The organism is Verrucosispora sp. FIM060022, assembly GCF_003977705.1.
Classification (GTDB): domain Bacteria; phylum Actinomycetota; class Actinomycetes; order Mycobacteriales; family Micromonosporaceae; genus Micromonospora; species Micromonospora gifhornensis.
In genome coordinates this window covers 341,439-395,545 of record NZ_RQIV01000006.1, presented here as the reverse complement: position 1 = coordinate 395,545, position 54,107 = coordinate 341,439, and the positions used below count along the sequence as shown (strand labels likewise).

Below are 54,107 nucleotides of genomic sequence, written 5' to 3'. Positions count from 1 at the left end.
TGACCGACGCCGACCTGGTCTGCGTACTCACCGAATGGGCCGACTTCCGCAACGCCGACCCGACCGTCCTCGGCGAACTCGTCGCCGGACGGCGGGTGGTCGACGCCCGCAACTGCCTCGACTCGACTCGCTGGATCCGGGCCGGTTGGCAGTATCGCGGCCTGGGCCGCATCTGACGGCACCTCGGGGCCAACAGCCGAACCGGGTTCCGCCGCTCGGCTCAGAGCACGAACGCGTCGGTCCAGAGAGCGCCGGAGCGGCCGGACAGCGAGTCGAGCATCGCCACCGCCTGCCCGTCGGTCAGTTGCGCGACGAAATCGACGATGGCCCGGCCGCGGGCCTTGCCGATCCGGTCCGGGGTACGCGGATGCAGCTCCGCCTCGGCCAACTCGACCAGGTCGTGCAGGCGGCGAGGCAGCCGGGACTCCTCCTCCGGGTCGAGCAGCCATTCCAGCAGCGCCTCGACCAGGGTGCCGAGCAGCCGGGCCTGACCACGCTGGTGCAACGCCAGGTCCGGACGGGCCAGCACGAACCGGTGGTGGACGAACTTGAGCACCTGCACCTCGTGCCACTGCGGTGGGGCCAGCAGCACGTGCCCGGAGCGCAGCGACGGCTTCTCGGTGATGGTGATCGCGTCGACCAGCCGGGTGGTCCACCGGGCGGAGAAGCGGGCCACGTACTGTTCCGCCTCGATCGAACCGTCGAAGGGCATGGCGAGCAGCCCGTCGACAAGTTCCTCGCGGACGTGTTCGACCGCCGAGGCGAAGGCGTCGTCGTCGGCGACCCAGCCGTCCTTGCGGTGCAGCTGGCGACGCAGCCGCTCGATCGCCGCGCCGGGGCGGCGTGCCGAGGTGGCCAGCGCCGCGTCGGTGATGGCCCGCAGGTGCCCGCCCTCGCGCTGCCAGGCCATCAGCTCGGCGGCCACCGCGCCCTGCTGGAGCACCCCGACCCGGTAGAAGTCCTCCACGTCGTGGATGGCGTACGCGATGTCGTCGGCGATGTCCATCACCGACGCCTCAACGGTCTGCTGCCAGTCGGCGATCCGCCCGACGAACGGTGCCCGGGCCTGCCGCAGATCATCTACCTCGGTGCGGTACGCCCCGAACTTGGCCGAGCCGCTGTCCGGGTCGTCCGGCGGCGGGCTCGCCCCGCGCGGCGGCGGGTCCAACAGGCGCGGATGCGGATCGGGGTGGTCGAGCCGGGTCCACGGGTACTTCAGCATCGCGGCCCGCACCGCCGCGGTCAGGTCCAGGCCGGTGGTGGCCGCGCCCCGGATCTCCGTCGAGGTGACGATCCGGTACGACTGGGCGTTGCCCTCGAACCCGTCGGGCAGGCCGAGCCGGTGCCGGGCCAGCCGGTCCAGCACTCGCTCCCCCAGGTGCCCGAAGGGTGGATGGCCGAGGTCGTGGGCAAGCGCGGCGGCCTCCACCACGTCCGGATCGCAGCCGCCCAACTTCTCCGCCAGGTCACGCTGCCAGCCGTCGGCGGTGAGGCGTTCGGCGATCGCCCGGGCCACCTGGGCGACCTTGAGGCTGTGGGTGAGCCGGTTGTGCACCAGCAGCCCGGACCCGCCGGGACTCACCACCTGGGTGACCCCGCCGAGCCGGGCGAAGAACGGCGAGCCCACGATGCGGTCCCGGTCGGTGCGGAACGGGCTGGTCGCAAGGTCGCCGAGAGCACGCGCGCTGCCACCGAACAGCCGCCGCGCCCGAGGCTCCACAGGTGCTTCCATGATCGCCACGGTAGCCCGGCAGAATGCACGACGGAACCCACACCAGAAGGCGGAGCGACATCGTGACCCTCTCTGTTCATCAGCGCATCGCCGGCGAGCTCGGCGTCGCCGAGCACCAGGTACGCGCGGCCGTTGAGCTGCTCGACGGCGGTGCCACGGTGCCGTTCATCGCGCGGTACCGCAAGGAGGCCACCGGGCTGCTCGACGACACCCAGCTACGCACCCTGGAGGAGCGGCTGCGGTACCTGCGCGAGCTGGACGAGCGGCGGGCCGCGGTGCTGGAGTCGATCCGCAGCCAGGGCAAGCTCGACGAGGCCCTCGAAGCACAAATCATGGCCGCCGACTCGAAGTCCCGGCTGGAGGACATCTACCTGCCGTACAAGCCCAAGCGGCGGACCCGGGCCCAGATCGCCCGCGAGGCCGGGCTGGAGCCGCTGGCCGACACGCTGCTCGGCGACCCCACGCAGGACCCGAAGACGGTGGCGGCCGGGTTCGTCGACGCCGACAAGGGCGTGGCGGACGCCGCCGCCGCGCTGGACGGGGCCCGGGCCATCCTGATCGAGCGGTTCGCCGAGGACGCCGACCTGATCGGCACGCTGCGCGAGCAGATGTGGTCGCGGGGCCGGCTGGTGTCGCGGGTACGCGAGGGACAGGAGACCGTCGGGGCGAAGTTCGCCGACTACTTCGACTTCGCCGAGCCGTACCCGAAGCTGCCCTCGCACCGGATCCTGGCCATGTTCCGGGGCGAGAAGGAGGGCGTACTCGACCTGACCATGGACCCGGAGGCCGACGGGGACGCCGACGCGGTCGTCACCGGCCCGACCCGGTACGAGGCCGCGATCGCCGGCCGGTTCGGGGTCACCGACCAGGGGCGGCCGGCCGACAAGTGGCTGACCGACACGGTGCGCTGGGCCTGGCGTACCCGCATCCTCATCCACCTCGGCGCGGACCTGCGGATGCGGTTGTGGCAGGCGGCCGAGGAGGAGGCCGTCCGGGTCTTCGCCACCAACCTGCGTGATCTGCTGCTCGCCGCACCGGCCGGGGCCCGGCCCACCATGGGACTGGACCCGGGTCTGCGGACCGGGGTGAAGGTGGCAGTTGTAGACGCCACCGGCAAGGTGGTCGCCACCGACACCATCTACCCGCACGAGCCGCGTCGGCAGTGGGACGCCTCCCTGCACACCCTGGCGACCCTGGCCGCCGCGCACGGCGTCGAACTGATCGCCATCGGCAACGGCACCGCCAGCCGGGAGACCGACAAGCTGGCCGCCGACCTGATCAAGCGGCACCCCGAGCTGAAGCTGACCAAGCTGGTGGTCTCCGAGGCGGGCGCGTCGGTCTACTCCGCCTCCGCGTACGCCGCGCAGGAACTGCCCGGGCTGGACGTGTCGCTGCGCGGCGCGGTCTCCATCGCCCGCCGCCTCCAGGACCCCCTCGCCGAACTGGTCAAGATCGACCCGCGGTCCATCGGCGTCGGGCAGTACCAGCACGACCTGTCCGAGGTGAAGCTCTCCCGCTCACTGGACGCCGTCGTGGAGGACTGCGTCAACGCCGTCGGGGTGGACGTCAACACCGCATCCGCGCCCCTGCTCACCCGGGTCTCCGGCATCGGCGCGGGCCTGGCCGAGAACATCGTGCTGCACCGGGACGCCAACGGCCCCTTCCGCACCCGCGCCGAGTTGAAGAAGGTGTCCCGCCTCGGCCCGAAGGCGTTCGAGCAGTGCGCCGGCTTCCTGCGCATCCCCGGCGGCGACGACCCGCTGGACTCCTCGAGCGTGCACCCGGAGGCGTACCCGGTGGTGCGCCGGATCCTCTCCTCCACCGGGCAGGACCTGCGCTCCATCATCGGCCGCAGCGCCATCCTGCGCGGGTTGCGCGCCACCGACTTCGTCGACGACACGTTCGGTCTGCCCACGGTCACCGACATCCTCGCCGAGTTGGAGAAGCCGGGCCGCGACCCACGCCCGGAGTTCAAGACGGCGACCTTCGCCGAGGGCGTGGAGAAGATCAGCGACCTGACCCCCGGCATGGTGCTGGAGGGTGTGGTCACCAACGTCGCCGCGTTCGGCGCGTTCGTGAACGTCGGGGTGCACCAGGACGGCCTGGTGCACGTGTCGGCGATGTCGCGCACCTTCGTCAAGGACCCGCACGAGGTGGTGAAGTCCGGCGACGTGGTCCGGGTCAAGGTGCTGGACGTGGACGTGCCGCGCAAGCGCATCTCGCTGACCCTGCGGCTGGACGACGAGTCGGAGCCGGGCCCCGGAGGGCGACGCGAGCGCGACGGTCAACGGGGTCCCGACAGTAGCCGAAGCGGTGCTCAGGGGGCTCGCGCCGAACAGCGCCCTGACCGTACTGGCCAGCGTGGCGCACCCCAGCGGCGATCCGGGGGGCAGGCCTCGGCCGGCCCGGCGAACGACGCGATGGCCGAGGCACTGCGCCGCGCCGGCCTGGCCTGACGATGTCGGAGGCGCTGTCGAGCGGATGTCATCGTCGATCGAGGTGGTGGCGAAGGCCCGCTCGACAGCGCCCCCGGGCAGGGCCGAGTCGGCGCTGATCGCCTACCGTGGCGGACGTGGTGAACGACGACGACGGGTGGCGGGAACGGCAGCGCCGAGCGGTGCGGGCACACGCCGAAGCGGACGCTCGGCAGCGGGCAGCCGAGCAGGCCAGGGCGGCGGAACTGGTGGCCGATTTCGCGGTCGAGGCGACCCGACGAGGTCTGCGCCCCGATCGCCTCGTGGCGACGTCCTACGACGGCCGCCGCCGCTACCGCACCCCGGTGACCGGCTGGTACGTAGATCGGGCCCGGACCCGGGCCGTGGATACCGAGGGTCGCTTCTATCTCTTGACCGTGCCGTCCAGTCTCCGGTCCCGGCTGCTGGGCAGCAGGCCCGCACCGTCGATGCCGCCCCTGGTAGTCGGCGCGGGCGGACGGGACGGCGAATCGCTGCCGTTGGCGACGCTGCTCGCTCTGCGTCTCGCCGAGGGCGACAACTGGCGGTGAGTCGTCCCGGCTGAGTGCGGAGAGAGCGCACACCTACTGCCTGTGTCGAACAACCGGGTCCTGACCTCCTTGTGACGAACGGCTGCTGAGGTCGCGCTGTCGCACGCCCGAACGTCGAGAGATCCCGCCAGGTATCGATTAGACGAAAACGAGAACTCGAATCGCAATACGGTCAGTTCCGGTTCTCATCCCACCATCGCAAGGGACGTTGTATGGTCGATGCGCCCGACCTTCCATGAAATGAAGGGTTATTCATGGCTCTCGCGATAGTGACAGGTTCAGGTGGTCTGATCGGTTCCGAGGCCGCACGGCATTTCGGTCGACTCGGCCTCGACGTGGTGGGCATCGACAACGACATGCGCCGCGAATTCTTCGGCACCGAGGCGTCCACTTCCTGGAATGTTCGCCAGCTTTCCGGTGAACTGATATCATACACCCACTATCAGATAGACATACGCGATCGCGACGCGCTGGCACAGATCTTTGAGCGCTATGGCCGGAACACAGCCGTGGTGATTCACACAGCCGCGCAGCCTTCTCACGACTGGGCCGCGCGCGAGCCCTTCACCGACTTCGACATCAATGCGGTCGGCACGCTGAATGTCCTGCAGAACGTCCGTGATCACTGCATCGACGCGACCGTGATCCATTGCTCGACAAACAAGGTGTACGGCGACCGACCCAACCGCCTGCCACTGGTCGAGCTGGATACCCGATGGGAGATCGAACCGGGCCACCCGTATCAGGACGGGATCACCGAGGACATGCCGATCGACGCCTGCCTGCACTCGCTGTTCGGTGCCTCGAAGGTGGCCGCCGATGTCCTGGTTCAGGAATACGGCCGCTACTTCGGCATGAAGACCGCCTGCTTCCGGGGCGGCACGCTGACCGGACCGGCGCACTCCGCGACCGAGCTGCACGGCTTTCTCGCCTACGTGATGCGCTGCAACATGGAGCGACGGACCTACAAGGTCCTCGGCTACCGGGGCAAGCAGGTCCGCGACGCGATCCACAGCCACGACGTCGTGACGGCTTTCGAGGCGTTCTTCCGCAACCCACGCCCGGGCGCGGTCTACAACCTCGGCGGTGGGCGCCACTCCAACTGTTCAATTCTTGAGGCGTTCACCCTCGCCGAAAAGATCACAGGCAAGGAAACGGCCACCGAGTACCATCCGGCGAACCGCGTTGGCGATCATCAGTGGTGGATCGGCTCCAACGCCGCTTTTCAGGCGGACTACCCTGCCTGGCGTCAGGAGTACGACGTGCCGGCGATCCTTGAGGAGATCTACGCCGCAAACGTCGACAAGTGGCTGCCGGCCCGGGGCCGGGTGGTGGCGCGTTGACCAGAATCGGGATCGTCTCGCAGTGGTACGACCCGGAGGGCGGCTCGGCCGTTCTCCCCGGGATCATCAGCCGGTCACTCGTAGCATTAGGACATGAGGTACACGTAGTCACCGGCTTCCCCAACTACCCGTCGGGCAAGCTACACGCGGACTACCGCCTTCGCCCGTACCAGTACGAGACGATGAAGGGCGTCCACGTACATCGGGTACCGCTGTTCCCCAGCCACGACGGGTCGGCCGTCAAGCGGACCGCCAACTACCTCAGCTTCGCCGCCTCGGCGGCGGCACGACTGGACCTGCTCCGCACGGTCGACGTGTGGCTGGTCTACTCGTCACCGGCCACCGTGGCGCTGCCGGCGATGGTGGCCCGATGGCTGCACAAACGCCCGTATGTGATCCTCGTCGAGGACATGTGGCCGGACACCCTCACGGACAGCGACTACGTCCGCCCCGGTCGCCACATCGATCTCATCGTCCGGATGCTGCACCGGTTCTGCGATCTCAGTTACCGCCAGGCCGCACACGTCGCAGTCATCACGCCAGGCATGGCCGACATCCTCGCCAGCCGTGGTGTCCCCCAGGACAAACTCTCGGTCGTCTACAACTGGGTTGACGAACGCCTCTTCCACCCCCGCCCTCGAGATCCGCAACTGGCCGCGTCGCTCGGGCTGTCCGGCTTCGTGGTGATGTACGCCGGCAGCATGGGCAACCTGCAGGGCCTTGAGGTAGCGGTCGACGCCATGGACCACCTGGCCGACATTGCGGACCTGACCCTCGTCTTCGCTGGCAGCGGCGTCGAGGAGCAGCGGCTGCGCGAGTCGGCCAGACGCTGCCCACCCGGCCGAGTGGTCTTCCTCGGCCACCAACCGCTTGAGCGGATGATCGACCTGATGCCGCTCGGCGACGTCCAGTTGATCTCGTTGCGTGACCGGCCGTTGCACCGCAAGACCATGCCGAGCAAGGTACAGAGCTCTCTCGCCTGCGGCCGTCCGATCGTCGCCGCCCTGGCGGGGGACGCCGCACGCCTCGTCGACGAGTCGGGCGCCGGATTCGTGGCACCACCCGGCGACTCACGCGCCCTGGCGGACGCGATCCGCCGGATGTACGAGTTGGGTGCCGAGAAGCGCGAGGAGATGGGCCGCAACGGTCGACAGTTCTACCTGGATCGACTCTCGGAGCCCATCGGCAGCGTCTCGCTCGCAAACCTGCTGGAGCAGGCCGTACGCGACCACGCTGCCCGGTAGGAGCCGGGGGACGAGTTGCGGTGGGTCAGGCTCAGGCCTCGAACACCGTGATCGAGCGATCGGATTCCGGCTAACGACTCAAACCATGTGCAGTGACGCACAAATGACTAGTTATAGGCAAAACCTTAATAACCGGACTCCGCATCCCAAATAGGGTATGTGTATTAACTGGCAGGCACCCGGCAGGACGAGCACAGCTGCCCACGTCCTCTCGGAAGCCGTCCGGATTCATGTCGACACGACCGAGGCCGAGGAGGCAGGGTGATGAGCCACGCCCGACCGTACGACCGGACGAAGCGTTTCCTCGATGTGGTGGGTGCGTTCCTGGGTCTCATCCTTGCCGCGCCGGTCATGTTGGGTGTCGCCCTCGTCATCCTGCTGACGCTCGGTCGACCCGTCTTCTTCCGCCAGGTCCGACCGGGCCGTGACGGCGTCCTATTCAACCTCGTCAAGTTCCGGACCATGCGCCCGGTGGCACCAGAGCGTGGGTGGGTGGACGACGGTGAGCGACTCACCCCGGTCGGCCGCTGGTTGCGAGCGAGCAGCCTTGACGAGCTTCCGGAGTTGTGGAACGTGTTGCGCGGCCAGATGAGCCTGGTCGGCCCCCGCCCGCATCTGATCCAGTACCTCGACCGTTACACGCCGGAGCAGGCACGGCGCCACGAGGTGCGGCCCGGTCTCACCGGGTTGGCCCAGGTCCGCGGTCGGAACGCGCTGAGCTGGGAGAAAAAATTCGAGTACGACGTCGAGTACGTCGACAAGCGATCACTCGGTTTGGACCTCCAGATCTTAGCCGAGACGATCCGGGTGGTGCTGCGCCGAGAAGGTATCACCGCTCCCGGGGCCGACACCTGGCACGAGTTCCTCGGTACACCGGATCCGAAACCTGCAACAGCAGGCGCCTCCGCCGGTCGGCGGGCGGAATCCGTTTAGTGGTCGACAGGCTCGCCCCGGTTGCCCACGGCACGGAAGCCGCGCCGGGCGGGTCGCGTATGGAGGGTAAACGATGAGGAACGTCCTGATCTTCGGCGCGGCGGGATTCCTCGGGCGTCACGTGCGGGCTGAACTCACCGCAGACTTCAATGTCGTCTGCCCCAGCCGGGCCGACTGCGACCTGGTCGGCGTGGACGTACTGACGCTGACCGAGCTGGTCCGCGTCGTCCGACCGGTCGCCGTCGTGAACTGCGCCGGCCTCGTGGCCGGCACCACCGCCGAACTCGTCACCGGAAACACCGTCGTGACCGCCAAAATCATCGATTCGATCGCCAGGGGCGCACCTGACGCACGGTTCGTGCGCCTCGGTTCGGCCGCCGAATACGGCAGGGTTCCCCATGGCCACTCGGTTTCCGAGACCGATCAGGCCAATCCGCTCAGCGAGTACGGGGTGAGCCAGCTTGCCGCGACGCGGCTGGTCGACATCGCGACTGCGGCGGGCCGGTTGGACGGGGTGGTATTACGGGTGTTCAATCCGGTAGGCCCCGGCCTGCCCACCAGCAATGTCCTCGGCGATGCCGCCCGGCTCTTGCAGACGGCCATCAGCCGGGGTGCGTCAGAGGTGCCCCTGGCTCTGCTCGACACGTACCGAGACTTCGTCGATGTGCGCGACATCGCGGCCGCCGTCAGGGCGACGGTGCTGGCCGGTTCCCTGCCAGAGCGAGTATTCAACATAGCCAGCGGCACAACGGTGTCGGTCAGGGAGGCGGTGCGACTGCTGTGCCGGACGGCCGGCTATCCGGGCGAGGTCCGCGGCGGTGAGCTCGCGCCGTCCGCGGCACGGTCAGCAGCGGTGCCGTGGATGCGCGCAGACGTGTCACGGGCGGCTCGGGTACTCGGCTGGACCGCCCGACACGATCTCGCCAGTTCGCTGAAGGCCCTCTGGGCCGACACGGCCACACCGCCCGGCCCGAGACCCCGGCTTCCCACGGCACCCCGCCCGACCGGACATCAACAACGCTCACCAGAGGGTGCGACACGAAACCGGCGACCGTTGAGTTAGAGATATGGGCGTGCGGCCTAAGTCCCGCCTCCCGGCGATGCTCGGACCGACGGACAGGGGAGCAGCTATGAGAGCTGTCATAACGGACGAGACACGCTTCGCCCGCACACCGGACGGGACGGTGTGGACACTGAGCGGGCTGACGTACGAACTATGGAGCCGCTACCTTTCGGCTTTCGACAATCTACGAATCGTCGCGCGGGTCGAAGACGTGGCGGCACCTACCGACGGAGCCGAGCGGGTCGACGGCCCGCGAGTCGAGGTATGGCCGGTTCCGTACTATCTCGGCCCACGACAGTATGTGCAGCGTCTGCCCGCGATCCGGCGGGCGGTACGCGCGGCGGCGGCACCGACGGACGCGGTCCTCCTGCGCGTTCCCTCGCCCATCGGCTCGCTGCTGGCGACGGAACGTGACCGGCACGGTCTGCCGTACGCCCTGGAGGTGATCGCCGACCCGTACGACATCTTCGCCCCCGGGGTCCTTCGCCACCCGCTGCGCCCACTGCTTCGCAGGCAGTACACCGCGCAGTTGCGACACCAGTGTGCGTCGGCAATAGCCGCGGCATATGTGACGGACGGCTACCTACAGGCCCGCTATCCGACCCGGGCGCCGGCGATAGTCGCGTCGATACCGGAGGGCCACTTCCCGGGCTCGGCGTACGTCGATCGTCCACGCACCATCGAACGCCCTCGCAGCACCACCCTCGTCTCCGTCGGCAGCCTTGAGCAAATGTACAAGGGAATCGACACCCTCATCGAGGCAGTCGCCCAGCTGACTCCGACGGATCCCTCGATCCGGCTCGTGCACGTAGGCGATGGCCGGTGCCGGCCAAACCTCGAACGGCTCGCAGCCAGGCTCGAGGTGACGGACCGAGTGGTGTTCGCCGGTACGCTGCCGGCCGGCGAACAGGTCCGTCGCATGCTCGATGCGGCGGACCTGTTCGTCCATCCGTCCCGAACCGAGGGCCTGCCACGAGCGCTTGTCGAGGCGATGGCGCGCGGCCTTCCAGCGATCGGCTCGAATGTCGGCGGAATTCCTGAGCTACTGCCCGCCGAGTATCTGGTGGCCCCCGATGACGTCGGTGGACTGGCCTCGGCGATCCGAGGCCTGCTGGCCGACCCTGCGCGGCTGGCCGAGGCATCGGCGCGGAACCTCGCTCGTGCCCGTGACTTCTCGGGCGAGGTGACGGCTCTGCGACGCGCCGCCTACTACGAGGCGGTGCGGGTCGCAACCGAGCGTGCCTGCCGGACCGCCGGGGCCGGGCCGGTCGCCGTCTCAGGTTGACGGCTGGTCCGGCCCTCCCGCTCGGCCCCGGCGGCGCTCCGATCCTTGATGAACCAGGTCGTCACCCACAGGACGGAGAACTGCACGGCGGCGGAGAGCAGCGACCCTCGCAGAAGAATGATCAGGTAGAACGGCAGGATCCAGCCCATCACGGATGGTTTGCCGCCGAGCAGGCCGAGTTGGACCATGCGGTTGTCCCTGCGGCGGATCCACCAACCGAAGCCGAACATGCCGAGGATCAGCAGCGGCCAACCCCCATTGATGAGAAATTCCGCGATCAGCGGCGAGGAGATGTTGATGTGTGTGTACTCCATGTGCTCGGCGATGTAGGTGCCGGTGGCTGTCGGCTTGTTCGGCCAATAGTCGCGGGGCACCCAGAACAGCATGACTCCGAGCAGCTGCCACCCCCACTCGATTCCGTTTTGGTCGATAATGTCGAGCGAATTGCTGATCTGGATGCTCGCGTCGAAGTCGCCTGAGGTCAACGCCTGCATCGGGGCGAACTCCGCTTGCACCTCACCCTGCCGCCGGAACGCGTCAGCGAGCGGGAACAGGAAGATGAGGCCGCCGAGGAAGGCGGTAGCGGAGGCCCGGACACGCCACGGTGTCGTGTAGGCACCCATGGCCGCCGCCATGCTGAGGATCACCGTGCCACTTACGTAGCGCGGGCTGCTGATCGGATTGACCGAGTAGAGAACGACACACCCGACCAGGACCAGTAACGCGTATCGCGGGCGGTCTCCCCGCTTTGCTCGTTGGTGGTTGGCTCCGAGCAGGCCGATGAAGACCACGAGCAATGGCAGTTGGGCCGCGGCCGCCACAAAGGCGGTCAGCCCGATTCCTGGCCAATTCGCCGCCTGCGCAGCCGACAGTTCCTCCCGACTGAGCAGGACGGTGGCCGGGCCGATCTGGATCAGGTAGTACAGGTTCAGGACCAGGCCGATCGCGGCCAGCAGGTAGAGGCGCCGCTCGTTCAGCATGGGAGCGCTCAAGTCGAGCATCGGTGTTCCCACCGCCGGCCGCCGGGTCGCCCAGTGGATGCCGAGCAGTGCCGCCGCCGAACCGATCAGCACGGCCCACATGGCGTCATCGGTGAACGCGGCGTCGAACCAGGGGGTGGAGGTCGAGAACGACGCGGTCTGGAACTGGACGAGGGCGGAGAGCCCGAGGAACAGATAGGTGAAGGTCCAGAGGCTCATCTCCATGAGGCGCGGCTCGCCCAGGCCGATGAGCCAGCCGAGCCGACAGCCCGCCAGCACGAGGACGCACGCCGAAAGCAGGACCGTAGTCTCCCCGGCGCCGCCGCCCGGGTAGATCGGCTCGACGCCGCCGGAGAGCAGGACCAGAACCGGGACGAGGCCCCCAAGAAGCATGGCGACGACCAGCGCACCGGCGAACGCAGGTGCACGCGCGGAGAGTTGCACCGTGAGCCTCCCACCCACCGAACTGGTTTGCGCTTATCGATGGCAGGATCGGACCACTTCGGTGGAATCAATGGCCCGCCAATGTTCAACTGGCGACAGGCGATGCGCGTAACGGCTGCCGGCACCCCAGATCCAACACTGTCCGAATCTGAAAATTCGGCGCCTTTGCGCCGGACTTCACGGTGCCCGTGACCTTGCAGTCGATCCGACAGTTAACCCCGATGCCCGAGCGGATGAGACGGTCCTGGCCCTGCCCGTCGAATGTCCCACACGCCAGGAGAGGCCGAAGATGAGATGATCATCTACATTCTGGAATGCCCTACGCCGCATCACACGCCTACCCTGAACAGACTGCACCACAGGCTGCCCGGCGAGGTTGAGGTCTTCTATATCTACGGTCCGGAGAAGACACGCGGCTGGGGCGACGTCGAGATCGAGCACCGATGCACGATTCTCGACAATCCCGGTGCCTGGCGTGCCCTCGGCCGGATGTTGTTATCGCCCAGACTGCAGGTCGTCTGCGTGTTCGGATATCGGGGCATCGCGCGGGTCATGGCAATCCTCCTGGCCCGGCTCCGCCGTCGGCCCTTGGTGCTGCGTGCAGCCGCAAACATCCATATCGAAGTCCGCCGACCTCGCCTGCGGCGTCTCGCCAAGCGTTGGTACCTACGCGCGTTACTGGGGCAGGCGGAGGTATGGACGATCGGCTCGGCCTGTGCCGCCTACTTCAGGTCCTTCGACCTGCACCGGCACCATTTGATCCCGTACTCCCTGCCCAGACTTCCCGGCGGCGCCGCCGAGGCACCGGCCCTGCGCGAACGGCTGGGCCTGGACGGCCGATTCGTCTTCGCCTTCGTGGGGCGCCTCGATCCTGTCAAGGGTCTGACCGACCTGCTGGCGGCGTACGACCGGGTCCGCGCTGAGACACCACCGAACGCCACCGCCCTGGTCATCACTGGTAAGGGCCCGCTGGAGCCGGAGGTTCGCCGCTACGCGGAGCAGCACCCGGACTGTCACTATGTCGGCGCATTGCCTCAGGACAAGGTGGGTTCGGTGCATGCCGCCGCCGACGCCCTCGTCCTGCCGTCCATCTCCGAGACCTGGGGTTGGGTGGTGAACGAGGCGCTCGGCTTCGGCACCAGGGTCATCGTGTCCAGCGTGGTTGGTGCCGCCGATGATCTGTGCACGGAGGAGAACGGGCGAAGCTGCCGGCCCGCCGATCCGGAGAGTCTGGCCGAGGCGATGCTGGCGGAGTTCGAGAGCGGGCCACGACGTGCTCCCCTGCTGGCCCCGATCAACATCGCCGACACCATGGCCCAACGACTCCGCGACCTTGTCGCTGCGTCAGCGACCGACCCCGGCCCCCGGAGGCTCGTGGGCAACAAGTCGGGATGATCCAGCGCAGAAGAGGACAGCCGAAAATGAGATCCCCTACCGCATCCCGGGGTGGAGAACGGCGGGGCGAGGGCTGGTGAAGGGCTTTTTGCCGCGAAGCTGGCTACCAGCGCGGTTCAGAAGGCAGCCTCCCGGTGGCGGCGCACCGGGCAAGAGTGACGAGAAGCCGTCGAGCATCCGCCACAACACCATCGTCGCCTCGTTCTCGAGCATCGTGAACGGCGTGCTGAACATGGTGATGCTGGCGGTCAGCGCGCGGCAGGGCAAGACCGAGGAAATCGCCGCTTACACCGTCGTCTTCGCCACCCTCGCTTGGGTCGCGATCGCGACCGCCGGTGGTTCGTCGCTCCTCTACACCACCGGTGACGAGTCGGAGCGGCACGCTGTTCGCAGTCAACGTCTCCTCATCGCCGTACCGAGCCTCGTCGCCGCCGCAGCCCTCGTGACCATCGCCTACACCGACCGCGGATACAGCCCGGTCGCACTTGCGGCCGCCGGTGTGGCGGCGATCGGCAACAGCCTTTTCGAGTTGCAGTATGCCGACCTCGTCCGTCAGATGCGCTTCGTCCTAGGTGCGGCGGTGATCTGCGGAGGGAAGTTCCTCGCGCTCGCGCTCATCCTTGCCGGCACGCCACTCACGGCCGCGCTGGCGGTGATTTCCATCGCGCAGTTCGTCGCCCTCGAAAGAATGCTCTGCCGCGGCAACCTGCGGCGCAGAGCCATGTGGCACCGCCTCTCCCTCCGGTGTGCTGCCCGGGCGTTTCTGATGAATCGACAACTGTTCGTCGTCGGCCTCGCGGACGTGTTCACGTGGCGTGGCGCGACCACCGCCCTGTCGTTGACAGCCTCACCCCAGGTGGTCGGGCAATTCGGTGCCATCGTCAGCGGCATTCAGGCGCTGGCCGCCGTGTTCCACGACGGTCTTCGGGTACCGATGGCCATCCGAGCTCGCCGACGTCACAACCTGGTGCCCAAGAACGCGACGATTCGCGACGGCGAAGCGATAGTGGTGACCGGGTCCATTCTGGCAGCCGCCGCGGTGGTCGCCATGGCCCCATGGATCACCACGGGCCTGCTCGGTCTGCCGAGTCCGGAGGCAGCCACGTGGCTGCGGCTGCTCGCGATCACGTTGCCCTGCCTGACCGTCATCCACGCGCTGAAACTCAACCGGATCGGTGACGGCGACTACCTCGGAGCCACTCGGTTGTCCCTGCTGGTCGCCGCACTCGTGGCCGCCTGCCTGGCCGTACAGCTTCCCGATCTCGACGGGATGGGCGCCGCCCGTGCTCACGTCCTGGCTGCGGTGCTCGCATTCGGTGTCGTCTGCGCGGTCGCGGCGTACGGAGTCGTCCGGCAGATCAAGTCACGACCAACCCGCCGTCATGCCGCCGAGACCAGCGGTTCGTCCGCCCCCTCGATCAGGGCAACCGTCTCCGGAAGCAACGAGGACTACCGGGACACGGAGAGTAGGGAGTTCTCCACGAAACCTCGTTGACGTCGGTCACCCGTCCGAGTGACGCCCCGTCCCGCCGCGCGAGACCAACAGTTCGCTCGATCGTTCTCCATGCAGGTCCGGCGAACAACAGTCACCTCCGCCGGTCGATCACCGTCAGCCACAACAGGCAGGAGGGGCTGTGCACACGATCCGGCACTGGACGCCGCGCTACGTGGTCAGTCGCACGCGCGTAGAGCTCCACCGGCGCACCCACCCGGGTAGCCCATGGCTCACCCGTCAGGCCATCGAGACCCTGGACAGGATGCTCCTCCCCACGGACTGCGGCCTGGAGTTCGGCTCAGGTCTGAGCACTCTCTGGTTCGCTCGTCGGGTCAAGCATCTGGTCAGTGTCGAGCACGACGCGGCCTGGCACGAGAAGATCTCGCTCGACCTCAAGCGGCAATCGCTGAACAACGTCGACTACCGATTCGCCCCGCTCGACGTACCACCGGAGTTGGGCGACCAGAGTGAGTACGCGCGAGTGGCACTCGAACTACCCGACGCCAGCTTGGACTTCGTCCTTGTGGATGGCAGGTACCGGGATCACTGCGCCTGGTTCGTGTTGCCGAAACTCTCCTCCGGCGGGCTGTTGATCATCGACAACGTCAACCGGTTCCTGCCCTGCGGATCGCACGCGCCCGCCTCCCGCCGGCCCGGCGACCGCACCGGCGACGAAGTCTGGGGCGCGGTGCGCAGGGCCATACGCGGCTGGCGAACCATCTGGACGACAGACCACGTCACGGATACCGCAATCTTCGTCAAGCCGTAGCGACCGGGCGACCGAGTTCGTCGAATATCCCGTTCGGGCTGCAGGTGCCGCTGCCGCAACATCGGACTACATCGATCTTCAGGGCCGAACACTGAGCCAGGCCGGACCTTCGTTCGACGTCAGGATGATCCCTCTGTTGACGCGTATCGCATGCCCGGCGAGGCTCGCGCCCATAGTTCCTTCGATCGAAGGGGCAGGACAAGGCACACAGCGCCGGCGATCGTCGGCGTGTTCACTCTGGTGCGCTGGCACTGACCACACCGGCGAGCGCATGGCACCCGGGTAGCCGGGACGGTCTGGAGGTGTAGATCGGCACGGGTCGGCACGGCGCAGTTGCCCCAGCTGAGGGAGGCAGATGTCGACGGGCACGGTTCGATACCCGACCAGTCCGGCAAGAAAGAGTTCGAGACGACGCTCAGTCGTGTCCACGCCGACTCGCTGGCCCGCAAGGGCCATCGCTCAGGGTCAAGAAGGTACAGGGCAACGCCTACCAGCCGACCGGGTCGGCGGAATGCACGGATGCAGAGGACCCGACCTGCCTGCCACTGTTGAACGAACTTCAGCAGTACCGGCTCGGGGCGTACAGCTAAGTCAGCCGCACCGCACCGGACGGGACGCCATACGCGGTGCGGGGGTGGCTCCGGGCGTTCGCCGGCTTCGCGGGTCGACCGAACCGGTAGCGGCGGTTCAAGGCGCGCCGGCGGTCGGGACACCGCCAGCGCACCTTCGTCACGTACCACCCCTCCGCCACCGCGTGCCATCATCGCGCCGAGTCGCTACAGCTCAATGTCCAATGAGCCATCACGATCACCGAATACGAAGCTTCTCCTGAAATTGCACGCCACGTTTAGCCCCGGCGCCGAACCGAACCAAAGCAACAACCGGCGACAGAAATGTGAAAACCGGAATTCTAGGAGCGCACTTCCGCTAAGCATTTAGGGGACGTGCGTGGCACCTGACCTGCCGTAGGTCACCGTCGGCCACGGACATGACAGGGGAGTTTTGTACATGCCGCCGGAAATTGAGCGTGTCCAGCCAGCGCTATCCAAGACCACCGGCCGAATCAGGGCGAGTAGCCGTCGTACCGCCGTCTTTCTCGTCGCCGACGCACTCGCCTGGGTCGGGGGATTCACGGTCGCAGGTTGGGCGAGGTACGAACAGAGCCTCACCATCGATCAAGCTGTCAACGCGGTGCTGCTCGGTGGCGCTGCCGCCGTACTGCATGTCGGATTGAGCGCGCTGCGCCGGATCTATTCGGGTCGGCAGCCGCTCGGCAGTATCGAGGAGGTCCGCGGTCTTGCGGGCACCACCGCCACCACGGCTGCCATTGTGCTGATCGCCCTGCTGGCGTTCGACCAACGCCCGGTGCCGGCCAGCACCCCGGTGGTCGGTGGCGCGCTGGCATTGTTGCTGATGCTCAGCTGCCGTCTGCTGCATCGGCACCAGCGGGACCGGGCCATGCGTCCGGACGCCCGTTCGGCGACCCCGGTTCTGCTCTTCGGCCTCGGCGAGGCCGGACAGGGACTCGTCCGCGCGATGCTCGGCGACCCGAAGGGCCGCTACCTGCCCGTCGGCGCCCTCGACGACGACCCGGACAAGCAGGACCTGCGCATCGCCGGCGTCCCGGTCCTGGGTGGCCGGGCCGAGATCGCCAAGGCCATCCACCGCACCGGCGCGACCGCGCTGATCTTCTCCGTGGCGAATGCCGACGCCACACTGATCCGCGAGATCCGGGAGTCCACGCTCCGCACGGGTGCCACGTTCAAGATCCTTCCACCGATGCGGGAGCTGATGGATCATCGCATCACCGTCAGGGACGTACGGGACGTCCAGATCAGTGACCTGCTCGGCCGGCGTCAGGTCGTCGGCGATCTGACCCTGGACGACAACGTGCTCGCCGGCCGGCGCGTCCTGGTCACCGGCGCCGGCGGTTCGATCGGCTCGGAGCTGTGTCGGCAAATCATGCGAGCCAACCCTGGTGAGCTGATGATGCTGGACCGGGACGAGTCGGCGCTGCACAGCCTTCAGATGTCGCTCACCGGTCGGGCGCTGCTCGACGGCCCCGAGCTGATCCTCGCCGACTTGCGCGACGACGAGGGCGTTCGGCGCATCATGCGGCAGCGACGCCCGGAGATCGTCTTTCACGCCGCGGCGCTGAAGCATCTGACGCTACTGGAGCGGCACCCCGGAGAGGCCGTCAAGACCAACGTCTGGGGCACCCTCACCGTGCTCGACGCATGCCGGGACGTGGCCCGGTTCGTGAACATCTCCACCGACAAGGCCGCCGACCCGATCAGCGTGCTCGGCTACTCGAAGCGCATCACCGAGATGCTGACCGCGCACGCCGCAGCGACCTACCCGGGCACCTTCCTCAGCGTCCGCTTCGGCAACGTACTCAGCAGCCGAGGCTCCGTGGTGACCGCCTTCCAGCGACAGATCGAGGCCGGGCAGCCGCTGACCGTCACCCACCCCGACGTCACCCGGTACCTGATGACGGTGCAGGAGGCGGTCCACCTCGTCCTCCAGGCAGCGAACATCGGCCGAGACGGTGAAGCCCTGGTCCTGGACATGGGCGAGCCGGTACGCATCGACGACATCGCGCGCCGGATGGTCGAACAGGCCGCCAGCACAGTCGAGATCGTCTACACCGGTCTGCGGCCGGGCGAGAAGCTGCACGAGGATCTGCTGGGTAGCGGCGAGTCCGACCACCGGCCGCTGCATCCGCTGATCTCGCACGTCAGAGTGCCTGTGCTGGATCCCCTGGAGGCCAGCGGACTCGATCCGTTCGACGAGCCGGACAAGGTCATCGACCAGCTCGCCCGGCTCTGCGGCGTCCTTCCCGGCGCGCTTCTCAACCAGAAGACCGGCATACCGCTCGCCCGCTGAGCCGAATCCGGATGCAGACGGCGGGGACCCTGTTGTTCAGGTCCCCGCCGCTCAGCCTGCCGCCTTCAGCACCTCGGTGACGAGGGCCTGGGCCTCCTGCTGGATCCGGGCCAGATGCTCCGGCCCCTGGAAGGACTCGGCGTATATCTTGTAGACGTCCTCGGTGCCGGACGGGCGGGCCGCGAACCAGCCCGACTCGGTGGTCACCTTCAGACCACCGATCGGTGCCCCGTTGCCGGGTGCCGTGGTGAGCGTGGCGGTGATCGGCTCGCCGGCGAGCTCGGTGGCGTGTACCTGCTCCGGGGAGAGCTTGCCGAGCACTGCCTTCTGCTCCCGGGTGGCCGGGGCGTCGATCCGGGCGTACGCGGGCGCGCCGAAGCGTCCGGCCAACTCGGCCCAGTGCTCGCTCGGCGTACGGCCGGTCAACGCGATGATCTCGGAGGCGAGCAGGCAGAGCAGGATGCCGTCCTTGTCGGTGGTCCAGGTGCCGCCGTCGCGGCGCAGGAACGACGCCCCCGCGCTCTCCTCCCCACCGAAGCCGACCGTGCCGTCGAGCAGCCCGGGCACGAACCACTTGAAGCCGACCGGCACCTCCAGCAGCGGACGCCCGAGGTCGGCCGCCACCCGGTCGATCATCGAGGAGGAGACCAGGGTCTTGCCGACCGCCGCGGCCGGACCCCACTGCTCACGGGTGCCGAACAGGTGGGCGATCGCCACGGTCAGGTAATGGTTCGGGTTCATCAGCCCGGCGTCCGGCGTGACGACGCCGTGCCGGTCGGCGTCGGCGTCGTTGCCGGTGGCCACCTGGTAGTCCGCGCGCATGGCGATCAGCGACGCCATCGCGTTCGGTGAGGAGCAGTCCATCCGGATCTTGCCGTCGCCGTCGAGGGTCATGAACCGCCAGGTCGGGTCGACGGTCGGGTTGACCACGCTCAGATCCAGGCGGTGCCGGTCGGCGATCTCACCCCAGTAGGCGACGCTGGCGCCGCCGAGCGGGTCGGCGCCGATGCGGACCCCGGCGGCACGGATCGCGTCCAGGTCGAGCACCGCCGGCAGGTCGTCGACGTACGCGCCGAGGAAGTCGTACGTGCCGGTGGTGTCGACAGCGCGGGCTCGCGCGTACGGGATGCGGCGCACCTCCTTGCCCCCGGCGGCCAGGATCGCGTTCGCCCGGTCCTGGATCCACTTCGTGGCGTCGGAGTCGGCCGGACCGCCATGGGTGGGGTTGTACTTGAACCCACCGTCGTCCGGCGGGTTGTGCGACGGGGTGATCACGATGCCGTCGGCGAGCCCGGCCGTGCGGCCCCGGTTGTGGGTTCCGATCGCGTGCGACACCGCCGGGGTGGGGGTGTAGCCGTCACGGCTGTCCAGCAGCACCGTGACCTCGTTGGCGGCGAGCACCTCCAGCGCGTCGACGGCGGCCGGCGCGGACAACGCGTGGGTGTCCCGGCCGAGGAAGAGCGGCCCGTCGATGCCCTGGGCCTGGCGGTAGTCGCAGAGCGCCTGGGTGACGGCGAGGATGTGGTCGGAGTTGAAGGCGTTGCGCAGACTCGACCCGCGGTGCCCCGACGTGCCGAAGGAGACCTGCTGGGCCGGGTCGGCGGGATCGGGATGCTCGGCGTAGTAGGCAGTCACCAGCCGAGGCACATCGACCAGGTCGGCGGGCTGAGCCGGCTGCCCGGCACGAGGGTGGGAACTCATGGCTCTACCTTCTGTCCTTTGCCGATGACGACGATGCCGTTGTCGGAGACGGTGTAGCGCTGCCTGTCGCGTTCCAGATCGACGCCGATCTCGGCACCCTCGGGAACGTGGACATTCTTGTCCAGGATGGCCCGACGCACCACCGCGTGCCGACCGATCTCGACACCTTCCATCAGCACCGAACCGTCCACGTGCGCCCAGGAGTGCACTTTCACCTTGGGCGAGACGATCGAGTTCTCCACAAGTGAGCCGGAGATCACCGCGCCGGGCGAGACCATCGAGGCGACCGCCCGGCCGACCCGCTCACCCCACTGGTGCACGAACTTGGCCGGCGGGTACGGCGGCTGCTCGGTGTAGATCGGCCAGTCGAAGTTGTAGAGGTTGAACACCGGATGGACGTTGATCAGATCCATGTGCGCGTCGTAGAAGGAGTCCAGGGTTCCCACGTCACGCCAGTAGCCCCGGTCCCGGTCGGTGCTGCCGGGCACCTCGTTGTCACGGAAGTCGTAGACGTTCGCCTCGCCCCGCTCGACAAGCATCGGGATGATGCTGCCGCCCATGTCGTGCTTGCTGGACCGGTCCTCGGCGTCCCGCTCGACCGCGTCGATGAGCGCGCGGGTGGTGAAGACGTAGTTGCCCATCGAGGCGTAGATCTCGTCGGGCGCGTCGGGCAGCCCCACCGCGTCGGTGGGCTTCTCCCGGAAGGCCCGGATCCGCCGGCCGTCCTCGGCCACCTCGATGACCCCGAACTGGTCGGCGGTGGACAGCGGCTGCCGGATGCCGGCCACGGTCACGGCTGCCCCGGAGGCGATGTGCTCCTCCACCATCTGCCGTGGGTCCATCCGGTAGATGTGGTCGGCGCCGAAGACGATCACGTAGTCGGGCTGCTCGTCGTAGATCAGGTTGAAGCTCTGGTAGATCGCGTCCGCCGAGCCGGAGAACCACCACGGGCCCCGGCGCTGCTGCGCGGGCACCGGCGTGACGTAGTTGCCGAGCAGGGTCGACATCCGCCAGGTCTTGGTGATGTGCCGGTCGAGGGAGTGGGATTTGTACTGGGTCAGCACGACGATCTTCAGGTACCCGGCGTTGGCCAGGTTGGAGAGGACGAAATCGACCATGCGGTACATCCCGCCGAACGGGACGGCCGGCTTGGCCCGATCCGTGGTGAGCGGCATCAGGCGCTTGCCCTCTCCGCCGGCCAGGACGATCGCGAGCACCTTCTCAGCCATGACCAGACGCTATCCATCCCGGTGCCGCTTCACCACTCGTACGGGCACACTTCTGCACTAGGGTGCCGGGCATGACCGACTCCACCGGACTGCGCGTCGACCTGCTCACCCGCGAGTACCCGCCGGAGGTCTACGGCGGCGCCGGGGTGCACGTCGAGTACCTGGCCCGGGAGCTGCGTCGGCTCGCCGAGGTCCGGGTGCACTGCTTCGGCGCGCCGCGCAGTGAGCCGGGCGTGCGGGCGTACCCGGAACCCCCCGGCCTGGCCGGCGCGAACCCGGCGCTGCGGACCATGGGGGTGGACCTGGAGATGGCCGCCGGGTGTGCCGGCGCGGACGTGGTGCACAGCCACACCTGGTACGCCAACCTGGCCGGGCACACCGCGAAGCTGCTGTACGGGGTGCCGCACGTGGTGACCGCGCACAGCCTGGAGCCGCTGCGACCGTGGAAGGCCGAACAGCTCGGCGGCGGCTACGCGCTCTCCTCCTGGTGCGAACGCACCGCGTACGAGTCGGCCGACGCGATCGTGGCGGTCAGCGCCGGCATGCGCCGGGACGTGCTGACCGCGTACCCCTCGGTGGACCCGGACCGGGTGCACGTGATCTACAACGGCATCGACACCGCGCAGTACGCCCCGGACCCGGGCACGGACGTGCTGGCCCGACTCGGCATCGACCCGGCCCTGCCCAGCGTGGTCTACGTCGGGCGGATCACCCGGCAGAAGGGTCTGCCGCACCTGCTGCGTGCCGCCCGCGATCTGCCCCCGGAGGCCCAACTCGTGCTGTTGGCCGGGGCACCGGACACGCCGGAGATCGCCGCCGAGGTGGAGGGTCTGGTCGCCGAGCTGCGGGCGAGCCGGTCCGGGGTGATCTGGGTGGCCGAGATGCTGCCCAAGCCCGAGGTGATCCAGGTGCTCACCCACGCCACGATCTTCGTCTGCCCGTCGGTGTACGAGCCGATGGGCATCGTCAACCTGGAGGCGATGGCCTGCGAGACCGCGGTGGTCGCCACCGCCACCGGCGGCATCCCGGAGGTGGTCGCCGACGGCGAGACGGGACTGCTGGTCCCGATCGAGCAGGCCGGTCTGGACGGCACGCCCGCCGACCCGGCACGCTTCGAGGCCGACCTGGCGGCACGGCTGAACGAGTTGCTGGCCTCCCCCGATCGCGCCGCCGCTCTCGGCCGGGCCGGACGTCGCCGGGCGGTCGAGCACTTCTCCTGGGACGCGATCGCCGCCCGCACCCTCGCGCTCTACGAGCAGGTGAGGAAGGGCCCCTTGTCAACGCCTACGGCATAGACGGGCCGCCCTCGGGCGCGATCAGCGTCAAGGTCGGGAAATACGTGCGGTAGCGGCTGCTGTCGCGGGTGAGTAGGCGGTAGCGGCACACCGCCGCGTGTGCCCCGATGTAAAAGTCGGCAATCGGCGAACGCTTGGCGCCGCCCTGTCTGCGGTATCGCGCGTACGCCTTGCCGGCGAGGAAGCCTGCGGAGTACGGCAGCTCCTCGCGGAGGAAGTCCGAGGCGGGCAGGGCATCGTCGAGGTCCTCAACCCGCGCGAACCGCACGGACACCTCGGCGTACACGATGGGGTTGATCACCAGCACGCCGGCGTCGCGCGCGGCGGCCAGTGCCTCGGCCGACCAGTCGGCCCACTTCGGATCGTCGGTGAAGATGTCCAGCAGGACGTTGGTGTCGACCAGAGTCGCGATCGTGTCGGGTGCCCGGTTGGCCACGCCCCGGATCCGTTCAGTCGCCACGAAGCAGATCCATCAGGTCGTCTGTCGACATGCCCTCCACCTCCCGGGCACCGCCCCGGCCACGCATGTGCCGAACCAGGCGTCGCCCACGGGTCTCGGCATCCTCGACGCGCACGATGCGCAGGGCGCCACCTTCCTCGATCACGTCCACCTCGTCGCCCTCGTGCAAGTTGTGCCGAACGCGCAGCTCGGCCGGGATGGTCACCTGCCCCTTGCTGTTCAACTTCATGACTGCCCCCCTGATACGTAATACACACGATACGTGTTACAGGCGGACGCCGACAGGGTGGCAGCATTTCCGAGCCCAGCCGGCGGCCGATTATTGACGCATCCTGCCAAAAATGATTCACTGGTCGCATGGCCTCGGAACCCTCGCCCACCCCGCGCCGACGTGGTCGACCCACAGTGCTCGATCCCGAAGCGGTCGGCACCGCGGCCCTGCGGCTGTGGGCGGAGCGCGGCTACGGTGCCACCGGCTGGGACGACATCTCCGCGGCCACCGGGATCAGCGCCCGCACCCTGATGCGGCACTTCCCGTCCAAGGCCGCCCTCGCCTGGGTGGGGGTGCCCGCCGCCACCCGGCGGCTGACCGAGACGTTCCGCACGCTGCCCCTCGACATCCCGCTGTCGGACGCGCTGCGCGCCGCCGTGGTCGCCTCCGTCTCCGACGACGCGCTCGTGCTCAGCGCGGGCGGGTACTGGATGCGGGTCGTCGCCGAGGAACCCGAGCTGGCGGAAGCCTCCGCCCGCGCCTACGCGCCCTGGACCGAGGCCCTCGCCCGGGAGATCGCCCGGCGTCGACCGGGAGCGCCGAGCGCGATCTACCACGCCGTCGCCACCGCGTACCGCGAGGCGGCCCAGGCCGCGCTGTACGACTGGGCCCGCAGCCCCGACGGCTCGCCCGCCCTCGCCGTCGACGCCCTGCTGCGTCGGTTGGACATCCGCATCACCACACCCGAGGAAGCCCCGTGACCACCACCCGCCCGATTCCCGACCCGCTGGCCCCCGCCACCCTCGGCCCGGTACGCCTGCGCAACCGGGTCATCAAGTCCGCCACCTTCGAGGGGGCGACCCCGGACGCCCTGGTCACCGACCGCCTGATCGAGTACCACACCGCTGTGGGTCGCGGCGGCGTCGGCATGACGACTGTCGCCTACCTCGCCGTCGCGCCCGAGGGGCGCACCGAACGGGGCCAGGTCTACTGGCGGCCCGAGGCGTTGCCCGGGCTGCGGCGGCTGACCGAGGCGGTGCACGCCACCGGTGCCAAGGTCAGCGCCCAGATCGGGCACGCCGGACCGGTGGCCAACTCCCGCTCGAACGGGCTGCCCTCGCTCGCCGCATCGGCGCGGTTCAACCCCCTGTCGATGGGCTTCGACCGCGCCGCGACCCACGACGACATCCACCGCATCGTGGCCGCCCACGGCAGCGCCGCCGCGGCGGCGCGCGAGGTGGGCTTCGACGCCGTCGAGGTGCACCTGGGCCACACCTACCTCGCCGGATCGTTCCTGTCACCGAAGCTCAACCGACGCCGGGACGAGTTCGGCGGTGCGCTGGCCAACCGCGCCGAGTTCGCACGCCGGATCCTGGCCGCCGTCAAGGAGGCCGCCGGCGACGACGTGGCCGTCATCGCCAAGATGAACATGAGCGACGGCGTGCCCGGCGGTTTCGACCTCGACGAGTCGATCCCGTTCGCCCGGATGCTCCAGGCCGACGGGCACCTGGACGCCCTGGAACTCACCGGCGGGTCCTCGCTGCTCAACCCGATGTACCTGTTCCGGGGCGACATCCCGCTCGCGGCGATGGCCGCGCCCCAGCCGCCGCTGCTGCGGCTCGGGATGAAGATGTTCGGCCGGTTCCTGTTCCGCGACTACCCCTACCAGCCGCTCTACTTCCGCGACCTCGCGCTCCAGTTCCGCCGCGAGCTGTCCATGCCGCTGATTCTGCTCGGCGGCGTCACCGACCTCGACGGGATGCGCACGGCCATGAGCGACGGCTTCGAGTACGTCGCCATGGCCCGCGCCCTGCTCAGGGAGCCGGACCTGATCAACAAGATCCGCCGCGACGCCACCACCCGGTCGCGCTGCACCCACTGCAACCTCTGCGCCGCCAGCATCTTCACCGGCACCCACTGCCCCCTGGACACCGAGGGGACGACGGCGCTCGTCGCCGCCGGCACCCGGCCCGTCGTCGCCCCATAAGCAAGGAGTTCCCCGATGTCCGTACCCCGGCAGCCCCGGCCCACCTCGGTCGACCTCGTCGTGATCGGCTCCGGCACCGGCCTGGCCGCCGCGCTCAGCGCCCACGAGGCCGGCCTCTCCGTCGTGGTCGTGGAGAAGTCGCGCTGGGTCGGCGGCTCCACGGCACGCTCCGGCGGCGCCTTCTGGATCCCCGCCAATCCCGTGCTGACCGCCGAGGGCTCCGGGGACACGCCCGAGCGCGGTGCGGCGTACCTGGAGGCCGTCGTGGACGGCTCGGCGCCCGAACAGCGCTGGCGCAGCTTCCTCGAGCACGGCACCGCCACGATCGAGATGCTCACCCGGACCACCCCGATGCGCTTCCTCTGGGCCCGCGGCTACTCCGACTACCACCCGGAGTTGCCCGGCGGCACCGCCGACGGCCGGAGCTGCGAGTGCCGTCCGCTCGACCTGAAGGTCCTCGGTGCCGATCGGGCGCGGCTGCGTCCCGCCGTTCTCTCCGCGCCCGTGCCCATGCCGGTCACCGGCGCGGACTACAAGTGGCTCAACCTGATGGCGAAGACCCCGTTTCGCGCGCTGCCCCGCATCGTGACCCGCCTCGCCCAGGGCCTCGGCGGCCTCGCGCTCGGGCGCGAGTACGCCGCCGGCGGCCAGGCCATCGCCGCCGGCCTGTTCGCCGGCGTCCGCCGCGCCGGCATCCCGGTCTGGACCGAGACGGCGCTGGAGCGGCTCCTGGTCGAGGGGGACCGGGTCGTCGGGGCCGAGCTGCGCCACGGGGATACGACGTTCGCCGTACGGGCCGAGCGGGGTGTCGTGCTCGCCACCGGCGGCTTCGACCACGACCTGCCGCTGCGGCACACCCACCACCACCGCGACCTGGGCGACACGAGCCTCGGCGCGGACAGCAACACCGGCGACGGGATCCGCGCCGCGCAGGAGGCGGGCGCCGGCACCGACCTGATGGAGCAGGCGTGGTGGTTCCCCGCCGTCGCGCCGGTCGGCGACGCCGCGCCGTCGGTGCTCCTCGCCGAGCGTTCCCTGCCCGGGTCGCTCATGGTGGACGGCACGGGCCGCCGGTTCGTCAACGAGTCCTGCGACTACATGACGTTCGGGCAGCGGGTGCTCGGCCTCGCCCGCGAAGGTGGGGCGTTGCCGGCCATGTGGCTGGTCTTCGACAAGCGGTACCGCAACAGCTACGTCTTCGCCGGCACGCAGTTCCCCCGCGCCCCGCTGCCGAAGTCCTGGTACGAGGCGGGCATCGCGCACCGCGCGGGCAACCCGGGTGACCTCGCCCGGTCGATGGGCGTGGACGCCGACGCGTTGAGCGCCACCCTGGCACGGTTCAACCAGCTCGCCGCCGCGGGCGTGGACGACGACTTCGCGCGGGGCGCCAGCGCGTACGACCGCTACTACGGCGATCCGACGGTGACGCCGAACCCGAACCTGCGGCCCCTGGCCGGCACCCTGTACGCCGTCCGGGTCGTCCTGTCCGACCTCGGGACCTGCGGTGGGATCCGGGCCGACGGCCTCGGCCGGGCGCTGTCCGACACGGGGACCCCGATCCCCGGGCTGTACGCCATCGGCAACGCCGCCGCCAACGCCTTCGGCCGCACCTACCCGGGGGCCGGGGCGACCATCGGGCAGGGCCTGGTCTACGGCTACATCGTCGGGCGGCACGCGGCGGGCAAGCTCCCTGCCGCCGACCGGGCCCCGAGCCGTCAGACGGCGGAATAGGCACGGTTTTGCCGCACCCGGGGCCGCCCGGCGTGCCAGCATCCGGCAGGACGCACGGGGCCGCCCCGGACCGACCGTCGGCGAAGCGGAGAGGAACCGAGATGGGTACGTACGCGGTGACCGGCGCGGCCTCGGGCATGGGCCGGGCGTCCGCCGAGCGGCTGCGGCGCGACGGGCACACCGTCGTCGGCGTGGACCTGCGGGACGTGGAGGTGATCGCCGACCTCTCCACGCCGACCGGGCGCGCGGCGGCGGCCACCGAGGTGCTGGAGCGCGCCGGAGGGCGGCTCGACGGGGCGGTCTGCGCCGCCGGGCTCGGCGGCATCCCCGGCCGGGACCGGCTCGTGCAGCAGGTCAACTTCTTCGGCGTGGTGGAGCTGCTCGAGGCGTGGCGACCGACGCTTGCCGCCGCCGGCAACAGCAAGGTCGTGGTGTTCGGCTCGAACTCCGTCACGCTCACCCCGATGGTGCCGGAGGGCGCCGTGCGGGCCCTGCTCGACCGCGACGCCGACCGGGCGCTGCGCGTGGTGGGGCGCTTCGGCAAGCGCTCGGCGCCGTTCGCGTACGCGAGCTCGAAGCTGGCGGTGACGCGGTGGGCGCGCCACGCCGCGATCTCGCCGGAGTGGGCCGGCGCCGGCATCCGGGTGAACGTCCTGGCCCCCGGCATCATCGCCACCCCGCTGCTGGAGGAGCAGATGGCCCGGGGCGAGAGGGAGGCGGTCGAAGGGCTGCCGGTGCCGATCGGCGGGCGCGGCAAGCCGGCGGACGTCGGCGAGTGGGTGGCGTTCATGCTCTCGCCGGCCGCCGACTTCCTCTGCGGTTCGGTGATCTTCCTGGACGGCGGCTCGGACGCCTACTTCCGCACCGACGACTGGCCCGTCTCGACCGGCCCGGTCGGGGTGCTGCGCTACCTGCGGCGCGCCAAGGCGTGGCGGGCGCGGCGCTGACCGGCGTGGTGGAAGCAGCGCGCAATCGAGCGCGAAAGGATCTCGCGCAGTAGGTTGACGGGGTGACTGGACGGTTCCCGATCGAAGACGTCTCCCCCGTCGTCTCCTGCGGACGTTATCCGGCCCGCGCCGTCGTCGGGGAACTGGTGCCGGTGTCGGCGACCGCGTACCGCGAAGGGCACGACGCGCTCGGCTGCAACGTGGTCTGGCTCGGGCCGGACGGTCGGGCCCGTCCGTTCACCCGGATGCGGCCCGGGGAGCCCGGCCGGGACCGGTGGCACGCCACCATCACCCCCGACGCGGTCGGCGAGTGGATCTTCACGGTGGAGGCGTTCAGCGACCCGTACCTGACCTGGCACAACGCGGTGACCAAGAAGATCGCCGCCGGCCAGAGCGCGGAAGACCTGACCAACGACCTGGCCGAGGGCGTACGCGTGCTGACCGCCGCCGCCGACCTGGTGCCGGCGGCGCAGCGGGCCCGGATCGAGCAGGCTGTGGCCGCCCTGGCGGACTCGACGTTGCCCCTGCCGCAGCGCAGCGCCCCGGCGCTGACCCTGGCCGACCTGCTCTGGGCGCACCCGGTGCGGGAGTTGGTCACCACCGGCGAGGAGTACCGCATCTGGGTGGACCGGGAGCGGGCTCTGTACTCCGCCTGGTACGAATTCTTCCCCCGCTCGGAGGGGGCGATCCTGGCCACGACCGAGACACCGGCCCGCTCCGGGACCTTCGCCACCGCCACCGAACGGCTACCCGGGGTGGCGGCGATGGGCTTCGACGTGCTCTACCTGCCGCCGATCCACCCGATCGGCCGGGTCAACCGCAAGGGCCCGAACAACAGCCTGACCGCCGGGCCGCACGACGTGGGTTCGCCGTGGGCGATCGGCGCGGCCGAGGGCGGCCACGACGCCATCCACCCCGACCTGGGTACGCCGCAGGACTTCCGCGACTTCGTGGCCGCCGCCGCCGAACACGGCCTGGAGGTGGCGATGGACCTGGCGTTGCAGTGCGCGCCGGATCACCCGTGGGTGACCGAGCACCCGGAATGGTTCACCACCCGCGCCGACGGCAGCATCGCGTACGCGGAGAACCCGCCGAAGAAGTACCAGGACATCTACCCGCTGAACTTCGACAACGACCCCGACGGCATCCGCACGGAGATCCTGCGGGTGGTACGGCACTGGGTCGGCGAGGGCGTGAAGATCTTCCGGGTGGACAACCCGCACACCAAGCCTGTCGACTTCTGGCACTGGCTGATCTGGGAGGTCAAGCGGACCGACCCGGACGTGCTCTTCCTCGCCGAGGCGTTCACCCGACCGGCGATGATGCACGGGCTGGCCAAGGTCGGCTTCACCCAGTCGTACACGTACTTCACCTGGCGGACCTCGCCCACCGAGATGCGCGAGTACTGCGCGGAGCTGGTGGCGGCGGCCGACTACATGCGGCCGAACTTCTGGCCGAACACCCCCGACATCCTGCACGAGAGCCTGCAGCACGGCGGGCCGCCGATGTTCAAGATCCGGGCGGTGCTGGCCGCGCTGCTCTCCCCCTCCTGGGGCATGTACGCCGGCTTCGAGCTGTTCGAGCACGTCGCGCGTCCGGGCGCGGAGGAATACCTCGACAACGAGAAGTACGAGCTGCGGCCCCGGAACTGGGCGCAGGCCCAGGCGCAGGGGCGGTCGCTGGCGCCGTTCATCGCCACCCTGAACCGGGTGCGCCGGGAGAATCCGGCCCTGCACCGGCTGCGCAACCTGGTCTTCCACGACATCGACAACCCGGCGCTGCTGTGCTGGTCCAAACGCGACCCGGTGACCGGCAACACGGTGCTGGTGGTCTGCTCGTTCGACTCGCACACGGTGCAGTGGGGCAACACCACGCTGGACATGCCGGCGCTGGGCCTGGACTGGCACGACCGGTTCACCGTGTACGACGAGTTGACCGGGGCCGGCTACGACTGGGGGCAGCGCAACGCGGTCCGGCTCGACCCGTACCTGCACCCCGCTCACGTGCTCACCCTCCCTACCGCCACCGCCGCCGTTCCCACCGACACCGCCGGCCCTGCCGCCACGAAGGACGACGCCCGATGGACCAGCTGATCTCCGGGGAGACCCACGACCCGCACGCCGTGCTCGGCGCCCACCCGGCGAACGGCCGTACGGTGATCCGCACCCTGCGGCGGGGCGCGACCGAACCGTGCCTGCTGGTGGGTGAACAGCGGTACCCGATGACCCGGGTGCACGAGGTGGGCGTCTTCGAGGCGACCGTGCCCGGCGAGGTGCTCGACTACCGCATCGAGTGGGACGGGCAGCCGCACGACGACCCGTACCGGCACCCGCCGACCCTGGGTGAGCTGGACCTGCACCTGATCGGCGAGGGTCGGCACGAGCGGCTCTGGGAAGCCCTCGGCGCCCGCGTCCTCGACGGCGGTGTGGCGTTCACGGTGTGGGCCCCCAACGCCCGGGGCGTGCGGGTGGTCGGTGACTTCACCGGCTGGGCGCCCGACGACGGCTGGCCGATGCGGTCGCTGGGCTCCACCGGCGTGTGGGAGATCTTCGTGCCGGGGGTGCAGGTGGGTGCCCGGTACAAGTACCGGATCCTCGGCGCCGACGGTCACTGGCGGGACAAGGCCGACCCCCTGGCGGGGTACGCGGAGGTGCCGCCGGCCACCGCCTCGGTGGTGCACCGCTCGACGTACGAATGGGGCGACGCGGACTGGCTGGCGCGGCGGGCGAAGCAGCAGCCGCACCAGGAGCCGATGAGCGTGTACGAGGTGCACCTCGGCTCGTGGCGGCCCGGCCTCGGCTACCGGGACCTGGCCGAGCAGTTGGCCGCGTACGTGACGGAGCTGGGCTTCACCCACGTGGAGTTCCTGCCGGTGATGGAGCATCCGTTCGGCGGTTCCTGGGGCTACCAGGTCACCGGCTACTACGCCCCGACGTCCCGCTTCGGCGACCCGGACGACTTCCGTCACCTGGTGGACCGGCTGCACGCCGCCGGCATCGGGGTGATCCTGGACTGGGTGCCGGCGCACTTCCCCAAGGACGAGTGGGCCCTCGCACGCTTCGACGGCACCCCGCTCTACGAGCACCCCGACCCGCGTCGCGGCGAGCACCCCGACTGGGGCACGTACGTCTTCGACTTCGGTCGCCGCGAGGTGCGCAACTTCCTGGTCGCCAACGCGCTCTACTGGCTGGAGGAGTTCCACGTCGACGGGCTGCGGGTCGACGCGGTCGCCTCGATGCTCTACCTGGACTACTCGCGCGCCGACGGGCAGTGGGTGCCCAACCAGTACGGCGGCCGGGAGAACCTGGAGGCCATCGCGTTCATGCAGGAAACCAACGCGACGGTCTACAAGCACCACCCCGGGGTGGTGATGATCGCCGAGGAGTCCACCGCCTGGCCGGGAGTGACCCGACCGACAAGCGACGGCGGGCTCGGGTTCGGCTTCAAGTGGAACATGGGCTGGATGCACGACACCCTGCTCTACACCTCGAAGGACCCGATCTACCGGCAGCACCACCACCATCAGCTCACCTTCTCCCTGGCGTACGCCTGGAGCGAGAACTACGTGCTGCCGATCAGCCACGACGAGGTGGTGCACGGCAAGGGCTCACTGCTGGGCAAGATGCCCGGCGACCAGTGGCAACGACTGGCAAACGTCCGCGTGCTGCTGGCGTACATGTGGGCGCACCCGGGCAAGCAACTGTTGTTCATGGGCTGCGAGCTGGCCGACGACCGGGAGTGGAGCGAGGAGCGCGGCCTCGACTGGTACCTGCTGCACGACCCGGCCCGGGCCGGCGTGCAACGCCTGGTCGGCGACCTCAATCGGGTCTACCGGGACACCCCCGCGCTGTGGGCGCAGGACACCTCCCCCGCCGGCTTCCGCTGGCTCGCCGGAGACGACGTCGCCAACAACACCATCTCGTTCGTCCGGATCGCCCCCGACGGCGCCACCCTGGTCTGCGTGGCCAACTTCTCCGCCCTGCCGCTGGAGGACTACCGCATCGGCCTACCGGCCGCCGGGGCGTGGGCCGAGCTGCTCAACACCGACGCCCACCACTACGGCGGTTCCGGCGTCGGCAACCTCGGCACCGTCCACGCCGAGCCCGTCCCCTGGCACGGCCAACCCGCCTCGGTGGCGCTGCGCGTCCCCCCACTCGGCGCCCTCTGGCTCCGCCCCGCGTAACCGGGCACGCAGGCGGACTCAGACCAGGCCGGCGCCGCGGAGCAGGGTCCACAGGCCGGCGCCGTCGGGGGCGGAGAGCCACTTCTGGCCTATCGGCCCCTCGGTCGGCTGGTCGTGCGGGACCGGCAGACTGCCGGCGAGCACCGACTGGGCAGGCGAGAGGCGGCGGATCGCCACGGCGGCCACGTTGTCCGGGTGGGCGGCGGCGAACTCCCGGTAGATCTCCGGGTCGTGCTGGCCGTCGTCGCCGACGAGCAGCCAGCGTACGTCGGGGAACTCCTTGGCCAGCCGGGCCAGGGTGGCCCGCTTGTGTTCCCGGCCGCTGCGGAACCAGCGGTCCTGGGTGGGACCCCAGTTGGTGAGCAGCAGCGGTCCCGCCGGGTAGAGATGCCGGGACAGGAAGCGGGTCAGGGTCGGGGCGACGTTCCACGCTCCGGTGGACAGGTAGAACACCGGTGCGCCGGGGTGGGCGGTGACCAGCCGCTCGTACAGCACGGCCATGCCGGGCACGGCGGCGCGGGCGTGCTCGTCGAGAACGAACGTGTTCCAGGCGGCGAGCAGCGGGCGCGGCAGCGCGGTCACCATCACCGTGTCGTCGATGTCGGAGAGGATGCCGAAGCGGACCTCCGGATCCAGGATGCGTACCGGTGCCTCGACCGGTTCGGCGTCGGGCATGCTGAGCCGCACCGAGCCCCAGCCGGGAGGCAGGTCCGCCTCGACAGTGGTGTCGATGAAGCCGCTGCGGTCGGCCTGCGCCTCGTGCACCACCCCACCGGTCTCGATGGTCACCGTGACGTGCTTGGCCGGCAGGGTGGTGAAGCTGCGCCAGCCTCGGACCTTCTCCAGCCGCCCCCGCTGCCGGGTGTCCGGCCGACCCAGCAGCACCCGGCACATCACCCGCGCCCAACCGGGCGCGCCGTAGCCGGTGTAGGCGATGATGTTGGTCCGCCAGCCCGTCCGCCGGAGTCGGCGTTCGACCAGGTTGTGCACGGCGTCCTCGATCCGCGCGGCCCGATGCAGGTTCGGTATGGCCAACTGGCCTGCGGGTGTGGATGGCACGTCTGCAACCCTGCCACACCCCGCCGACCTCGGCCACGCGAGACCCGGGCTTCTTGATCGTCTCCGCTCGGGCCGGCCCGCGGGCACGGCGGCGGGAATGAAAACGATCAAGGGCAACCGCGCCCGGGGCTACTGCCGAGCGTGAAACACTCCGGTCGGGACGACGACGGGGGTAGTTAGCTATTGGCGCGTTGGGCATCTATGGTGCTCTTTGAGCTGCCATGATGCTCGCGTGAACCTCAAGGAGTGGGCGGCGTCGACCGGCATCGCGTACATCACTGCTCGGCGACGGTACGCGGCTGGGACGCTGCCTGTTCCTACCTACCGGATCGGTCGGCTGATCATGGTTGGTGAGCCGGTCACCGGCACGTCGGCCGAGACGGGGCAGACCGTGGTGTACGCCCGGGTTTCCTCAGCCGACCAGAAACCCGACCTGGACCGGCAGGTCGCCCGGGTCACCGTATGGGCCACCGGACAGAACTCGGCATCGACCGGGTGGTGACCGAGGTTGGATCCGCGTTGAACGGGCACCGCAAAAGGTTCCTCGCGCTGCTGCGCGACCCGGCGGTGTCAACGATCGTGGTCGAGCACCGGGACCGGTTCGCCCGATTCGGTGCGGAGTACGTCGAGGCCGCCCTGAACGCGCAGGGCCGCCGGCTGCTGGTGGTCGACCCGGCGCTGAGGTCGACGACGACTTGGTCCGCGACGTGACCGAGATCCTGACGTCGTTGTGCGCCCGCCTGTACGGCCGTCGCGCTGCCGCGAACCGTGCCCGCCGGGCGGTCGAAGCCGTCACCGAGAGTGGCCCGGCGTGAAGTCGATCCAGGCGTACCGGTTCGCGTTGGACCTGACCCCCCGTCAGGAGCGCGCGGTATTGGTGCACGCGGGTGCGGCCCGGGTCGCGCACAACTGGGCACTGGCCCGAGTGAAGGCGGTCATGGATCAGCGCGCGGCCGAACGCACCTACGGCGTCACAGAAGCGGAGTTGACCCCGACCGTGGGTTGGTCGCTGCCCGCGCTGCGCAGGGCGTGGAACTCCGCGAAGGGCGAGGTGGCCCCATGGTGGCGGGAATGCTCCAAGGAGGCGTTCAACACCGGCCTTGACGCCCTCGCCCGCGCCCTCAAGAACTGGTCGGACTCCCGCAGCGGGAAGCGGGCCGGGCGGCCAGTCGGGTTTCCCCGGTTCAAGTCCCGCCGCCGCGCTACACCGTCCGTGCGGTTCACCACCGGCGCGATCCGGGTCGAGCCCGACCGCAAGCACGTCGTCCTGCCACGCCTGGGCCGGCTCAAGTTGCACGAGTCTTCCCGCAAGCTGGCTCGTCGCCTGGACAACGGCACGGCCCGGATCGTGTCGGCGACGGTGCGGCGTGACGGCAGCCGGTGGCACGTCGCCTTCACCGTGGAGGTCGAGCGCGCCGAGCGCGTCCCCGTCCGGCCGACATCAGTCGTCGGAGTGGACGTCGGGATCAAACACCTCGCGGTGCTCACCAACGACGAACTCGTACCGAACCCGCGCCACCTGGCGGACGCACAGCAGCGGATGCGCTCGCTGGGCCGATCCCTGTCACGCAAGATCGGCCCAGACCGACGCACCGGCCGCCGCGCGTCGAAGCGGTCAGAACGAGCGGCGGCCCGGCTCGGCCGCGCGCACGCCCGGGTGGCGAACCTACGCCGCGACGGCATGCACAAGCTCACCACCAGACTCGCCCGCGAGCACGGCACGGTCGTGGTGGAAGACCTCAACGTCGCCGGCATGCTGCGTAACCGCAGGCTGGCCCGGCACATCGCCGACGCCGGTTTCGCGGAGATCCGCCGCCAGTTGGCGTACAAGACCGAATGGAACGGTGGCCGACTTGTGGTGGCCGACCGCTGGTATCCATCCTCGAAGACCTGCTCGGGCTGCGGCACGGTGAAAGCCAAGCTCGCCCTGTCCGAGCGCACCTACACCTGCACCACCTGCGGCTTGACCCTTGACCGGGACCTCAACGCCGCGCGTAACCTCGCCGCGCTCGCGCGTGAGGTGGACACCGCCGGGAGTGGCCCGGTGGCAGGACGTGGAGCCGACCGGAAGACCCGCGTGCGCGGGCTGGTGGCTGTGAAACGTCAACCCGGCACGGCGTCCGCCGGTCAGACCGGGACCGTCCTACCGCAAGGCAGGACTACCAACCGTGTGCTCACTAAAGCGCACTGAGAGGTAACGGCGATGGTCGTGCCACAGGCAGAGTCGCGGGCAGAGCGACGGCGCGGGCGGTGGCAGCCACGGCTGGACCGACCCGCCCTCGTCGCGCTGATCCTCGGCGTGCTCGGGGTCGGCTACCGGTTGTATCTGGTGCTGCACACCGTGCCGGTGGCCAACAGTGACGAGGCGACCTTCGGGCTGGCCGCCCTGCACATCGCCCAGGGCCGGGAACATCCGGTCTTCCTGTACGGCCAGCGCTACATGGGCATGCTGCAGTCCTACCTGGCGGCGCCCCTGCTCGCGGTGACCGGGCCGAGTTGGCCGGCGCTGCGGCTGCCGGTGCTCGCGCTCTACGCGCTGTTCCTCTGGCTGATCCACCGACTGACCCGGCGGATCGGCTCACCATGGTTCGCCACCACGATCGTCGGTCTGCTGGCGCTCGGCTCCGAGCGGGTCATCCGCGACCAGGTGACGACGGTCGGCGGCCGGCCGGAGGTCAAGGTCGCCGTACTGGTGATGCTGCTGATCGTGGTGGGGCTGGCCCGCGGCACGGTGCGGCACCGCCGGTGGGCCGTCGGCGGCTTCGGGTTGCTCGCCGGGCTCGCCCTGTGGTCGGACTGGCTGATCGCGCCGTACCTGGCGGTGGCCGGGGCGGCCCTGCTCTGGGTGCTGCGCCGAGAACTGCTCGGTGGGGCCGGTCTGCTGCTGCTCGTCGGGTTCGGCGTCGGGATCGCCCCGATGATCCGCGACAACCTGGTGGCCCCGGCCGGGCAGGATTCCCTGTCGGTGCTGGGCCGCATCAGCGGCGCGCAGGGGCCGTCCCCGACGTGGGGACAGCGGCTCGACGGCGGGCTGCTGGAGGGGGTGCCACTGGCCGCCGGGCTGTGCCCGATGACCGGCTGTGCCGGCTGGCAGGAGTGGTTCGGCCTGCTCTACCCGGTGCTGCTGGTCGTCGCCGCGGTGCTCGCCGGGCTCGCGTACCGCCGCCGGGTCGGACAGGGTGAGCGGGTGGTGGCAGTGGTGCATCTCGCCCTGCTCGTCGGCGCGGCGGCGACCCTGCTGGCGTACGTGCGCAGTTCGCTCGCCGCGACGGATCCGCTGGGCAACGCCCGCTACCTGTCGGTGCTGCAACTGTCGCTACCGGCGGTGCTGTGGCCGCTGTGGGTGGCGGCGGTGGCGTGCGCGCGCGGCACGGTCGGGGCTGCCGGTCGGCTCGTCGGCGCGCTGGCGACCGCGCTGCTGGCCGCGTTGGCGGCGACGTCGCTGGTGGTCACCGTGCTGTTCGCCACCGTCGGCGCGGCACCGGGCCGCGTGCAGGAACGGCAGTCCCGCCAACTCGCGGACACGGTCCGTGCCGCCGGGCTGCGTGAGGTGTACGGCGAGTACTGGACGTGCAACCGGCTGGTCTTCAACACCGGCGAGCAGGTGGTCTGTGGCGTGCTCGACGGTGACCTGCATCCCGGGCAGAACCGCTACCCGGCGTACTGGTGGCGGCTGGCCCGCGCGACACGGCCCGGCTACGTGCTGGAGGCCGGCGGGTCGGCGGACCGACGCCTGCGGGAGTTGCTCGGCGACGGGGCGGACGCCGCGTTGCTGGCCGAGGTCGGCGGCTTCCGCGTCTACCACCCGCCGACGCCGCTGCGGCCGTGGCGGTGAGCCGGGTCGTACGCTGGCCGGACCCCCGGCGCGGATGGTGCGGTCCGGGACGTCGAGGAGTCTGTCGATGCTCATCCTGCTGCCGCCCTCGGAGGGCAAGGCCGAGGCCGGCGCCGGTCGCCGCCTGGACCTGACCCGGCTCTCGCTGCCGGAGCTGAACCCCGTCCGCGAACAGGTGCTGGCCGCGTTGCTGACGCTCAGCGCGGGGCCGGCGGAGGCGGCGTTGACCGCGCTCGGGCTCGGCAGCGGCCAGCAGGGCGAGCTTCGTCGCAACGCCCGCCTGGAACGGGCGGCCACCGCACCGGCGGGCCGGATCTACACCGGGGTGCTCTACGAGGCGCTGGACCTGGCCACCCTCCCGGCGGCGGCACAGCGCGCGGCGGCCCGGCAGGTGTTGATCTCCTCCGGCCTGTGGGGGGCGGTCCGGTTGACCGACCGCATTCCGCCGTACCGCTGCCCGATCGGGGCCCGGCTGCCCGGCCTCGGCGCGCTGCCCGCGCTCTGGCGGCCGGTGTTGGGGCCGGCGTTGACCTCGGCGGCGGGTGCCGGACCGGTGCTCGACCTGCGCTCCGGTGCCTACGCCGCCGCCTGGACGCCCCGTGGCGAGCTGGCGGAACGCACCGTCACCGTCCGGGTGCTGCACGAACGGGAGGTCGACGGGACAGCGGTGCGTTCGGTGGTGAGCCACTTCAACAAGGCCACCAAGGGTCGGCTGGTGCGTGATCTGCTGCTGCACGGCGTCCGGGCGCGCAGCGCCGACGCGCTGGTGGGCGCGCTGCGCGATCTGAAATACACGGTGTGCGATCAGCCGTCGGCACCGGGACGGTCACGGCAGATCGACGTTGTCGTGTCGGCGCTGTAACCAGCCGCAAGATTTCCTCAAGGCTGGGCCTGATCGGTACCACGGCAGGGCGTCTCGGGTCACCGTTATGACACCCGACACCACGAGGAGGCCCTCCGGGTGGTTGCCGAACCGATTCTGCTCGACCGACCCCGCTCGCCGTCGACCCTGCCGCCGCTGGACTGGACGACCCTGGCCGACGCCTTCGAAGCAGCCTGCCTGCTGCGCTGCATGCCGCCGCCGGCCAGGCCCGGTCCACGCCACGCCGGGCAGCGTCCCAGCCTGCCCACCGCGATCGAGTTCAACCGGGAGGAGGCGGCCCGGCGTACGCGACAACTGCTGGACCGGCTCGGTATCCCGGTACAGCACGAGTTGGCCGTCGGTGGCCTGCGTCGCCGCTACGAGTTGCACCGGCTGCACGTGGCCCGTGACGCGCGATCCGACTACACGGCGCTGATGGAGAACGGCTGGCACCGGGGCCGACGGGAACTGCTCGGCGGCCCGGCGCCGGGCGCCTCGACGGCCCGCCGTCAGTGGCGCACCCGGTTGGCCTCCGCCGCCTGGCGGGCCGCGCTGCTGGCCGGTGGACGGCACGTGCGCCGGCACATCCTCGGGGTACGGATCACCGATCGGGAACTCGCCGCCGTGCTGGTCCGTGGCGCCGCCCTGCTCGACGTACCGGCGCTGCTGCGCGCCGGCACCGGCTGTTACCTGGTCAGCGTCGCCCACGGCCCGGACCGCGACCGGATTCTGCACCATGCCGGTGAGGAGGTGGCCCACCGCCCGGTCGCCTGAGTAAACGACCCGGTCAGGGGAAACTGCACCGCGGTTGGGACGAACTCCGCCAGCCTGGGGTTGCGCCACAGGGGTCCGGCGGCGCACAGTGCTGCCCGTGACCCGTACCCGGTTTGCTGCCCGAGACCGGCGGCCCGTCGCCAGCGCCGTCGTCCTGGTCGCCGTGCTGCTGGTCCTGCCCAGCAGCCTCAGCGCCTGCCGGGACGATCCTGACGACACGGTACGCATCCGCATCGCCACCGGCAGCCCGACCGCCGTCTACCACGCCTTCGGCACGTCGCTGGCCACCATTTTGAACCGGGAACTGCCAAACGTACACGCTGAAGTGTTGGTCACCGCCGCCTCGGTGGAGAACGTCCGGCTGCTCAAGGCCGGCGAGGTCGAGCTCGGGTTCACCCAGGCCGACGTGCTGCCGGCCTATCCGGGGCCGGACCCGCCGGTGGTGGCGGTCGCCCGCGTCTACGACGACCTGTTGCACCTGGTCACCACCGCCGCCAGCCCGATCCGCAAGCTGACCGACCTGGCGGGTCGGCGGGTGTCCATCGGCGCGGCCGGCTCCGGCACGGAGATCACGGTCAACCGGCTGCTCACCGTGGCCGGGCTGGACGACGCCGGGCTGCACCGGGTGCAGCTCGGTCTGGACGACTCGGTGAGCGCGCTGCGCCGTGGTGAGATCGACGCCTTCTTCTTCTCCGGCGGTCTGCCGGTGCGGGCCGTGGCCCAGTTCGTCGAGGACACTCCCGCCCGCATCGTCGACCTCGGCGAGTGGACGGTGCCGCTGCGCCGGGGCAACCGGGAGGTGTACGTGCCCCGGGACATCCCCCGGTCGGTGTACGGCATGGACCCGGTCACCGCCGTGGCCAACCCCAACTACCTGCTGGTCCGGGCCGACCTGCCGGAGGACCTGGTCCGTCAGGTGACCCGGCTGCTGATGGAACGCCGCGCCGAGTTGGCCGAGGCGCACCCGGCGGCCGGGCGGATCAGTGCCCGATCGGCGATCGCCACCCCGCCGCTGCCGCTGCATCCGGGTGCCGCCGAGTACTACCGCGACAGCAAACCCTGACCGGGCCGGTCAGCCGGATCGCACAGCCGACTCCAGTTCGGCGGGCGGGCCGTCGGCAGCGGGTGGCACGTCGAGGTCCGACGATTCGGCCGAGGTGGACGGCTCGTCGGGGGCGGGGAACCACAGCGCGGCGACCAGCCCACGGGGCGCGTTCGGGTGCATGGTGAGGCGACCGTCGGAGGCGTCGACAAGCACCGCGGCGATGGTCAACCCCAGCCCGGCCCCGTCGACGTTCTGCACCTCCGGGGCCCGCCAGAACCGCTCGGTCGCCTGGCCGAGCTGACTGGGGGTCATGCCGGGGCCGGTGTCGCGTACCTCCAGCGCGCAGCCTCCGTCGCGGGCCGTGACGGTCACCGTCACCTCGCCGCCCGCGCCACTGAACTTCACCGCGTTGTCGATCAGCGCGTCGAGTGCCTGGTCGATCGCGGTCGGCACGGTCTGGGCGTAGACCGGGGCCGGGCCGGTGGTCAGCCGCAGCGACACCGACCGGTACCGGGCCAGCGGCTCCCACGCCGCCACCCGGGACTCGGCCACCTCCACCGCGTCCACGGTCACCCGCTGGTTCTCCCGGCGCTCGGCCCGGGCCAGGGTGAGCAGCCCGTCCAGCAGCAGGGTGAGCCGGTCGGTCTCCTCCAACGCGAGCTGGTGTTCGGCGCGGCCATCCTCGTCGGTCAGGCTCGGCCCGAGTTCCTCCACCCGCAGCCGCAGCGCGGTCAGCGGGTTGCGCAGCTGATGGCTGGCATGGGCGACGAACGCCCGCTGCCGGTCCATCACGTCGGACACCACGTCGGCCATGTGGTTGAAGCTCGCCGCCAGCCGACGCAGCTCCGGCGGGCCGAGCCGGTGCTGTACACGGGCGCCCCGGTCCCCCTCGGCGATCTCGTGGGTCACCGCGTCGAGTTCGGTGATCGGACGCAGCACCCAGCCGGCCAGCCCGAACGCGGTAAGTACGCAGGCCAGCACGGCGACCAGGCCGCTGCCGGTCAGCAGCAGCCACCAGGTCGTCACCGTACGACGAACTCCGTCGGACGGACTGGCGGTGATCACCGCCCCGAGGACCTCGCCCCCGTCGTTGATCGGCACCGCCACCACGATCGGATCGTCCACCCACGGCCAGACCGAGTCGGGCCGGCTGGTCTGCTGCCCGGACAGCGCGACGTCCAGCGCCTCCCGGGTGCCCAGGGTCCACTGCCAGCCCGGCGACGGGATCACCGCCGCGCCGTCCCGATCGACCACCGCCGCGTTGATGCTGTACAGCCCCTCGTAGCTGGTCAGTTCGCTGGACAGCGGGCCGGTCGTGCCGTCGCGCAACGCCGGCCCGGCCAGCGAGGCGAACCGAGTGGCGTCGGCGATCCGGTCGGCCCGGATCCGGTCGGTCTCCCGGGTGGCCAGCGTCATCGCCAGCGGCGTCCCCAACGCCACCAGCACCAGCACCATCAGCAGCAGATAGCTGATCACCAGGCGGCGTCGCACACCCCGCCCCTCACTCGGCCCGTAGCCGGTAACCGACGCCGCGGACGGTCTCCACCAGGCGTGGGTCGCCCAGCTTGCCGCGCAGCGAGCCGACGTGCACCTCGACGGTGTGCCGGTCGGCGAAGGTGGTGCCCCAGGCGTCGAGCAGGATCCGGTCCCGGGGTACGGCGACGCCGGGTTGCCGGGCCAACGAGAGCAGGACGTCGAATTCCTTGCGGGTCAGCGACACCGGCTCGCCGGCCACGGCGACCGTACGCGCCGACACGTCGACGCGGATCCTGCCGACCTCGATCAGGCTGCGGTGCGGCGTGGCGTGCGAGGCCCGCCGCAGCACCGCCTCGATCCGGGCCTGCAACTCCACCATGGAGAAGGGTTTGACGACGTAGTCGTCGGCACCGATCCGCAGGCCGAGCACCCGGTCGCGTTCCTCACCCCGGGCGGTCACCGCGATGATGCCGAGTTGGCTGCTGCGCCGACGCAGTTCCCGGCACAGGTCGGTGCCGTCCCCGTCGGGCAGGGTCAGATCGAGCAACACGAGGTCGCACGGAGCGGCGGAGAGGGCGGCGGCGACGGTGGCGGCGTGCTCCACGTCGTACCCGCGCCGGTGCAGGGCCGACGACAGGGCACCGGCCACCCGGCGGTCGTCCTCGACCAACAGGATCCGCACCTGGCCTCCCATCAGGTCTGCTCCGCGCCGGAACGGTTCCGGTTGATGGTGGCAGAAGACCGGCCGGGGTGACAGGCCTGGGGGCGGTTGACCCGTGCTCAGAGACCGAAGACCTCGTCGGAGGTGGCGTCACGTACCCCGTCGACGAAGCCCTTGAAGGCGGGGTCGTCGTGGCTGGCGGGCACCGTGGTGACGATCTCGCCGGTGGCCTGGGTGACCGCGTCGACCAGCGGCGGGAAGTCGATCTCGGCGTCGGCGAGGGTGTCGTCGTCGGCCTCGCCGAGATTGATCACGTGCTGCACGTCCTCGGCGGGCGTGGCCGGGTCGTCGGCCCAGTCGGTTCCGCAGCGGTAGCACTCGTCGTAGAGCGCGCGTTGACTGTCGGTCCAGTCCTCGTGGTAGCTCTCCATGCTTATCTCCTGTGTGCGGCGGCCTGCCCTGTGAGCATGCCCGCCCCGGCGACGGATCGGGCGGGTACGGCCCAAGCCGCCGCCGGCCACGCGAAATTCGGTCCGGCTCAGCCTGGCGACGGGCTCGGCCGGAGCCGGTCACTGCCGGACCATGCAGGTCACCGCGTTGGGGTGCACGGGCGGCTCGGCGGGCCGCTCGGCGATCATGGTGTAGCCGGCCCGCTCACCCGTACGCAGGGCGTAACGGTTCTGGCTGTAGAAGCAGATCGTCCCCACGTCCAGCCGTTGCAGCGCGGCGATCACGTCGTCACGTTCCGGCCGCTCCACCCTCGGGCCCCCGTTGGCGAACGTGGTCAGCAGCAGCCGGTCCTGCGAGAACTGCGAGTTGATGTCGTACTCGACCAGGAAGAAGTCGCGGGGCAGCACCACCCGGGGTGCGCTGCTCATCACCGGAATGGTCCGCATGATGCTCGCCGGGGCGAGCACCAGGCCGTCCGGACGGTCGAGGTCGATGATGAACTGCGCGATGGCCTGCCGCTGCGGCCGAATCTTCCAGGTGGGCTCCTCGTGCACCAGCACGCCGCTGCGTTCGTCCCACATCGGCACGGCGTAGACGGCGAACGAGGTCACCATCGCGGCGGCCAGCACCACACCGACCACGGCCCGCACCACCCGCAGCCGGGTGGGCAGCCAGACGGTGCAGAGCAGGCCGATCAACGCCGGGACGGCCAGCAGCCAGGGCACCCGCCAGAGCACCACCGAGATGCCGGTGACCGCGCTGAGCCACTCCAGCACCCCGGGAACCAGCAGGACGCTCAGCGTCAGCGCACCGCCGGCCGCGAGCAACGCCGGGGTACGACGGCGGGCCAGCAACGGACCGCACCACAACGCGAGCCCGCCGATCACGCCCACGATGCCGATCTCGAAGGTCCGCCGGTAGGTGTGCGCGGCGTCGTAGAAGTTGACGTCCGCCGCCGCCTCGTTGGCGGACGTGCCGATCAGCAACTGGGTGACGACCACCGCCCCGACCGGGTAGGCCAACGCGGCGACCCCGGCGACCAGCGCCGAGGACCAGCGCCCCACCAGCAGCATCATCAGGGCCGCCCCACCGACCAGCATCGGCAGGATGATCGCCGCGGTGGTGGTGAGGCCGATCGCGGTGATCGACAGGGCGACGATGAGCACCAGGTTCCGCTTGGCGCGGTCGTCGAACCAGCGGGTCAGGTAGAGCCACATCAACGGCACGACCGCGGAGACGAACATGCCCTTGCCCTGGTAGAGGCGGGGCAGGTGGAAGGTGCCCAGCGCCGCGTCCGGGCCGCAGACCAGCGCCAGGAAGGTGACGGCCACGGTGAAGGCGAGCACCGGGCGGCGCGGTGCCCACCGCTGCACCAGCCGCCACAGCGCCAGTACCGCCAGGACGGCCAGGACGGGCAGCAGCAGGTACCAGGTGGCCGAGGCGGCCGGGATGCCGAAGAAGCGGGCGAGTGCTCCGGCGAAGACCTCGATGCTGGCGACCGGGGGCTGCGAGGCCATCGCCGGGAGCACGTTCTCGCTGAACAGGAAGTCGTTGAGGGGGACGATGTCGCGCTCGGCCACCCAGACCGAGCGGCCCACGTAGTAGATGTCGTCGGGGGTGCTGCGGGCCAGGTAGAGCGAGGCGACCGCAGCCACCCCGGCGATCAGCAGCGCGTACACCGACTGCCAGGCCTTCGGCGCGGGGGCGTCCGCCCGGGTCGGCGGGGTGGTCCGCCAGGTCTGCCAGGTCAGCAGCACCACACCGACTGCCGCGACGAGCCCGGCGGAGCCCGGAACCCACCAGGAGATGTCGGCACCGGCCGGGGTCCCGGCCAAGCCGGCCGTGATCGCCGCGACGGTGCCGACCAGCAGGGTCAGCACCGTCCCCCACCGCTGCGCCACGCTCATCCGTCCGGCCCGGTCGACGGCCGACGACGCCGGCACCGACGACTCGGCCGCGCGGGAGGCGGGTTCAGGATCGGAGGCGGCCTCGGCCGCGGCTTGCGGGTCGGAGTCGGAAACCGGGGCCGGGACAGAGTCGGCGTGCGCGGGCTCGGGCGTGGGTTGCGGCATCGGTGCCGGTTCCGCCGTCTCGGCCGGCCCCGGGGTCGCGCGTCGGCGTCGCCGGCGCAGGCCGAGCCGGAGCAGGACGGCGAGCACGGCCAGCACCGATCCGGCGACGAGCCAGATGCGCAGTGTCAGCGACGGGGCGAGGCCCAACGGGAGGGCCGCGTGGTAGAGCAGCGTCCAGAGCGCGAAGGCCAGCACGGCGCAGTCGGTCAGCAGCGCGGGTATCGCCGCGATGCCGTCACGGACCCCACCGAGCACGACCCGGATCCGGCTGCGGTGGACCGGAGCGGGTTCGGCCGGTTCGTCAGCCGTGCTGATTGCGGCGACAGCGACCGAGTGGTCGGTCATCGACACGAGCGTCCTTGTCGTCGTACGGGCAGGTGCGGCTCAGGCGGACGGCTGTCGCTGCGGCAGCCACCGCGCCGAGCGGATCCACCGAGGGTAGTAGCCGGCTCCCCGGGACCGGTGGTGGCGGTGGCGGTCCGTGCCCGGGTCGCGGTGCCGGCCCGAGCCAGCCATACCCCGGGCCCGCCCAGCTCAACCCGATGCCGGCGATGCACGCTGGCGGGGCAGGGGGTCCACCCCGCCCAGCGCCCGCAGCACCGAGTCCACCAGGGTTTCCAGGTAGCTGTCGGTGACCGGGGTACGGGCGATGGCCAGCCGCCAGTACAGCGGCCCCACGATCAGGTCCACCGCCGCGTCCGGATCGGTCGTGGCCGGCAACTCGCCCCGGTCCACGGCACGGGTGATCAGCCGACCGGCGACCTCCTGCTGCCGGGCCCGCAGCACCTGCTGGAGCGTCTCGTCGATGGTCGGGTTGCGGGCGGCCTCGGCGAGCAGGTCCGGGATGATCTGCGCGGCCAGCGGGTGCCCGAGCGCGTGCGCCACCACCTGGAACAGCAGGGCAAGGTCGCCGCGCAGGCTGCCGGTGTCCAGGGCGGGCAGTCGCGCGCCGGCGGCGGCGGTGACCACCTCCAGGACCAGGTCGAGCTTCGAGTTCCAGCGGCGATAGATTGCCGTCTTGCTGACTCCGGCGCGGCGGGCCACCGCCTCGATGGAGAGTCGGCCGTAGCCGACCGCGGCGAGTTCCTGCATCAGGGCGCGGCGGATGGCCGTGGTGATTTCTCCACGAAGCACCGCCGCACCGGCCGGCGCCCGCCTCTTCCCGGTCGTCACCTGGGACTCTTCTCGGCTGTCACGCAGGACAATGTACCGCAACGACGGTACGGTTGCGTCCCGACGTATTTCGGACTAATGTCCACGCAGCGGCGAGGCGGCGCTCCGGGTACGAACACGCTAGATTCCATCGTCGCGAACGCACCCGCCGGCTCGACAAGATCGGAGCGCCCATCCCTATGGCCAACAGCACGCTGGCCGATCCCGACTCCGGCCTTCCCCCTGCGCAGCTGGCCGCCCGGCACGGGCTGCGCATGGCCGGTCAACGCCCCTCCCTGGGCACCTACAGCCGTCAGCTCTGGCGCTACCGGCACTTCATCACCGCGTACGCCAATGCGAAGCTGGCGGCTTCGTTCAGCAACGCCCGCCTCGGGCAGCTCTGGCAGGTGCTCACTCCGCTGAGCAACGCGGCGGTCTACTACCTGATCTTCGGTCTGGTGCTCCAGCAGAGCCGGGGGATGGACAACTTCATCGCCTACCTGACCGCCGGGCTGTTCATCTTCAACTTCACCCAGACCAGCGTGCAGCAGGGCACCCAGGCGATCAGCGGCAACCTGGGGCTGATCCGCGCCCTGCACTTCCCCCGGGCCAGCCTGCCGCTGGCCATCACCATCACCCAGTTCCAGCAGCTGCTCGGCTCGATGGTGGTGCTGATCGCCATCGTGCTGGTCACCGGTGAGCCGATCACCCTGATGTGGCTGATGCTGGTGCCGGCGGTGCTGCTCCAGACGGTGTTCAACGCCGGGCTGACCATGACGGTGGCACGGCTGGGTGCCAAGGCCACCGACCTCAAGCAGGTGATGCCCTTCATCCTGCGGACCTGGATGTACGGCTCCGGCGTGCTCTACAGCGTCGAGCTGTTCGCCGAGAACCTGCCGGGTTGGGCCACCGCCATCGTGCAGTTCAACCCGATGCTCGTCTACATCGAGCTGGCCCGCGTGGCGCTGCTGGAGAACACTCCCCTGCTCAACGACTCCCTGCCGCTGACCTGGCTGGTCGCGATCGGCTGGTCGCTCGTGATGGGCCTCGGGGGCTACCTTTACTTCTGGCGCGGCGAACAGGAGTACGGCCGTGGTTGATCACCTCGCGATGTCCAACGACGTGACGGTGACCCTGCCCCGGATCCAGGATCGGATCCCGACGGTGGTGGTGGACGACGCGCACGTCGTCTACCGGGTGCACAAGGGTGCCGCCGGCAGCCACAGTCCGGTGGCCGCGCTGCGGCGGCTGGTGACCCGCACCTCGACACCGAACGTGCGGGAGGTGCACGCGGTGCGGGGTGTCACCTTCACCGCGTACCGGGGCGAGGCGATCGGGCTGATCGGCACCAACGGCTCCGGCAAGTCGACCCTGCTGCGGGCCATCGCCGGGTTGCTGCCGGTGGAGCGGGGCGCGGTCTACACCGAGGGCCAGCCGTCCCTGCTCGGGGTGAACGCCGCGCTGCTCAACGACCTGTCCGGCGAGCGCAACGTCACACTCGGCTGCCTGGCCATGGGCATGTCCCCGGCCGAGGTGCAGCGCCAACTCCCGGAGATCATCGAGTTCTCCGGGATCAACCAGCGGGGTGACTTCGCCTCGCTGCCGATGCGCACCTACTCCTCCGGCATGTCGGCCCGGCTGCGGTTCTCCATCGCCGCCGCCAAGCAGCACGACGTGCTGCTGATCGACGAGGCCCTGGCCACCGGCGACAAGCGGTTCCGCAAGCGCAGCGAGGCCCGGGTGCGGCAGCTGCGGGAGAACGCCGGAACGGTGTTCCTGGTCAGCCACCAGCTCTCCTCGGTACGCGACACGTGTGAGCGGACAATCTGGCTGGAATCCGGAGTAATCAAGATGGATGGCCCGACCGATGAGGTATTGAAGGCATACGAGGCGTTCACCAGCGGGAAGTAGAGTTTCGGTGAATGTCCGGCATCGTTCGGGCGACAGCGCCGCGTCCGAACGATGCCCACCCGCGTTATCGTTCATCCCGTCGTCCCGTCGACAACACCTTCCGTTCACACAACCCCCCACCGCCATGTACCGAGAGTGAGGACCGGCAATGACGCAGGACCAGACCACCGATTCGGGCACCACGCCGCAGAACACGGCGCCGTGGCGACCCTCACGGACGGTGGCCGTGGTGCTGGCCGGCGGCACCGGTACCCGGCTCGGCCTCGGCATCCCCAAGCAGCTGCTGAAGATCGCCGGTAAGCCGATCATCGAGCACACCCTGGCCGTCTTCGAGGCCGCACCGGAGATCGACGAGATCATCGTGCTGATGGCCAGCGGTCACGTCGCCGAGGCGCAGCAGATCGTGACCAAGGCCGGCTTCCGCAAGGTCACCAAGGTCATCGAGGGTGGCGACACCCGCAACGCCACCACCCGCATCGCCCTGGACGCGGTCGGCGAGCAGGACTGCAACATCCTCTTCCACGACGCGGTACGGCCCCTGCTCAGCGGCCGGATCGTGCGGGAGTGTGTGAACGCCCTCTGGACGTACTCGGCGGTCGACGTGGCCATTCCGTCGGCCGACACGATCATCCAGGTCGACGAGAACGAGTGCATCACCGACATCCCGGTGCGCTCCACGCTGCGCCGGGGGCAGACCCCGCAGGCGTTCCGGTCCAGCACGATCCGGGAGGCGTACCGGCGGGCCGCCGGTGACCCGAACTTCGCCGCCACCGACGACTGCGGTGTGGTGCTGCGCTACCTGCCCGAGGTGCCGATCAAGGTGATCGACGGCTCGGACGAGAACATCAAGGTCACCCACCCGGTCGACGTGCACCTGGCGGACAAGCTCTTCCAGTTGGCCGCCGCCAAGGTGCCCCGCCTGGCCGACCAGCGCACCTACAGTGACGAGGTCGCGGGCCGCACGATCGTCGTGTTCGGCGGCAGCTACGGCATCGGCCACGACCTGACCGAGCTGGCCCGCCGCTACGGCGCCCAGGTCTTCCCGTTCAGCCGCTCCAGCACCGGCACCCACGTCGAGCGCCCCGCCGACGTCGAGGCCGCGCTGAAGACGGCCTTCGAGGCCACCGGGCGGATCGACTACGTGGTGGTCACCGCCGGCATCCTGGAGAAGGGCGCGCTGGCCGAGATGGATCAGGAGACCATCGACCGGGTGCTCCAGGTCAACTTCGTCGGCCCGGTCACGGTCGCCCGGCAGTCGCTGCCCTACCTGCAGCACACCAAGGGTCAGCTGCTGCTGTACACCTCCAGCTCGTACACCCGGGGTCGGGCGGACTACGCGCTCTACTCGGCGACCAAGGCCGCCCTGGTCAACCTCACCCAGGCGCTCTCGGACGAATGGGCCGAGCTGGGCGTACGCGTCAACGTCATCAACCCCGAGCGGACCGCCACCCCGATGCGGACCAAGGCGTTCGGCACCGAGCCCGAGCACACGCTGCTCGCCGCCGAGATCGTCGCCCAGGCCTCGTTGGACGTGCTCGTCTCGGAGCTCACCGGCCAGGTGATCGACGTGCGCCGCTCCCCGGGCGAGGCGCCGACCCCTGTCGTGCCGGCCCAGGGCAGCCGGTCGACCAGCACCACCCCCGTCGGCTGACCGACGCACGACGACCGCGGAAGGCAGCACCGAGATGCGTGGTGACCTGGTCAGGAAGCTGGCCGCCCGGGGCCTGGCCACCGGTGCGGCAGTCCTGGCGTTCATCGTGGTCGCGCTCACCGGCGCGACCACCTGGGGGCTCGCGCTCTCGGTGCTCGCCCTCGCCGCCACGGTCTGGGAACGTCGCGTCCGCCCCGGAGCGGACAGCGGTGCGGAAACCACACTGATCGCGGCCGGGGTGCTTGTCGGTTACGCCCGGCAGCTCGACGCCGGCTTCGACCCGGCCCTGGCCGGTACCGCGCTGATCCTGCTGGGGCTGATGGTGCTCACCGGCCCGCTGCGCGACGCGGGGCACCTGGAACTGCGCGCCGCCAACCTGCCGGTACGCACCTGGGTGCCGCAGGTCACCGCCCGCCTCGGTGACCTGGTGGCCGCCCTGCTCGCGGTGTTGGCGCTGGCCGCACTGGCGGCGCTGCCCGCCGTCGTCGCCCTGGCCGCGAGCCTGCTGGCCGGTGGGGCCGTCGGTGCGGTCGCCGTCAAACTGGTCCAGCGACGGATGCGTCCCGCCTCCGGTGGCTCCCCGGTGACCCGGGAGCTCCGCCGGCACCAGCCGGAGTTCCTGCTCTACTTCTCCGCCCCGCCCGGCTCCGAGTACCAGGTCACCATGTGGCTGCCGTACCTGGAGCGGATCGGACGGCCGTTCGTGGTGATGCTGCGGGAGCCGGACGCGCTGCCGGTCATCGCGGCGGCGACCACCGCTCCCGTGCTCTACTGCCCCACCCTGCGCAACATGGACGAGGTGCTGGTGCCGAGCCTGCGCGCGGCGTTCTACGTCAACCACGGCGCCAAGAACAGCCACTGCCTGCGCTTCACCCAGCTCACCCACATCCAGTTGCACCACGGCGACAGCGACAAGGCCTCCAGCGCCAACCCGGTGTCGGCGATCTTCGACCGGATCTTCGTCGCGGGCGAGGCGGCCATCGACCGGTACGCCCGGGCCGGGGTGGACATCCCGGCCGACAAGTTCGTGGTGGTCGGCCGCCCCCAGGTCGAGGCGATCGAGGTGGGTACCGGCCCGACCGGCCCCCGGCCGAACCCGACGGTCCTCTACACCCCGACCTGGACCGGGCACCACGCCGACGCCGACTACTGTTCGCTGGGCGTGGCCGAAGGACTGTTGTCGCGGCTGCTGGACCGGGGTGCCACGGTGATCCTGCGGCCGCACCCCTACACCACGCAGAATCCGACCTCGGCCCGCCAGTTGGCGCGGCTGCACGACCTGCTCGCCGCCGACCGGGCACGTACCGGCCGTCAGCACCTCTTCGGTGCCGCCGCGAGCGGGCTGACCCTGGCCGAGTCGGTGAACCGCGCGGACGCCCTGATCTCCGACGTCTCCGGGGTGGTGTCGGACTGGTTGTACTCGGGCAAGCCGTACGCGGTCACCGACACCGGCGCCGACGGTGACCGGTTCCTCGAACGGTTCCCGCTGGCCGCTTCCGGTTACGTGTTGCGCCGGGACATGGTCAATCTCGACGAGGTGCTGACGCAGCTGCTCCAGACCGATCCGCTCGCCGGGGTCCGGTGGGCCACCCGTCGCCGATACCTCGGCGACTTCCCGGCCGAGACGTACGCCGAGGCGTTCCTGGCGGCGGCCCGGCGCGAGCTCGACCCGTCCTGGTCCGCCCCGACTCCCCGCACCGCCAGCGACTCGCCGCTGTCCCCCGCCACCTGAGCACCGCCAGCGCCCTGACCGGACGCCTCCGTGACGGCAGCCCGGTCAGCGTACGGCGTCGAGCAGAGCCAGCACGGCCGCCGGGTCCTCCACGTGGGCGTTGTGGCCGAGCCCGGGCAGCGTCACCACCGGTACGCCGTACTCCTTGAGCTGCGCGTCGGTGACCATCGGGTCGTGCTCGCCACGGGCCAGCAGGACCGGCGCGTCGATCGTGGCCAGCAGCGCACCCAGGTTGGGCTCGCCGACAGCGAAGGCGCTCGGGTCCATCGCCAACCGCCACCGGCCGTTTTCCTGCCGTAATCCGGCCGCCACGGCGGGATCCTCCGGGCTGAGCAGGTCGGCCAGCCCGGCGACCCGCAGGTAGCGGCGTGCCGCCTCGTCGCGGTTGTCGAACCAGGTGACCGGGCGGGCGGCCAGATCCGTGGCACGGGACAACTCCGCCGGGGACCACACCGCCTTGATGCCGAGCCCGACCACCGCGTCGACGGTGACCGCCCGGCTCACGGCGGCGAGCGCCAGCCCGACCACCCCGCCGAGCGAGTGGCCCAGCACGATCACCCGGTCGCCGGGGTGCAGGCTCGCGGCGACCTGATCGGCGAGGGCGGCGAACGAGTACGCCGGCAGCGGGGGTGACGCGCCGTGACCGGCCAGATCGGGGGCCATCCACCGTCCCGGCCACCGCTGGTGCAGCAGCGGTGCGCAGGGCAGCCACACGTCGCCGGTGGCACCCATCCCGTGCAGCAGCAACAACACCGGCGCGCTGCCCCGCTCACCCGACTCCGTGATCATGTCGGGCAGTCTGCCACCGCCCGGGCCGGTCGGCGAGAGCCGCGACCGGGATACGACACCGGGCGCCGACCCCGAAGGGTCGGCGCCCGGCACGAACAGCAGGAGTCAGGACGAATAGCCCCGGGTGGCAGCCCAGTTGGCCAGGTCGATGGTGCTCAACCAGTACGAGTAGTACGACGCGTCGGCCGAGTCGGCGATCTTCACCATCCGGCCCTCGTCCTCGTAGCCGACCACGGCGACGTAGTGGCCGCCGGGGAAGGAGTGCCAGCCACCGGCGGTGTCCACGACGCTGCCGGCGACGTTCACCACGACGCCACGCCCGTCGGAGATGGCCGCCACGACATCGGCCTGGAGCTGGTCCATCTGGGCCGGGGTCGCCGCGCCACCGGGGATCATCGTGGTCTTGTACGGCTCGCCCTTGACCGCGGCGTTGAGCGCCCGAGTGGTGTCGTACGCCGAGTTGGTGCCGGCGAAGGTGGTGCCGAGCTGGGCGGCGAGGGTCTCCTGGCCGCGCTCGATGCCGGCGGCGCTCAGCGCGTTGCGCACCGCGGCCGGGCCGCAGTAGTAACCGTTGATCTGGGCCTGGTAGTCGTACGACAGCACCTTTTCCGCCGGCGGCTTCGGGGCGGCCTTCTTACTGGCCACGTCCGGGTCCGCCGTGGCGGCCCGCGCCGACGGCGAGGCGGCGGCGCTGCTCGGCGCGGCACTGCTGGGGGCGGCGCTGCTCGGGTCGGCACTGCTGGGAGCGGCGCTGCTGGGGGCGGTGGCGACCCGCGCCAGGGAACGGGAGGCCGCACTGTCGTCGCGCAGCTCGGCCACGGCGGCCGCGGTGGGCGCGTCGACCAGGTTGTCGTCGGTCCGGGCGACCAGGGCACCGGCGCCGGTGGCCAGCACGAGGGCCGCCGCCGACGTGGCGAGAAGCTGATAGGGGCGTTCGGTGGCCAGCTTACGGAGCTGACGCTTGAGGGTGTGCTTCACGAGATCCTCCACGGGCTGAGGGGTGGACGGGTGGGCCTGGCTCAGGCTGCGGAGAGCGGACCGGCGAGCGCAGGCACCACGGTGCCGTGGAGGCGGGGGAATATCGGGGGGATCGAATTGTGCTGCACGAGGACAGGAACTCCTTCCGACACCGCCGACCGGGTTAGCTGACGGATTCGGGCGGGAAGATCGCCCTACCGCGAGCCGTGGCTCACGGATTCACCCCAAGTGGTGCAGTGGTTCCCCGGTTCGTGTGATCACGATTGAGCGGGTCGGCGCGGCGTCGCCACTTGCGATCATTTACCGCACCGGACAGGGCGACACTACTGGTCGGTATCGCTCCTGCCAAGCCTGCCCTGACCTGCTTAAACCTGGTCCGGTGCGATTATTTTCGGGTATCGCGGAACTGTCGTCGCTCAATGGGACAGCGCTCGCGGACATCCCTGTCGGGGCGGTAACCGGACCGGACGTTCACAATGTCCCCGCACATTGCGCCCCACTTCGACGTCTGACCCACGTTGACCGATTCGGCAATTACTGTGACCGGGGTCACCGAATTTCGGCCCACCTGTTGTTGAACCGGCGTGGTCGCGACGGCTCATCCCACCCGGGCCGGCCGCCAGCGCAGGGTCGCTGCGGGCCGACCGACGACCACCCGGCGCGGCACCGGCAGCGGGTTCGGCCGTAGCCGCTGCGCTGCGGCGTACGCCTCGGTGGAGAGCGCGCGGGCGGCGTCGGCGGCGAGTTCCGCGGCCCGCCAGGCGTCGCGTTCCTGCTGCGCGGCCGCCTGGTAGGCCGCGAGGCGGCCGTCACGTACCACCCGGGCCAGGAAGATCTCCTGCTCGGCGGGGTGCCGTCGGGGATCCCAGCCGGCCCGGTGGGCCAGCGCGTCGGCGAGTTGCCGCCCGGTCAGGTCGCCGCGCCAGTATGCGGCCATCGCGGCGTGGTGCAGCCAGCGCTCCCGAGCCGCGTACTCGGCGGGGGTCCGGGGCGTACCGGGGCTGGGCCAGACGGTGGCGGCGGCGAGCCGTCGGGCGGCGGCCTCCGCCTCGTCGTACGCGGCCCAGGCGCGGTCGAGTTCCGTCTGCGCGCGGTGCCATGCGGCCCGGCGGCGGCCGGCGTTCTGCGCGGCGCCCGCCGCGGCGACGGCGACCTCACCGGCGTAGCGACGCTGGTCCGCGACATCGTCGTGGTCCGGGAGGTCCGGGGTCCGGTCGGTCGGCGGGACCGGCTCGGGCCGGGCGACAAGCGCGGTGAGCACGCCCAGCGCGAGCACCAGCAACACCGACCAGATGGCGGCGGCCCGAGGCGCGTCGATCAGGAACTGGTAGAGAACGGTCTTC

The 54,107-nt window shown here is 70.4% G+C and carries 43 protein-coding genes, 1 pseudogene and 1 riboswitch (1 of these 45 only partly in view); of the genes and pseudogenes, 29 read left to right on the top strand and 15 right to left on the bottom strand.

Annotation, left to right across the window (positions count from 1 at the left end; translation table 11 throughout):
- Positions 1-176 (top strand): UDP binding domain-containing protein (locus EG812_RS19055; RefSeq protein WP_502697202.1); only part of this gene is annotated, 176 nt, incomplete at its 5' end.
- A gap of 44 nt (positions 177-220) precedes the next feature.
- On the opposite strand, the gene EG812_RS19050 is transcribed toward EG812_RS19055, so the two are convergent.
- Complete coding sequence (locus EG812_RS19050) at positions 221-1,732, bottom strand: deoxyguanosinetriphosphate triphosphohydrolase family protein (protein ID WP_043723613.1); 1,512 nt, start codon at positions 1,730-1,732, stop codon at positions 221-223.
- Positions 1,733-1,794: 62 nt separating this feature from the next.
- Here EG812_RS19050 and EG812_RS19045 point away from each other — a divergent pair, with 62 nt between their 5' ends.
- The 7 genes from EG812_RS19045 to EG812_RS19015 all read left to right on the top strand — a co-directional run bounded on the left by EG812_RS19045 (position 1,795) and on the right by EG812_RS19015 (position 10,604).
- Positions 1,795-4,188: a Tex family protein gene (locus EG812_RS19045; protein WP_126712342.1), complete on the top strand. Its 2,394-nt coding sequence runs from the start codon at positions 1,795-1,797 to the stop codon at positions 4,186-4,188.
- 119 nt (positions 4,189-4,307) lie between these two features.
- The gene (locus EG812_RS19040; protein ID WP_126712364.1) at positions 4,308-4,736 is read left to right on the top strand and encodes a hypothetical protein; all 429 of its coding nucleotides are present in this window, start codon (positions 4,308-4,310) and stop codon (positions 4,734-4,736) included.
- Between the two features lie 254 nt (positions 4,737-4,990).
- The gene (locus EG812_RS19035; RefSeq protein ID WP_126712341.1) at positions 4,991-6,079 is read left to right on the top strand and encodes an NAD-dependent epimerase/dehydratase family protein; all 1,089 of its coding nucleotides are present in this window, start codon (positions 4,991-4,993) and stop codon (positions 6,077-6,079) included.
- A complete protein-coding gene (locus tag EG812_RS19030; RefSeq protein WP_158632522.1) occupies positions 6,076-7,323 on the top strand; it encodes a glycosyltransferase family 4 protein in 1,248 nt (415 codons plus the stop codon). Before EG812_RS19035 ends, EG812_RS19030 begins: the two co-directional genes overlap by 4 nt.
- Before the next feature lie 264 nt (positions 7,324-7,587).
- The gene (locus EG812_RS19025) at positions 7,588-8,256 is read left to right on the top strand and encodes a sugar transferase (RefSeq protein WP_126712339.1); all 669 of its coding nucleotides are present in this window, start codon (positions 7,588-7,590) and stop codon (positions 8,254-8,256) included.
- Positions 8,257-8,329: 73 nt separating this feature from the next.
- Positions 8,330-9,319 (top strand): NAD-dependent epimerase/dehydratase family protein, encoded by a 990-nt coding sequence (locus EG812_RS19020; RefSeq protein WP_126712338.1) that lies wholly within the window; start codon positions 8,330-8,332, stop codon positions 9,317-9,319.
- Between the two features lie 67 nt (positions 9,320-9,386).
- Positions 9,387-10,604 carry a glycosyltransferase family 4 protein gene (locus tag EG812_RS19015; protein ID WP_126712337.1) on the top strand — a complete coding sequence of 406 codons (1,218 nt, stop codon included), beginning with the start codon at positions 9,387-9,389 and terminating at the stop codon, positions 10,602-10,604.
- Here the strand turns inward: EG812_RS19015 and EG812_RS19010 are convergent.
- Entirely contained in the window at positions 10,529-12,028 is a 1,500-nt protein-coding gene (locus EG812_RS19010) for a hypothetical protein (protein WP_126712336.1), read from the bottom strand. The two genes, EG812_RS19015 and EG812_RS19010, sit on opposite strands and share 76 nt — an antisense overlap.
- Before the next feature lie 261 nt (positions 12,029-12,289).
- Here EG812_RS19010 and EG812_RS19005 point away from each other — a divergent pair, with 261 nt between their 5' ends.
- The 4 genes from EG812_RS19005 to EG812_RS18990 all read left to right on the top strand — a co-directional run bounded on the left by EG812_RS19005 (position 12,290) and on the right by EG812_RS18990 (position 18,573).
- A complete protein-coding gene (locus EG812_RS19005) occupies positions 12,290-13,423 on the top strand; it encodes a glycosyltransferase family 4 protein (protein WP_126712335.1) in 1,134 nt (377 codons plus the stop codon).
- A 76-nt stretch (positions 13,424-13,499) separates the two neighbouring features.
- Positions 13,500-14,918 (top strand): polysaccharide biosynthesis protein, encoded by a 1,419-nt coding sequence (locus EG812_RS19000; protein WP_126712334.1) that lies wholly within the window; start codon positions 13,500-13,502, stop codon positions 14,916-14,918.
- Positions 14,919-15,057: 139 nt separating this feature from the next.
- On the top strand, positions 15,058-15,687 hold the full coding sequence (locus EG812_RS18995) for an O-methyltransferase (protein WP_126712333.1): 630 nt from the start codon (positions 15,058-15,060) through the stop codon (positions 15,685-15,687).
- Positions 15,688-16,695: 1,008 nt separating this feature from the next.
- Positions 16,696-18,573, top strand: a complete 1,878-nt coding sequence (locus EG812_RS18990) for a nucleoside-diphosphate sugar epimerase/dehydratase (protein WP_126712332.1) — start codon at positions 16,696-16,698, stop codon at positions 18,571-18,573.
- A 51-nt stretch (positions 18,574-18,624) separates the two neighbouring features.
- Here the strand turns inward: EG812_RS18990 and pgm are convergent, their stop codons facing one another.
- A complete protein-coding gene (gene pgm, locus EG812_RS18985) occupies positions 18,625-20,274 on the bottom strand; it encodes a phosphoglucomutase (alpha-D-glucose-1,6-bisphosphate-dependent) (RefSeq protein ID WP_126712331.1) in 1,650 nt (549 codons plus the stop codon).
- On the bottom strand, positions 20,271-21,503 hold the full coding sequence (glgC, locus tag EG812_RS18980) for a glucose-1-phosphate adenylyltransferase (protein WP_013732568.1): 1,233 nt from the start codon (positions 21,501-21,503) through the stop codon (positions 20,271-20,273). Before glgC ends, pgm begins: the two co-directional genes overlap by 4 nt.
- 71 nt (positions 21,504-21,574) lie before the next feature.
- Here glgC and glgA point away from each other — a divergent pair, with 71 nt between their 5' ends.
- Positions 21,575-22,798, top strand: a complete 1,224-nt coding sequence (glgA, locus tag EG812_RS18975; protein ID WP_126712330.1) for a glycogen synthase — start codon at positions 21,575-21,577, stop codon at positions 22,796-22,798.
- Here glgA and EG812_RS18970 read toward each other — a convergent pair.
- Positions 22,788-23,234, bottom strand: coding sequence for a type II toxin-antitoxin system VapC family toxin (locus EG812_RS18970; protein ID WP_043723602.1), 447 nt, complete (start codon positions 23,232-23,234; stop codon positions 22,788-22,790). The genes glgA and EG812_RS18970 overlap by 11 nt on opposite strands.
- A gap of 13 nt (positions 23,235-23,247) precedes the next feature.
- Complete coding sequence (locus EG812_RS18965; RefSeq protein ID WP_126712329.1) at positions 23,248-23,487, bottom strand: AbrB/MazE/SpoVT family DNA-binding domain-containing protein; 240 nt, start codon at positions 23,485-23,487, stop codon at positions 23,248-23,250.
- Positions 23,488-23,615: 128 nt separating this feature from the next.
- On the opposite strand from EG812_RS18965, the gene EG812_RS18960 reads away from it, so the two are divergent.
- From EG812_RS18960 to glgB, 6 genes are all read left to right on the top strand, one after another.
- Positions 23,616-24,230, top strand: a complete 615-nt coding sequence (locus tag EG812_RS18960) for a TetR/AcrR family transcriptional regulator (protein ID WP_126712328.1) — start codon at positions 23,616-23,618, stop codon at positions 24,228-24,230.
- Positions 24,227-25,456 carry an NADH:flavin oxidoreductase gene (locus EG812_RS18955; protein ID WP_126712327.1) on the top strand — a complete coding sequence of 410 codons (1,230 nt, stop codon included), beginning with the start codon at positions 24,227-24,229 and terminating at the stop codon, positions 25,454-25,456. The genes EG812_RS18960 and EG812_RS18955 overlap by 4 nt, the downstream gene beginning before the upstream one ends.
- A gap of 15 nt (positions 25,457-25,471) precedes the next feature.
- Positions 25,472-27,187 (top strand): 3-ketosteroid-delta-1-dehydrogenase, encoded by a 1,716-nt coding sequence (locus tag EG812_RS18950; RefSeq protein ID WP_126712326.1) that lies wholly within the window; start codon positions 25,472-25,474, stop codon positions 27,185-27,187.
- Between the two features lie 101 nt (positions 27,188-27,288).
- Positions 27,289-28,134: an SDR family oxidoreductase gene (locus tag EG812_RS18945; RefSeq protein WP_126712325.1), complete on the top strand. Its 846-nt coding sequence runs from the start codon at positions 27,289-27,291 to the stop codon at positions 28,132-28,134.
- Between the two features lie 62 nt (positions 28,135-28,196).
- Entirely contained in the window at positions 28,197-30,227 is a 2,031-nt protein-coding gene (locus tag EG812_RS18940) for an alpha-1,4-glucan--maltose-1-phosphate maltosyltransferase (protein ID WP_126712324.1), read from the top strand.
- Positions 30,215-32,317, top strand: coding sequence for a 1,4-alpha-glucan branching protein GlgB (gene glgB, locus EG812_RS18935; RefSeq protein ID WP_126712323.1), 2,103 nt, complete (start codon positions 30,215-30,217; stop codon positions 32,315-32,317). Before EG812_RS18940 ends, glgB begins: the two co-directional genes overlap by 13 nt.
- A gap of 18 nt (positions 32,318-32,335) precedes the next feature.
- Here the strand turns inward: glgB and EG812_RS18930 are convergent, their stop codons facing one another.
- Positions 32,336-33,376, bottom strand: coding sequence for an App1 family protein phosphatidate phosphatase (locus EG812_RS18930; protein ID WP_043720199.1), 1,041 nt, complete (start codon positions 33,374-33,376; stop codon positions 32,336-32,338).
- 232 nt (positions 33,377-33,608) lie between these two features.
- Here EG812_RS18930 and EG812_RS18925 point away from each other — a divergent pair.
- The 6 genes and pseudogenes from EG812_RS18925 (at position 33,609) to EG812_RS18900 (ending at position 39,910) form a co-directional block, all read left to right on the top strand.
- Positions 33,609-34,191: pseudogene (locus EG812_RS18925) on the top strand (IS607 family transposase).
- Positions 34,188-35,567 carry an IS607 family element RNA-guided endonuclease TnpB gene (tnpB, locus tag EG812_RS18920; RefSeq protein ID WP_126712322.1) on the top strand — a complete coding sequence of 460 codons (1,380 nt, stop codon included), beginning with the start codon at positions 34,188-34,190 and terminating at the stop codon, positions 35,565-35,567. The pseudogene EG812_RS18925 and the gene tnpB overlap by 4 nt, the downstream one beginning before the upstream one ends.
- A 12-nt stretch (positions 35,568-35,579) precedes the next feature.
- The gene (locus EG812_RS18915; protein ID WP_126712321.1) at positions 35,580-37,211 is read left to right on the top strand and encodes an ArnT family glycosyltransferase; all 1,632 of its coding nucleotides are present in this window, start codon (positions 35,580-35,582) and stop codon (positions 37,209-37,211) included.
- Positions 37,212-37,278: 67 nt separating this feature from the next.
- Positions 37,279-38,073, top strand: coding sequence for a peroxide stress protein YaaA (yaaA, locus tag EG812_RS18910; protein ID WP_199743902.1), 795 nt, complete (start codon positions 37,279-37,281; stop codon positions 38,071-38,073).
- 99 nt (positions 38,074-38,172) lie between these two features.
- A complete protein-coding gene (locus tag EG812_RS18905) occupies positions 38,173-38,847 on the top strand; it encodes a hypothetical protein (RefSeq protein WP_013732555.1) in 675 nt (224 codons plus the stop codon).
- Positions 38,848-38,935: 88 nt separating this feature from the next.
- Complete coding sequence (locus EG812_RS18900; protein WP_013732554.1) at positions 38,936-39,910, top strand: TAXI family TRAP transporter solute-binding subunit; 975 nt, start codon at positions 38,936-38,938, stop codon at positions 39,908-39,910.
- 9 nt (positions 39,911-39,919) lie between these two features.
- On the opposite strand, the gene EG812_RS18895 is transcribed toward EG812_RS18900, so the two are convergent.
- The 5 genes from EG812_RS18895 to EG812_RS18875 form a co-directional block, all read right to left on the bottom strand.
- Positions 39,920-41,383 carry a sensor histidine kinase gene (locus EG812_RS18895; RefSeq protein WP_126712320.1) on the bottom strand — a complete coding sequence of 488 codons (1,464 nt, stop codon included), beginning with the start codon at positions 41,381-41,383 and terminating at the stop codon, positions 39,920-39,922.
- A gap of 10 nt (positions 41,384-41,393) precedes the next feature.
- Positions 41,394-42,050 carry a response regulator transcription factor gene (locus EG812_RS18890; RefSeq protein WP_043723595.1) on the bottom strand — a complete coding sequence of 219 codons (657 nt, stop codon included), beginning with the start codon at positions 42,048-42,050 and terminating at the stop codon, positions 41,394-41,396.
- A 98-nt stretch (positions 42,051-42,148) separates the two neighbouring features.
- On the bottom strand, positions 42,149-42,460 hold the full coding sequence (locus EG812_RS18885) for a hypothetical protein (RefSeq protein ID WP_013732551.1): 312 nt from the start codon (positions 42,458-42,460) through the stop codon (positions 42,149-42,151).
- A 138-nt stretch (positions 42,461-42,598) separates the two neighbouring features.
- Complete coding sequence (locus EG812_RS18880) at positions 42,599-44,896, bottom strand: DUF6077 domain-containing protein (RefSeq protein WP_233579546.1); 2,298 nt, start codon at positions 44,894-44,896, stop codon at positions 42,599-42,601.
- Positions 44,897-45,085: 189 nt separating this feature from the next.
- A complete protein-coding gene (locus EG812_RS18875) occupies positions 45,086-45,685 on the bottom strand; it encodes a TetR/AcrR family transcriptional regulator (protein ID WP_043720192.1) in 600 nt (199 codons plus the stop codon).
- A gap of 218 nt (positions 45,686-45,903) precedes the next feature.
- Here EG812_RS18875 and EG812_RS18870 point away from each other — a divergent pair, with 218 nt between their 5' ends.
- From EG812_RS18870 to EG812_RS18855, 4 genes are all read left to right on the top strand, one after another.
- Complete coding sequence (locus EG812_RS18870; RefSeq protein ID WP_013732548.1) at positions 45,904-46,803, top strand: ABC transporter permease; 900 nt, start codon at positions 45,904-45,906, stop codon at positions 46,801-46,803.
- A 10-nt stretch (positions 46,804-46,813) separates the two neighbouring features.
- Complete coding sequence (locus EG812_RS18865; protein ID WP_043720190.1) at positions 46,814-47,614, top strand: ABC transporter ATP-binding protein; 801 nt, start codon at positions 46,814-46,816, stop codon at positions 47,612-47,614.
- A gap of 148 nt (positions 47,615-47,762) precedes the next feature.
- On the top strand, positions 47,763-49,265 hold the full coding sequence (locus EG812_RS18860; RefSeq protein WP_102657017.1) for a bifunctional cytidylyltransferase/SDR family oxidoreductase: 1,503 nt from the start codon (positions 47,763-47,765) through the stop codon (positions 49,263-49,265).
- 34 nt (positions 49,266-49,299) lie between these two features.
- Positions 49,300-50,997 carry a CDP-glycerol glycerophosphotransferase family protein gene (locus tag EG812_RS18855; protein WP_013732545.1) on the top strand — a complete coding sequence of 566 codons (1,698 nt, stop codon included), beginning with the start codon at positions 49,300-49,302 and terminating at the stop codon, positions 50,995-50,997.
- 45 nt (positions 50,998-51,042) lie between these two features.
- On the opposite strand, the gene EG812_RS18850 is transcribed toward EG812_RS18855, so the two are convergent.
- The 3 genes from EG812_RS18850 to EG812_RS18840 all read right to left on the bottom strand — a co-directional run.
- Complete coding sequence (locus EG812_RS18850) at positions 51,043-51,786, bottom strand: alpha/beta fold hydrolase (RefSeq protein WP_126712318.1); 744 nt, start codon at positions 51,784-51,786, stop codon at positions 51,043-51,045.
- 105 nt (positions 51,787-51,891) lie between these two features.
- Positions 51,892-52,776: a C39 family peptidase gene (locus EG812_RS18845; protein WP_199743901.1), complete on the bottom strand. Its 885-nt coding sequence runs from the start codon at positions 52,774-52,776 to the stop codon at positions 51,892-51,894.
- 125 nt (positions 52,777-52,901) lie between these two features.
- A riboswitch (cyclic di-AMP (ydaO/yuaA leader) is annotated at positions 52,902-53,044 on the bottom strand.
- 318 nt (positions 53,045-53,362) lie between these two features.
- Positions 53,363-54,107 carry the 3' portion of a hypothetical protein gene (locus tag EG812_RS18840; RefSeq protein WP_126712316.1) on the bottom strand. The gene runs 5 nt beyond the window's last position, so 745 of the gene's 750 nt are visible here — the last part of the coding sequence; the start codon falls outside the window, past its right edge; it ends in the stop codon at positions 53,363-53,365.

Excerpts from the sequence above, each read along its gene's own strand:
- EG812_RS19050 (WP_043723613.1), bottom strand. The coding sequence starts at position 1,732 with ATGGAAGCACCTGTGGAGCCTCGGGCGCGGCGGCTGTTCGGTGGCAGC.
- EG812_RS19035 (WP_126712341.1), top strand. The coding sequence starts at position 4,991 with ATGGCTCTCGCGATAGTGACAGGTTCAGGTGGTCTGATCGGTTCCGAG.
- EG812_RS19025 (WP_126712339.1), top strand. The coding sequence starts at position 7,588 with ATGAGCCACGCCCGACCGTACGACCGGACGAAGCGTTTCCTCGATGTG.
- EG812_RS19020 (WP_126712338.1), top strand. The coding sequence starts at position 8,330 with ATGAGGAACGTCCTGATCTTCGGCGCGGCGGGATTCCTCGGGCGTCAC.
- EG812_RS19015 (WP_126712337.1), top strand. The coding sequence starts at position 9,387 with ATGAGAGCTGTCATAACGGACGAGACACGCTTCGCCCGCACACCGGAC.
- EG812_RS19005 (WP_126712335.1), top strand. The coding sequence starts at position 12,290 with ATGTCCCACACGCCAGGAGAGGCCGAAGATGAGATGATCATCTACATT.
- EG812_RS18990 (WP_126712332.1), top strand. The coding sequence starts at position 16,696 with ATGCCGCCGGAAATTGAGCGTGTCCAGCCAGCGCTATCCAAGACCACC.
- pgm (WP_126712331.1), bottom strand. The coding sequence starts at position 20,274 with ATGAGTTCCCACCCTCGTGCCGGGCAGCCGGCTCAGCCCGCCGACCTG.
- glgC (WP_013732568.1), bottom strand. The coding sequence starts at position 21,503 with ATGGCTGAGAAGGTGCTCGCGATCGTCCTGGCCGGCGGAGAGGGCAAG.
- glgA (WP_126712330.1), top strand. The coding sequence starts at position 21,575 with ATGACCGACTCCACCGGACTGCGCGTCGACCTGCTCACCCGCGAGTAC.
- EG812_RS18965 (WP_126712329.1), bottom strand. The coding sequence starts at position 23,487 with ATGAAGTTGAACAGCAAGGGGCAGGTGACCATCCCGGCCGAGCTGCGC.
- EG812_RS18960 (WP_126712328.1), top strand. The coding sequence starts at position 23,616 with ATGGCCTCGGAACCCTCGCCCACCCCGCGCCGACGTGGTCGACCCACA.
- EG812_RS18950 (WP_126712326.1), top strand. The coding sequence starts at position 25,472 with ATGTCCGTACCCCGGCAGCCCCGGCCCACCTCGGTCGACCTCGTCGTG.
- EG812_RS18945 (WP_126712325.1), top strand. The coding sequence starts at position 27,289 with ATGGGTACGTACGCGGTGACCGGCGCGGCCTCGGGCATGGGCCGGGCG.
- glgB (WP_126712323.1), top strand. The coding sequence starts at position 30,215 with ATGGACCAGCTGATCTCCGGGGAGACCCACGACCCGCACGCCGTGCTC.
- EG812_RS18915 (WP_126712321.1), top strand. The coding sequence starts at position 35,580 with ATGGTCGTGCCACAGGCAGAGTCGCGGGCAGAGCGACGGCGCGGGCGG.
- yaaA (WP_199743902.1), top strand. The coding sequence starts at position 37,279 with ATGCTCATCCTGCTGCCGCCCTCGGAGGGCAAGGCCGAGGCCGGCGCC.
- EG812_RS18885 (WP_013732551.1), bottom strand. The coding sequence starts at position 42,460 with ATGGAGAGCTACCACGAGGACTGGACCGACAGTCAACGCGCGCTCTAC.
- EG812_RS18880 (WP_233579546.1), bottom strand. The coding sequence starts at position 44,896 with ATGACCGACCACTCGGTCGCTGTCGCCGCAATCAGCACGGCTGACGAA.
- EG812_RS18870 (WP_013732548.1), top strand. The coding sequence starts at position 45,904 with ATGGCCAACAGCACGCTGGCCGATCCCGACTCCGGCCTTCCCCCTGCG.
- EG812_RS18865 (WP_043720190.1), top strand. The coding sequence starts at position 46,814 with ATGTCCAACGACGTGACGGTGACCCTGCCCCGGATCCAGGATCGGATC.
- EG812_RS18860 (WP_102657017.1), top strand. The coding sequence starts at position 47,763 with ATGACGCAGGACCAGACCACCGATTCGGGCACCACGCCGCAGAACACG.
- EG812_RS18855 (WP_013732545.1), top strand. The coding sequence starts at position 49,300 with ATGCGTGGTGACCTGGTCAGGAAGCTGGCCGCCCGGGGCCTGGCCACC.
- EG812_RS18850 (WP_126712318.1), bottom strand. The coding sequence starts at position 51,786 with ATGATCACGGAGTCGGGTGAGCGGGGCAGCGCGCCGGTGTTGTTGCTG.